The organism is Methanobrevibacter smithii ATCC 35061 (assembly GCF_000016525.1).
GTDB classification, from domain to species: Archaea; Methanobacteriota; Methanobacteria; order Methanobacteriales; family Methanobacteriaceae; genus Methanocatella; species Methanocatella smithii.
Window position 1 is genome coordinate 1789745 of record NC_009515.1, and the last position, 57671, is coordinate 1847415.

Genomic DNA, 57671 nt, shown 5'->3' on the forward strand with positions numbered 1-57671 from the left:
GTGCATATGGGTAGTTTGCTATATATCCCATCAATATTGTAGCTATTGCAGCTGAAAGTGCAGTTGCAATAAATACTCCTTGTATGTCCATTCCAGTTTCACTTAACATTGCAGGGTTTACAATTAATATGTAAGCCATAGCCAGAAAAATTGTAATACCTGCAATGATTTCAGTTTTCACGTCTGTATTATTTTCTTTAAATTTAAAAAAAGCATCTAACTTAGACATATTATTATCTTTTTTAAATAATGCTTTATAAGTTTTTATATTTAAGTTCAGTTTCTTTCGGTTTTTTTAGGCTGTATATTCAAATTGTAATTTATTTTTAGCATTTATATTCATTTTTAATTTGCTTATTTAAAATTTGTTTCATTTTCTAATTTCTTCAAAATATTCTTCGGGTTTTGTCAAAGTATTACTGGCTTTTTTTGAACAGCTTCGGGAATTGTACAATTGTGTTAAAATTAATAGAATATATTGTGTTAATATAGAGATATTCTTGTAATATTCTAATTATTATATAGTTGTCTGCAAAAATAGTATTGTTTTGTTTAATTTTACATTTTTTAGATAAAGCTTAAATTTGTTTATCATATCAGCAATTTTCAAATGAATTTTTAGTTGTTTTTATATAAATAATATCTAAAACATGGACAATTTATCATATCTTATAAGACAATATTACCACAAAGTATATATTACATGCTAATATAAAATATAAAGCAAGGTGCAGATTATTAAAAATTAGGTCTTATTTTTAAAAAGCAACTTTGAAAAAATGTGGTAACTGTGAATAGCAATGATGAATTATTGAAAAAATGTAGCTATGTTGCAATTTCTAGCTACAGGCGAAAAGTACTGGAAACCTTAAAAAACGATGTCAAAATACCAACAAAAATCAGTGAAGAATCAGGAGTAGGAATAAAACATGTCAGCAATGTACTGACAGATTTAAAAGAACACAACCTAATAGTCTGCATTAATGAAGACGCCCACAAAGGTCGTCTGTATCGTCTGACTGATGAGGGTAAAAATGTTGTCAGTATGATTGGAGAAATGGGATGGTAAACTCCTTTTTTTAAACAGATGTAAACCCGTCTCCGCCCATTATCCATTTTTTACCATTTGAATCTTCAACCAGTGCAGATTCCATGTCTCCCATATAATTGTATTCAACAATTCTGTATTTTTTTCTTTGAAGAATTTCATCTAAACTTTGGGTTTCTCCGGTTTTCAGGATAAAAGTATGATGAGCAGCTGAAGTATTTTTATGGTGAATGTTTATTTCATACCTGATTTTAATGCCATACTCTCCTGCAGGAACATTGCTGGTTTTCAGGACAGCTATTCCATTTTCATCAGTTGTAAGGTTAAAGGAATTTGATCCAAATGAAATGGAAATGTTCTGATTAGCTATCGGATTTCCTTTGGAGTCACATAACTCTACACTGTATGCATCACCGTCTTTAAGAGTGTCTGATGATTTTACACTGAAGCCGGTGCTTTCATGAGTATCTATGCAAATAACTGATATAAATACAATCCCCAAGATAATTGCAGCAGCTGCTAATATTTTTACCAGGTTTTTTCATTCATGCTTGTTATTTTTATACTTTTTAATAACAATATTTAAATACTAATTAAACACAATATTATAACATAGACCTGATTTAATAATCTGCACCAAAATTATTAAAGTTATGGCAGGTCTTTGTAGGAAGTATGTTTCTAAAAATGTACTCCTACTTAAAATTCAACAATAAATGAATAACTGATTATAATTTTAATCATAACCTTCTGATTCCAGATAATCATCAATATCAGGATTGTCTCCGTATTCATAGTGGTCATAATACCAGTCTGGATCATTTTTGGCAAGTGTATCGGGTGATGTATCCACTCCTCTGTAATGTGATGAAGGGCTCTCATAGCTGTAGCTTACATAGTTGGATGTGTCTGAATCATCTGAAGGATAGCTGTCTGTTGATGAAAAGCTGATGAGACTGTTGAGGGTTAGGATTAAAATTGCACATATTATTAAAATAGCTATTATCTTATTTTGCTGATTCCAGTTTTTAAAATCATTAATCGGATTCGGACTGGAATTTCTGTTGGCAATTTGAACATCGTTATATACTTCATAAAATCCGTAAACCCAAACCAAAACGGATAAAATGCCAAATATATTTGAAAAAAATGCCAAAGCAGCAAAAAGTACTCTGAGTATCAGTAATGTTAATCCTTTTTTGGTATTTCCTGCATAGATTGAACCAAGTCCTGTCAGTATAAATGTCAGTACCAGTGCAATGTATATGTTTTTGTTTTTTATTTTCTTTCCGCATTTGGAACAGAAAGTTGCATTATCTGCAAGTTCACATCCGCAGTTATTACAAATCATCTTTTTAACTCCTTATGGTGATTATTCAATTTTTGATATATAACTTTTTTTAAATAATTTTAGTAATATTTATATACAATAAAGATACATAATTGTTATTAACGTGTTAGAATTAATGGATTATATAATGTTTTAATTAATTTCTGAATTGCTGAAAAGTTATTATCGGTCCTTAAAATCAATTAAAAAAATTTATATGTTTATTAATAAAAAGTTGATTAGCTTTAACATTGCAGAAAACCATCTATTAAAATAAGGATTGTGACTCTTTTTCATTATTATGATAATCTTGGAAAGATGAATCGCAAAAAACCATCTACTAAAACAAGGCTTAAATGAGTTTTTATCATAACCAACTATTTCCAGTTGATTTTTATAAAGTGAATTCTAAAAAGATTATTAACAAATTGTTGCAGTGTTATATATGAATGTTGAAAGTTTACAAATCATTTCTAAATTTATGAATGATTATGAATATGAAAAAGCTATGAAATTATGTGATGAGCTTTTAAAAAAAGATAATGAAAACACCCATCTCTGGGCTTTAAAAGGATGCTGTTTAAATCATTTTGAAAAGTATGTTGAAGCAATGGAGTGTTACAACAGATCCCTAAGTGTGGATGATGAAAACCCTTTTATCTGGTTTCATGTAGGTAAAATTTTAATGGAATATGATTTATTTGATGATGCTCTGGAGTGTTTTAACAATTCATTGGAAATTAATCCTGCTGATGATATGGCGCTGTATTCAAAAGGTGAGTGCTTAATGTTTAAAAAATCATATACTGAAGCAATTATCTGTTTTGATTTGGCTATTGGTTTTAATCCCAAATATTTGAATGCATGGTTAAACAAAGGTCTTGCTTTAAAATTGTCAAATAATTTTAAAGAGGCTTTAGAATGCTTTGATAAAGTTTTGTTTATTGATCATAAATCAAAAGATGCACTTTATTTTAAAGCAGACTGCTATTTTAATTTGGGAGATTTAAACTCAGCATTGAAATGTTGTAATGAAGCATTAAGTATTGACGGGGATTATTTAAATTCTGAAATCTTATTGATAAAATCAGTTGTTTTAATGGATCTTGGAGAATATGGTAGTGTCATTGAAGCAGCAGATATTGCACTGGAAAATAATCCTGATGATTACGATTTAAAAATGTTGAAAGCACAGGCACTAGCTTTTGCCGGAGAATATGCGGAAGCTCTATGGCTTGTTGAGGAACTTGCAGATGAAAATCATGGAGATATGGAATTGTGGAAATTAATTGAGTATATTAAAATGCATATTTGAGAAGAATTTGTTTATTTAAGTAAATTTCATAATTTCTCTTTGTATGCTTGCTTAAATAAGCTTATAAAGTAATCAATATCTTCATCATTAGCTATTTTCATTTCATAATCACCAATACCATGGTGGCCAATATTGGAAACATCTCGGGTTTTGTTAAATGGATCTATGAGTTTAGTATTTTTTAAATTAATCCAACCTTTTAATTGTCCTTTAAATGCTTCAATTGAAATTATAATTTTATTACTGGTTTTAAATACAATATATAATTTAGTTGTAACAATTTCAATATCTTCAAATTCATTTAAGATTCTTTCTTTTAAGTTTTCGTATAATTCTTTTATATTATCAGGTTTATTATTAAAACACATTTCTTCAGTGTATTTAATAATTTCTTTATTAACATCTTCTTTTTTATTCGTTGTTTTAACTTCTTTAATTGATGCTTTATTCTCAGAAATATTTAATTTATCATATAATACTGTATTATTTGAATATTTGGTTACCTTCCATAATTCAAAAGCCAAATCATTAAATTCTATTGATTTTAATTGGTATGTGGTGTAGTTTGGTGCTATAAACATTATTTTAGATTGTGTAAAATCAATATCTTCTTTTCCATAATTAGTATTGAATTTCTGATTGTATTTTAGGACAAATTCAGCTTTATTATTTAAAAGTAGTGATAGATAACTGTAACCCTGGTCAATAACACTGTAATTTTTACTTTTTTTATATTCAATAATTACAAATGAGTTAGTTTCTTCATTGAAAGCTAGTGTATCAATTCTTAAGTTATCCAGTTGAAATTCACTAGCTACAAATTTTAGGTTAAATACTTCTTCCATATTATTTTCAGTTAACTTTTGAAGGTCTCTTTCGTATTTAAACTCAGTTTTCTTAATAGGTTTTAGATTATTGGCATCAATTTGATAAAGTGGCATGGTTAATATTATATTTTATCTTAATTTAAATTTTTAGATAAAAAGAGTCTGTAAAATTTTACAAACTTATATGTTTTTTGTCCAATTTTGCATTGGGTAGTCTAAGGTTATTGGATAGGGATGGTTTACTTTGTTTCAACTTGTAAATTTTCTTTTTAATAATTAATTAAAATAGAATATATGAATTATAATGATATATTCCAAAAATTTTGTAGAAATCGTAATATTAAATCCAGTACCAAAAAAGGTTATGATTCTGCTTTAAGGTTATATGAAAATTTTCAAGGAAAATCTATTGAAGATTTATTTGATGAAGCACGTTTAGAAGAAAATGAAAGAATTCCTCTTAAAGATAGAAAAATAAAAAAGAGATTAATTGAATTTAGAACTTTTTTACTTAATAGTAATTTATCTCCTAATACTTCAAAAACATATTTTTCAAAAGTAAAGACATTTTACTTACACTTTGAGTTTGAACTACCTCATTTACCTCAAGCTAAATATGATAAAATTTATGAGACCAATTATTTAGACTTACCAACTCGAGAACATATACATGAATCACTACTTATTTCATCAATTGACTTAAAAGCAGTGATACTTTTCATGTCCAGCTCAGGAACTGCAAAAGCTGAAACTTTAAGTTTGACTGTAGAACATTTTATTCAAGGTACTCAGGAGTATCACCATGGAGGATCCATTAAATTTATTCTAGAAACTCTTGATAAAAAAACAAATGTTGTTCCAACATTTTATTTGAAAAGAATTAAAACAGATAAATATTATTATACATTTTGCTCTCCAGAAGCTAGTTTAGCTATTGTCAAATATTTAAAGACACGTGAGAATTTAAAATTGGAGGATAAATTATTTGATTTTACATCCTCATTATTGTTAACCCGATTTCAAGAAATAAATGATAAAATGGAGTGGGGATTTAAAGGAAAATATAGATTTTTTAGAAGCCATACCCTACGCAAGTTTCATGCATCAAATATTGGCCTTTCTGCTGAATATATTGACAGTCTGCAGGGACGCAGTAAAAACGAAGTTCATGAAACATATATTAAAACAAATCCTAAAAAACTAAAAGAAATCTATAAATCAGCTATGAAAAATGTGATGATTTATGAAAATAAAGGTCCAGAGATAAAAAAACAAGAATTTAATATAATAATTAATGTTTTTTTATCTGGAAAGGAATATAATATTATTTAAATCTTTTTAAGAAGGTTTATCTTTTTGGTTTTGGAACCTTCTTTTTTAATTTCAATATTTTGGAATTTTGCATAGTTTACTTTAACACCATCATCTAAATCTATTTCAATATTTTGGTTTGCAATGTGTGCTAGAACTTCATCATATTCTTGTGTTTCTTTTAATTGTTTTTGAAGTTTAGCTTTTTCTTTAGTTGCACGGGTTACTTCTTGTTTTGATGTAGAATTGTTAATGATATTGTCATTATTGGTTATTTTCTGTTCTATTGCTTTTTGGGTTTTATGTAAGTAGTCTGTTCTGATTCTTGCAACTAATGATGGTTCGTATCTGTGCATATAAACTAAACAGTTGAAACCGTTATGTTTGCCGCTTGAGAATTGCCAGTATATTGGGCATTTTTTGTATGTCCTTTTGTGGTCGTTAAAGAAGTTTTTAAGTAAGTATTGTCTTATGATTTCTCTTGATGGTTTTTTTGATTTTGATAGTGCTCCTGCAATGAAATCTAAGTTTTCTTCTAGGGTTTTTTTACCAAAACAGGTTTCAACAAATTTAGTAAAATATCCTACAATATCATCATCGAAATACGCAGTGTCTAAAACTGGAATTATGTTGTCATCATCTGGAATAAATTTATTGTAGTTAGTGATGTTAAATTTACCTCCAGCGAATTGTAGTCCTTTTTTATCTAGTGAGTAACGTCCAAACATGCATCCTACTGCAAAAGATATAAAAGATGTAATTAAATCATTCTTTGATAACAGATTCATTGAAATTGAATCTTTGGATATATTATAATCTAATTCATTGGTTAACTTGTATAGTTTTATAAAGTATTTATTTAAATATTCTTCATTGCTTTTCAATTTATTAAAATCAACTTTTTGTAACTTATTAAATTTTACAATTGATTTTTCAATTTTTCTTTCACCAAATATTAAAAGAGGATGGATTGTATAATTCCAACTTATTTCATGATTATCCCAGTTATTTTTTTGAATGATTATATTTTCGGATACAATTTTGTTGATTTTATTTAAATTTGAATTATCAAGTATGATGGGTATATTACTAATTGATCCTATTCCAAAATCTAACGTTGGGGATAAAAAGGATAATACTTCCATTGTTACTTTTGAATTTAATAATGCAAATAAATAATTAAAGTAAATTTCATTTTTTATAATGCAGTTTGCTCCTTTTGAATCAAATAAAAATCCTTGTTCATTATATCTAAAAGAGATATCACTACTACTTAATGTAGACCATGTTAATGATTTTTTAAAATGAAATTTTGGATTTCTTATTGTTGAATGTTTAAAATTACGTATTTTATATCCATTATTTTTCCAATTAATTATTAATTCATTATTTCCAAACCATTTTCTAAACTTCCCTCCTTTATTGTAAGGAAACCATTTTTCTTTAACATTTTTGGTTTCTTCCATAGAATTACAATTAAAATTTATATTATTGAATTCCACTTCAAACCATTTTCTTAAAAATTTATCATTATTTCCAGTGGAAATTCCTGCTTTTGGATATGCATATTCAATTAATTTTTTATTTTTAAATGAATTTGTAACATTTAAACTAGCCCAATAAGCTATAGGGGAAGTTGGAATGTTAGAATATTTTTTACTATTTGAGATATATTTGTAATCAACAGGATTAGATATGGCTTTTAAAACTTTATTTCTTTGTGTATCCATGTTTCCTTTAAAATTAGATAATTTTATATATATTCCATTGTATAAACCATTAGTTTTATTTTCATTACAAAAGATATATGTTGCTACTGGGACCATTGCAACTTCTGTAAATGCATTATATTCTAGTTGAATTAATGAAGAAATTTCAAGATTTTTCAAAATGTATTCTCTTAATTTTTCATAAGTTTTTATGAACATCCAATTAAAAGGAGTAATAAATCCTAAATATGCATTTGATTTTGTGAATTTAGTGTTTCTATAAATAAACATGGAAAATAAATCTTTTGAATAATCTTTGTAGTATTTTTTAGCAAAATCTTTTAAATTTTTCTCAAATTTATTCATGTAAGGAGGATTAGTCACTACAGCTGAATATTTTTTAGATAATAATTCTGCTTGATTAATTAAAGCCATTAAATCATTACTAATTATATTTGTAATATTGATATCAGTGAGTGTTGATTTAGAATTATCAATTATTTCATTTAATGATGTTCTTAAGTTGTTAAAATCAATATTTTTCACTTGAATTAAAGAACCAAATTCTTTTCCAGACTCAAATATTTCTTTTAAATAAATTACATCATTAACAATTTTTTCATCATGTTTTTGTATAAACTCAATTATTGAATCAGTGATATTTCCAGATTCCTGAATAGCATAAACATTAGGAACAATACCTTTTTGAAGTATTTTTCTATCATATTTTCTAGCTTTCATTAACACTGCAAAATAAGCTAGTTGATATGCTCTATCATCAATATCCAAACCAAAAATATTATTTTTTAAAATTAATTCAGGAATATCTCGTTCTAAATAACCTAACTCTTTATAAATTTCAAAAAATAGATCGAATGCATAAACTAGAATGTGTCCAGATCCCATACATGGATCAAAGAATGTTAATTCTTCAACAGAAATATTCTCAGATCTTATTTCATCAAGTTTGCTTTGAGTTTCTTCATCTTGTTGTGCTTCTCCAAGATAATATTCTAAATGTTCTTTTAATGAACTGTTTGGATTTCTTTCTATCCAATATCTACCTAAAGAGTTATCAACCATATATTTAACAACCCAATCAGTTGTAAATAACTGAGTAGCAGCAGGAATATCCTCTTTTTTAATATTGCTTTTGTTAATGTTAATTACTTGATTTTTTTTCTCTGAAATATAATACTGATATAACCAACCAATAATTTCAACCTGTTTTGTGAAGTCCTCTTCTGGAATTGTGTCAATTAATTGTCTTACAACACCTTCTTCACTTGTAAATGAAATATTTAACAGTAACTCTAAAGAATCATCTGTTGTTTTAAATAAACCTGGGAGAATTTCATTTAATTTATTACTTTGCTTAATAAATAAAAATCGGAATAATTCATCTAATTTATTTTCATCTTTCAACTTGAAAACTGGTGAAACTATGGATAAAACTATTTTAAAGAATTTTGCGGTAAATTCAAGAAATAAACTTATTGAAGATACAATTTATAGATTAAGTCTACTTGGAATAACTGAAGATGAAATTCAAGACCCTATTGAAGCTGATGGGATGCAAACATTCCAAATAGGTGGCACAAATTTTAGTATTTATGATGATGACATAAATAAACGAAAAGAGATTATTGAAGATATTGAATCTAAAGGTTTCAATAATTTTGTTGAAGAAGTTGCATACACATGGTTTAATCGTATAATAGCTATTCGTTATATGGAAGTGAATAATTATCTACCAACTAAAACAAGAGTTTTATCCAGTGAAACAGCAGGTAAAATAGAACCAGATATTTTAACAGATGCATTAGATATTGATTTAGATTACACTCAAGAAGAAAAAGAATTAATTTTCAAGTTGTAACATTTTATATACAATTATGTTTTTGTAAAAAATCATTTTTATAATTATCTCTATTTATAGAAACTTTGATTTTTGTAATGAATACGGATATAATGCATTAATGACCCCCTTTGTATGGATGTTTATTAAAAACTATGAGAATCTAAGGAAATTTATCATTAACAATAAATCAATTTCATCATTAATTCAATTAGAATACTCAGCATTTTCAGAAGCTACTGTACCAATATGTACTTTTGTATTATCTAATTTTGATGAAAATTATGCAGGAACATATTTGAAATTATCTGAGTTTACTGGTGGAATGGATGTTCAAAAAGAAAAAGTTCTTCAGATTATTAATGGTGATGAAATTCTTAATGATAAAAACAAGTTTATAATGAAAAAAGAAAACTTTAATTCAATTCCTGGAAATCCAATTTCATATTGGGTAAATGATTCGATTATAGATATATTTAAGAATTCTAAGAAATTAGGGAAAATAGTAGCTCCAAAATGTGGTTTAAAAACTGGTATTACTGAAAAATATGTCCGAAAGTGGTTTGAAGTTGATTATAATAATATTGGTTTTGACATACCAAATAGAGAAATGGCTAAAAAATCTATGTTAAAATGGTTTCCTGCATCCAATGGAGGACAATATAGAAAATGGTATGGGAATATCGAAGATGTTGTTTTTTGGTATGATGATGGTTATGAAATTAGAAATTTATTTAATCCTAATGGTAAACTTAAATCTAGACCTCAAAACATGCAATATTATTTTAAAAAAGGGTTAACTTGGTCTGCATTAACTAGTAAAAAACTTTCATTAAGACTTTCACCAATTGGAAATATAATAACTGGTGCAGGTTATGGATTATTTAATAATGAATTTAGTTTATTAACAATTATGGGGTTTCTTAATTCAAAGATAGCAACTTATTTTAGCAGTATTTTCTCAGAAACATTAAATTTTGAAGTGGGGATATTAAATAGAATGCCTATTCTTATTAAAGAAAATTCTGAAATAAATAAGTTAGTCTCAGATAATATAACAATATCTAAAGAAAATTGGGATAATTATGAATTTTCATTTGATTTTATAAAACATCCTTTTATGAATTTTAATTCTGATTTGTTAAAAGAATGTTATGAGATGTACGCTTCTGATTTTAAGTTAAAATTCAATGAATTGAAAAAAAATGAAGAACAAATAAATGTATTCTTTATTCAAGAATACGATTTAAAAAACCATATTAAAAAAAATGTTCCTAATGAAGATATTACACTTTTTAAACCTAATTTAACTGAAGATATTAAATCTTTTATTTCTTATGCTGTTGGTTGTATGTTTGGACGTTATTCTTTAGATAATGAAGGTTTACAATTTGCAGGAGGAGAATTTAATATTGATAATTATCATAAATTCATTCCAGATGAGGATAATATTATCCCAGTTTTAGATTCTGAATATTTTGAAGATGATATTGTTAATCGTTTCGTGGAATTTGTAAAAATATGCTTTGGAGAAGAAACCTTGGAAGAAAACCTTGATTTTATAGCTAATGCACTAGCTAAAAATAAAAAACCTTCAAGAGAAAAAATCAGAGAGTATATGCTTAAAAATTTCTTCAATGACCACAAAAAAACATACAAAAAATGCCCAATATACTGGCAGTTCTCAAGTGGGAAAGAAAATGGTTTCAATTGTCTTGTTTACATGCACCGATATGAACCAAGCTTAGTTGCAAGAATCAGAACAGACTACTTACATAAAACACAAAAAGCTATTGAACAAGCAATAGCTAACTGTGATAATATTATAAATCACTCATCATCTAATACTGAGGTTACAAAAGCAACTAAAGAAAAATCTAAACTTCAAAAGCAATTAAAAGAAACACAAGAATATGATGAAGCTCTTGCACACATAGCAAATCAAAACATCAAAATTAACTTAGATGATGGTGTTAAAGTAAACTATGCAAAATTCCAAAACATAGAAGTTTCAAAAGAAGGAAAGAAATCTAAAAAAATTAATTTGCTTAAAAAATTGTAACTTTATAATACAAAATTGGAATCACTAGCGAATGTTAAACAAGGTTTAGCTACTGCAGATAATAACAGATTCCTAAGATATTGGTGGGAAGTTGATTTTAATAATATTGGGTTTTCTTCAATAAACTGCGAAGATTCAAAAAACACTAATAAAAAATGGTTTCCCTACAACAAAGGTGGGGATTATCGTAAATGGTGGGGTAATCAAGAATTTGTTGTTAACTGGGAAAACGATGGATATGAAATAAGAAATATCATAGGTCCTAATGGTAGAGTTAGATCAAGAGCCCAGAATACTCAATTTTATTTCCATAAGTCATTAAGTTGGTCTAAAATTTCTAGTGGAAAAGTTGCATTTAGATATTACCCAAATGGATTTATTTTTGATGTAGCAGGATGTTCTGTATTCTTAGATAAAAAAAATATAAATTATATATTTGGGTTTTTAAATTCTAATATTTGTGGAGATATTTTAGATTTAATATCTCCAACATTAAATTACGAAGTCGGTCATGTCGCTTCACTTCCAATAATATTTGATGAATCTAAACAAAATGAAATAGAAAACTTAGTTATAACCAATATAAATATTGAAAAAGAAGATTGGGATGAAAATGAAACAAGTTGGAACTTTAAATCACATCCATTTGTTTTTTTCAAAGGAGATTCATTATCTGAAAAGTATAATTTCTGGCAAAAATACAAAACGAACCAATTTAATTATTTAAAAACAAATGAAGAAAAATTAAATAAACTATTTTATGATATATACAATGTTGATGGTGATCATGAAATTGAAGATAAATATATATCCCTTAATAAAAATGATTTAAAAAAAGATATTGAATCCATAATATCTTATTCAGTTGGATGCATGTTTGGTCGTTATAATTTAAATCAAGGAGGCTTATGTTTCGCAGGAGGTGAATTTGATTTAAATAAGTATCATAATTTCATTCCAGATGATGATAACATTATTCCCGTATTAGACACAGCATACTTTGATGATGATATTGTCGGATATTTCACAAAGTTTATTGAAAAATGCTTTGGTAAAGAAAAACTAGAAGAAAACTTAGATTTCATTGCAAAAGTATTATCAAACTCATCTAAACCTTCAAGAGAAGTATTAAGAGACTATTTTTTAAAGAATTTCTTTAATAGTCATAAAAAAATCTATAAAAAACATCCTATTTATTGGCAGTTCTCAAGTGGTAAAGAAAACGGTTTCAATTGTCTAATTTACATGCACAGATACGAGCCAAGTTTAGTTGCAAAAATAAGAACTGATTACCTGCATAAAACTCAAAAAGCTATTGAACAAAGAATAGCTAACACTAACACTATCATTAATAATTCCACTTCAAAACAAGAGGTTGCTAATATAACTAAGGAAAAAGTTAAACTTCAAAAGCAATTAAAAGAAACTCAAGAATATGATGAACTTTTAGCACATATTGCAAATCAGAACATTGAAATAGATTTGGATAACGGGGTTAAATTTAATTATGAATTATTCCAGAATATAGAAATTAAAAAAGAAGGTAAAAAATCTAAAAAATTAAATTTGCTTAAAAAGATATAAAATTAAATCTTTTTTAGAAGATTAATTTTTTTATTTTTCATTCCTTCTCTTGAAATAATAATATCTTGAAGCATTGAATAATTTTCTTTTATTCCATCATCTAAATTAAAAGATAAATTTAAATTTGAAACATGGTTTAATGCTTCATCATATCCAATTGTTTCTTCAAGTTGTTTAATTAATTTATTTTTTTCTTTTGTGATAATTGCTTTTTCAGAACTTGAATCAGAAGTATTTAGCAAATTTTCACAATCTAATAATCTCTGTTCAATTGCTTTTTGGGTTTTATGTAAATATTCTGTTCTAATTCTAGCAATTATTTGTGAATCAATTCTATGAGAATAGATTAAACAGTTAAATGCATTATTACTTCCACTAGAAAATTGCCAGTAGATTGGGCATTTTTTATATAATTTCTTATGGTCATTGAAAAAATGTTTAAGTAAATATTCTCTTATTTTTTCTCTACTTGTTTTATTATTCTTAATTAATGCATTAGCTATAAACTCCAAGTTTTCTTCAAGAGTTTCTTCTCCAAAGCAAATTTTTACAAATTCAACAAAACGACCAACCATGTCGTCTTCAAAATATTCAGTATCCAATATTGGAATAATATTGTCATCATCAGGAATAAACCTAGAATAATTCTCAATATTAAAATTTGAATTTGTAGATATTAAACAATCATCATCTAAACTATATCTACCAAACATACATCCAATTGCATATGAAACAAATGATTTTATATCCATTTCATAATTTGAACTATTTATTGAAACATGTTTATCCTCAACATTATAATTTGAATCAATATCATATATTTCACTAAAAATATTATTTAATTTTGTTTCATTTGATTTAAGTTGATTAAATTGTTCTTTTTTATAAGATTCCCAAGATTTAAATGAGTTCTTAAGATTATTTTCATTAAATTTTAATAATGGATGTTTCTTAAAGTTCCATGAAGTTTCATAATCATCCCAATCATCTTTACAAATCTTAATATTTTCCAAAACAATATTATTTATCTCTTCAACTTTATTTTCATCAATAATAATGGGTAATGAAGCAATATGGCCTATTTCATAGTTTAATGTTGGTGAAATTAAGTCTAAAATATTTCCACAAACATTTGAATTTAAAAAACCAAAAATATAATTCAAATAATCATCAACAAATACAGAACATCCTGCTACATCAAAAAGAAATCCATTTGGATAATATCTAAATGCAATTTTTCCGCTTGAAATCTTAGACCAACTTAATGATTGATGAAAATAAAATTGGGAATTTCTTAAAACAGATTTTTTAAAGTTTCTTAATTCCTCACCATCATTTTCCCAATTGATAATAAATTCTTGATTTCCCCACCATTTTCTAAATGATCCACCTTTATTATAAGGAAACCATTTTTTATTAGTGTTTTTTGAATCTTCGCAGTTTATTGAAGAAAACCCAATATTATTAAAATCAACTTCCCACCAATATCTTAGGAATCTTGTATTTTCACCAGTTTGTAATCCAACTTTAATATCTCCTAATGAACTTAAGTTTGTATTATTAAAACAAGCTATTAAATTATCATCAATCCAATATGCTATTGGACTTCCAGGGATTTTATCAAAATTAAATTGTTTTATTATGTACTTGTTTTTATCATTAAAAAACAATGGATTCACAATATCATTTTCAACATCAGATAATTTCACATGATAAAAAGTACTGTTGTAGTTCATCAAGTTTATTTTTCTAAATACTGTTGCTGATGTTCCAAATGCAATTTTCATTACCATATTATCCATGTGCAATAAATTTGAAATGGTTGTTGTTTCAATTAATTTCTTTCTGAACTTCTCAAAACTTGACAAAAACATCCATGATTGCATTGTAACCATACAATTAAATCCATAATCTTTTATCATTTCTAAACCTTTTTCTAAAAATACAGCAAATAAATCTGTTTTAGTTAAAGGAAATTTAGATTTAATATAATCTTTTAAATTTGGATTCATACCATTATTTCCCATATAAGGAGGATTTGTTACTACAACATCATATTTTTTAGATAATAATATGGATTGATTAATAATATTTTTCAAAAGATTAATTTCATCTAAATACTTAAGTTTAGTTAAATTATTATTTGATTCAAATTTAGAAATTAAATTATTTATTTTTTCAAAATCAATAGGTTTTATAGTTAATATGCTTCCAAATTCTTTTCCATTTTTAAAAGAAGATATTAGATAATTGAAAGCATCTTCAATTGTTCTGTCTTGTGAAATCAATTCTTCAATAAACTCTTTAGAAATTGAATTTGTCTCTTCAATTGAGCATAATAATGGTGAAATACCTTTTGTTAATATTCTACGATTATATTTTCTAGCTTTCATTAAAACTGCAAAATAAGCTAGTTGATATGCTCTTTTATCAATATCTAAACCATAAATATTGTTTTTTAAGATTGATTCACAAGCATCTTTTTCTGTGAATCCTTCTGAAACATATATGTCCATAAGAACTTCAAAAACATAAACTAAAATATGGCCTGAACCCATACAAGGATCAATAACAGTAATATCTTCTGGTTTTAATATTTCAGATTCTTTTCTAATTGTAATTAATTGTTGTTCAACTTCTGGCTCTTGTTTCGCTTCATCAACATAATATTTCCATTTTGATTTTAATTCATTATTAGGATGGCCTTCTAACCACAATCTTCCTACAGAATTTTCAACCATATATTTTACAATCCAATCAGGTGTAAATAATTGTGTTGCAGCAGGAATTCTCTCTTTAGAAATCTTTATTCGTTTTTTAAGATTTGCAAAAGTTTCATCTTTTAATTCTGTGTTATAAAATTGATATAACCATCCTATTACTTCAACTTGACTTTCAAAGTCTTTTTCAGGAATTGTATCAATTAATTGTCTTACAACCCCATCTTCATTGGTAAATGAAATGTTTAATAATAGTTCTAAATAGTCATCGGTTTTTTCAAATAAACCTGGAAGTATTTCATTTAATTTATTACATTGTTTTATAAATAAGAATCTGAATAATTCATCTAATTTATTTTCATCTTTAAGTTTAAAAATTAACTCTTTATCTTCTTGAGTGTAATCCAAATCAACATCAAATGCTTCAGTTATTATATCAGGTTCTATTTTACCTGCAGTTTCAGAGGATAAAACTCTTGTTTTAGTTGGTAGGAAATTATTAATTTCCATAAATCTTATAGCAATTATACGATTAAACCATGTATAAGCTACCTCTTCAACAACATTTTCAAAACCTTTTTGCTTAACTTCTTTTACTAATCTTTCTCTTTTTGAAATATCATTATCATATATACTATTAGTTGATCCACCAAGTTGATATGTTTCTATTCCATTGGCTGAGCTTATTGGTTCATAAATGTTATCTTTATCAATTCCAACTAAACTCATTTTATATTCTACATCTTCCATTAACTTCTTACGAGAATTAATGGCAAATGTTTTAATTGCAGTTTTATCCATAATTTCACCAAGTTTAATTAAAACTATATATATCTATTTGGTGATATTAAATTGTTGCTATGTTTATCGGGAAATTCAAAACAGTCAAATAATATTTTGAATTAACAAGACAAAACCAATGAAAAAGATTGGAATTATTTATATAATATATTTAAAAATGCAAAAGAATATGGTAGTATTTTAGATATTAAAAATATTAATTTTGATGAATTATTTAATGATATAGGTACTTATGAATCAGATAAAAATAATTTAAATCAATATAAATACCAAAATGAAATTCAATTAATGAAAAATATTATCCAACAATCAAAATTTCTTGTTAAAAATTATGATATTGTTGCCACAAATCCTCCATACATGGGAAATAGTGGTATGAATCCAAATTTAAAAGATTATTTAAAGAAAAATTATCCAAATTCAAAATCAGATTTGTTTGCAGTATTTATTGAAAAATGTCATGATTTCTGTAATGAAAAAGGTTTTGTTGCAATGATTACTCAACAATCATTCATGTTTTTATCAACATTTGAAAAATTAAGGGTTGAATTAATTAATAATCACACCATAATTAATATGGCTCATTTAGGAGCTCATGCATTTGAAGAAATTGGTGGTGAAGTTGTACAAGCAACAACTTTTGTTAATAAAAATAATTTAATTGAAAATTACAAATCAACATTTCACAGATTAACTGAGTTTAATTCAGAAAGCAAAAAAGAAGAAGAGTTTCATAATGATGAAAATAAATTTATATTATCACAAAGTATTTTCAATTTAGCACCTTCTTTTGAATTTATTTTTTGGGAAAATCACAATATCTTAAATTCATTTAAATTATATCCTCCATTAAGTAAGTATGGTAAACCTTCAAGAGGTTTAGCAACATATAATGACAATAAATTCTTACGATATTGGTATGAAGTATCTTTTAATAAAATAGGTTTTGGGTGTTCTTCTGTTGATGATTCTATAAAATCTAAAAAAAAATGGTTCCCTTACAATAAAGGTGGGGATTATAAAAAATGGTATGGAAACAATAACTTTGTTGTTAATTTCTATAATGGAGGTGAAGAAATTAAAAAATCTGGAAAGGGTGCTTTTAGTAATATTAATTATTATTTTAAAAAAGGATTAACATGGTCAAGAATTTCTAGTAGTTATTTTGGAGTGAGATATCATGATGTTGGTTTTATAATTGGTGATGCTGGACCGTCTGTTTTAATGAATGATGATTCAAATATTTTTTATATTTTTGGAATATTATTGTCTAATTTTACATTAAGAATAATATCTGCTTTAAATTCAACAATGACTTTTCAAGTTGGTGATTTAAATAAAGTTCCAATCAATATGAATAACCATGAAAAAGAAAATATTGAAAAATTAGTAAAATCCTGTATTTATATTTCAAAAGAGGAATGGGATGAATTTGAATTATCATGGGACTTTAAAAACCATTATGCAATAAAATTTAGTCAAGATTCATTTGAAAATACTTTTTTTAAATATATGGATTTTAAAAATAATCAATATAATAAATTAAAGAAAAATGAGTTTATATTGAATAATTTAATTAATAAAATTTATAATATTACTGATATTCAAGATAGTGTAGTGTCTATTAAAAATGAAATTACATTAACTAAAATACATTTAGAAGAATTTGTAAAATCATTTATTTCATATGCTGTTGGTTGTATGTTTGGTCGTTACTCTTTAGACAATGAAGGTTTACAATTTGCTGGAGGTGAATTTAATATTAATAATTACTCTAAATTCATTCCAGATGATGATAATATTATTCCAGTCTTAGATTCTGAATACTTTGAAGATGATATTGTTAATCGTTTTGTAGAATTTGTAAAAACATGCTTTGGAGAAGAAACCTTAGAAGAAAACCTTGATTTTATAGCTAATGCACTAGCTAAAAATAAAAAACCTTCAAGAGAAAAAATAAGAGATTATCTCCTTAAAAACTTTTTCAATGACCACAAAAAAACATACAAAAAATGTCCAATTTACTGGCAATTTTCAAGCGGCAAAGAAAACGGATTCAATTGTCTAGTTTATATGCACAGATATGAACCAAGTTTAGTTGCAAGAATCAGAACAGATTACTTGCATAAAACTCAAAAAGCTATTGAGCAGGCAATAGCTAACTGTGATAATATAATTAATCACTCATCATCAAAACAAGAAGTTGTAAAAGCAACAAAAGATAAAGCTAAACTTCAAAAACAATTAAAAGAAACACAGGAGTATGATGAAGCACTATCTCACATAGCTAATCGAAATATAGAAATTGACCTAGATGATGGTGTTAAAGTTAATTATGCTAAGTTCCAAAATGTCCAGGTTTCAAAAGAAGGTAAAAAATCTAAAAAAATTAACCTTCTAAAGAAACTTTAATTTTACATTTTCCGGGCAATACTTCAAAACTTTTATTATTAATTCAACACATACTAATAACAGTGATTATATTATGAAGTATAGTGCTGGAATTATGAGTCATTCATTTTGGTATCTTGAAACAAAAAACACTGCTGAATATCTAGCTGAAGATATTTCAAAAAAAGAGTTAATGGAGTTATCTTTAACTGAAAATATTTATCAGGTAGATAGTGAACGTAGAGCACGTGAATTGACTAATGTATGTTATCGTCGATTAAATGGATTTTCTAATGATTTATTAATATATTTATCAACTTGTGATCAAAATTCAGGTAAATTATTAGTTTTAATTTCAATTTTAAGAAATGATAAATTATTTTTTGAGTTTATGCATGAAGTCTTCAGAGAGCATATTATTTTAGGAAATTACACTATAAAAGATTCAGATTTAGATATTTTTTTCATGAATAAATCTAACCAAAGTGAAGTAATTGAAAATTGGAAAGATACAACTCTTCGAAAGGTTAAAACTAATTATAAAAATTTTTTAATTGAAGCAGACCTTTTAGAAAAAGAAGAAGGGAATTATAAAATTATTTTACCATTTGTAGATTTTAAATTAAAAGAATTATTAACTCAAAATAATTTAACACCATTTTTAAATGCTATATCTGGAGGAATCTGATGAATATTGATGAGAAGCTTAGTAAAATTGAACCAAAAATTAAAGAGCCTTCATTTCTTGAGAATAAAGGTTTAAGTAATGAAGTAGGTTATTATATTTTTGATTATGATCCGAAATATGAACTTAAAGTTCGTGAAGAAGTTTCAAGGATTAAAAATAAAATCAATAATTCAAGTTATGCATTTACTATTAAAGAATTTGATTTATATGAAATTATCATTGATATTTTAAATGAAAGAGGTTATTTAGAAAAAGTTTTTAATTTTGAAGAAAAAAAAGGGATAGAATTTACAACTAAAGCAATTATCAGTCTTTTAAAATTAAATTCAGATAACAATAATGTTATTGTAAACTATATTTTAGAGAGAACTCCAGATAACTGTGTTGTATTTTTAACTGGTGTTGGAAAGGCTTATCCAATATTAAGATCACATAATGTTTTAAATAACTTACATCAAAAGTTAGACGAGGTTCCAGTTGTTTTATTTTTCCCAGGACAATATTCTGGTAGAGAATTAGTTTTATTTAATACTATTGAAGGAAGTAACTATTATCGAGCATTTCCATTGATTAGGTGAACATATGCAAATAAAAAACATGTTTGAAAAGGATATCGACAGGGATATCAAAGGAGTAATTAAAGTCGGTCAAAATGATGATGAAAATATTTATCAGGAACTGGATGAATATGTTGTTACAAATGAACTATTGAAACATTTTACTAAGTTTTTTTCAAGTTATAATAAGGGAATACAAAGTCCCACTGATGATATTGGTGTTTGGATTTCAGGGTTCTTTGGAAGCGGTAAATCTCACTTTTTAAAAATTTTATCATATATTCTAGATAGTAATCTTAAAGTTCATGGAAGAAGACCAATTGATTTTTTCAAGGAAGATGGAAAAATCAAAGATTCAATGGTTATTGGAGATATGGAAGCTGCAACAAATGTTAGTTCTGATGTAGTTTTATTTAATATAGATTCTAAATCATCATCACAATCAAGTTCAAATAAAGATGATATTTTAAATGTATTTGTAAAAGTTTTTAATGAAATGCAGGGCTATTGCGGAGGAATGCCCTTTTTAGCAGATTTTGAAAAAAAATTAGATGCAAAAAATAAATTTGAAGAGTTTAAAACAGAATTTGAAAATATCAATGGAATGGATTGGGAAGAATCAAGAGATGAATTCTACTTTATAAGTGATGATATTATACAAAGTGTTGTAAATATTGGATTCATGAGTGAAAACGAAGCTAACAATTGGGCTTCAAAAGCAGAAGAAAACTTTAAGTATTCAATTGAAGATTTTGCAAATGAAGTAAATGAATACTGTATCAATAAAGGAAATAATCATCATGTAATATTTTTAGTAGATGAAGTTGGACAATATATAGCAGATGATACTAAATTAATGCTAAACTTACAAACTATAGTTGAAGAATTAGGAATTAAATGTCATGGAAAGGCTTGGGTTGTTGTTACAAGCCAACAAAACATTGATGACATCACCAGAGACATAAAAGGAATGGATTTTTCTAAAATTCAGGGAAGATTTAAAACACGTTTATCCCTATCCTCTTCAAATGTAGATGAAGTAATTAGGAGACGGATTCTAGCAAAAACTGATGTTGCCCAACAAACTTTAGAAGCAGAATATCCAAGCTTTGAGCCTATTTTAAAAAATATTTTAACTTTTGAAAAATCTGCAGAAATGAAAACATATGAAAATGCAAGAGACTTTGCAAATATCTATCCATTTGTTCCTTATCAATTCAATCGTGTTCAGGATGTTTTAACATCAATAAGGGAACATTCCTCATCAGGAAAGCATATGGCTGATGGTGAGCGTTCAATGCTTGCACTCTTCCAAGAATCTGCAATTGAAATTAAAAATGGTTCTGAGGGCCAATTAGTTCCATTCAATATATTTTATAATGCTATTGAACAATTTATTGATCATACTAACAGTCAGGTAATTAATAAAGCACGGGACAATAAGGAATTGTATCCTTTTGATGTTGAAGTTTTAAAAGTACTTTTCATGATTAAATATGTAAAAGAAATTAAATCTACATCTAAAAATTTAACCACATTGTTAATTTCTAACATTAATGAAGACAGACTGGAGTTACAAAATAAAGTAGATAAATCATTATCCAGATTACTTGAACAAACTTTAATCCAAAAAAATGGGGAGGTTTATTCATTTTTAACAAATGAAGAACAAGACATTAATCGTGAAATTAAAAATCAGATAGTTGATAATGGTGAAGTTTTAGATAATGCTGCAAATAGGATTTTCCAAGAAATTTACCCTAAAAACAAATATCGTTATAGCAATAGATATAATTTCCAATTTAATCAATCAATTGATAATAAAAAGATTAATAATAGAGAATTTGATATTGGAATGAGAATAATTACTCCGTTTTATACATCAGATTTAAGTGATTGCTCTCAAGCTACTTTTGAAGAAAGTAATATGCATAATATTTTAAAAGGATTATCAGAATCTAACAATGAAGTTGTTGTACATTTACTTTCTGATTTAACAGTATTTGATGAAATAAAAGAAGCACTGCAAATTCAAAAATATTTAACTAAAAAAAGTGCTGAAATGAAGGTTGAACTCAGAAGCAGAAAACAAGAGGAATATAATGATAAAATAGAAAGAATCAAATTATTCCTTGAATCTTCTATTAAAGATGCAATAATTTATATTAAAGGAGATAAAGTAGATATTGCTGAAAAAAATGTTGAATCAAGACTTGATGAATCAATGGGCAAGTTAGTTGATAAAGTTTATAATAAATTAAGTTATATGGACTTTGCACCTGATAAAAGTGATATTAAAAAAGAATTAACAAATGAATATCAGCAGACACTGATAGCTAGTGAAACAAAAGCTATGAATGCAGTAAATGATATGGACAGTTATATTTCAGATCAGTCAAAACTACATAATACTCTTACACTAAAAAGTCTAATAAACAGATATTCAAAAGCTCCTTATGGTTTTGTCAATTTGGATGTGCAATGGTTACTTGCTTCATTATTTGCACAAAAAAGAATTGTCTTAACAATTAATAGTGATGAAATTTCTTTAAGAAATACTGATGCCTCCAAAATTTTAGATTATTTAACAAAAAATGAATACTTAGAAAAACTATTAGTATCTGAAAAAGAAGTTATTGATAGTAGTAAAATTAGGAAAGTTAAAGAAGTTTTAAAAGAGGTTTACAGTTTGAATTTAACTCATGATAATGATGAAAGAATCATGGATGAATTTAAACGTGTTAATACATCTAAAATTGAAGAAATTGATAAATGTCTTTTAGAATTTAGAATATCAAATAAATATCCTGGCAAATCAATATTGGAAGAATCAAAAGAATTATTTAATGATGCTAACAATAAGAAAAACACATTGCAATTCTATAACTATGTGTCTGATAATGATGAAGAATTTTTGGATTTGGCTGATGATTTAGATCCTGTTTTAGCATTCTTTAATGGAAGTCAAAAAGCTATTTTCGATGAATCCTGTGAAGTATATAAAGTTTATGAAGAAAATATTAACTTAATCAATGATTCTGATTTATCAGATGTTGCATCTGAAATTTACAGAATTATTTCAATGCCAAACCCTTATTCAAATATTAGAAAACTACCTGAATTAAACAATAAATTCACTACACATTTTGATGAAATATTAGAAGATAAAAAAACAATTATTTTAAATGGAATAAAGGAAGATTATGAAAGTATCAAATTAAGACTAAATACTGATGAGTTGAAAGCTAAATTTGAAAATAAATTTATATCTGAATTTGATTCACTTAAAAATAAATTGGATTCAGAAAAAAATATTGCTATTATTGATGGAATCACAATGGAATCAGAAAATCTTAAAAACAATTGCATCCATGAAATTGATTTATTTATTAATTCTATAACTCCTATTTATCCTCCAGAAGGTGCAATAAATAAACCAGTATCTCCACAACCAATTCCTGTGGAAGTGGATGTGGACATTAAAACAATAACATTATCACCTAAGGTTAAAATCGAATCTGAAGATCAAATTGATGAATTCTTACAAAAAGTAAAAACAGAACTTAAAAATAAATTAGAAAATGCAGATATTATTAATTTAAAACTATGAGGTTATTTAAATGTCAGAATCAATAACTAAATGTTTAAATGAATGGAATGCAACAATTGAAGCATTAGGTCAAGGAAAACAATCAATTTTAATTAGAAAATATGGTACAAATGTTGATGACTTTCTTTTATTTCCAACAGTAAGTTATGCCCTTAAAGATAATTATTTAGATAGTTTCCAAGAAGATTATAAAGATTTTGTTAGAGAAAATGCACTTCCAAATAAAAAGGATTCTAAATTTGAAGTAAAATATTATGCAAAAGTTGAAAAAGTTGTAGAAAAATCCTCAACTAGAATTGGTTCTTTAAATAATTATCATATCTGGACAAGAGACCATGTAAAATCATACTTAGGTAATTCAAAGGCACAAGTTTGGATTTTAAGAGTATATGAACTTGAAAGTCCCCAATATTTAAACAGGACCCGTGGAATGAGATATGCTAATGTAGATATGGAAGTTAAATTGGATGATTTAAAACCTGTATTGTCTGATAGTGAATTTGAAAGTATTTTAAAAGGGATTTAAATGAATCTTGAGGAAATTGAAAACCGGATAAATTCAATTATTGATGAGGCATATCATCGCCAAATTGTCTTTTGGTATGATGAAAATCAGGAATTTATAGAAGATATTAATAATATTCAATTAAATAATGCTAAGTTACATATCTTGAAAGACAATAATTTGATTAAAACTAAATATCAAATAGAATTTGAAGATAAAAATTCTAATTATCTTGTTTATGCTCCATTCTCCCAACCTGATGATAATGAAAATTATTTAGCGGATTTAATCCATTATGCAGTTCCATTTTCTGCTGATAAGATTGAAATGATTGGACAAGAATTAGGGATTTCTCCTGAGTTTTATCATTTGCTTAAGAAGTATTCTTTATTTTGGAATGCTAAATCAAGAGTTAATGCATTTAAAGATTTGAATGTTTCTTTTACTGAATTAAATATTAAACAAGCTATTTTAGCAGTTTTATCTAATCAGAAAACTTTAAATTTTGATTATATTGTTCGTGAAGTGATTATCAATAATTTTAATGAAGAAAATGAAATTATAAAAAACTTTGAAAAATATAATATCTTAGAAGATTTCTGGGAGTTAATTTCAAGGAAATTTAAATACTCAGAAGACAATCCATCTGTGAAAAGACTTGTTAGATTCTTAATTTTAAATTATACTGCAAATTCATATCGAGGATCAACTCCAAAATCATGGGATGAATATTTAGTTTCTGATAAAAACAATGCTTCCATATTTATTAGTGAATTTATGAATAATGCAAATTATTCTGAATATTATGATAGGATAGCTAGAGAATTAGAATCAAAACTTAATATTACAAGCTTAAGTAAAACAAACATTGATTCTTATATAAATTGCGATTCATTTGAAAGATTCGATGAAAATATAATTAATCATTACACTGAATTATTATTTGAAACTAAAGTGGACTTAGGTGCTGAATTTAAAGAGATTTTAGAAAACAGAAAGAAAACTCATTTTTATTTAAAATATGAGGATAATTATGAAGTTTTAAAATATGCAAATTTATTTATTTCTTTAATTAATGAGTTTATGCGAAGTGAACTTCCAGAAAAACCTGAAGAAATTATTAAAGAATATTCTGAAAAATGGGTTTACTTAGATTCATATTATAGGAAATTCTATTATTTCTATGATAAATTAGATGATACTGAGTATCTTGAAGATTTAAGGCAATTAGTTGAAAATTTATATGTAAACCGTTTTTTAAGTGTAATTAATCCTAAATTTACTAAAAAATTAGCTGAAAAACCAATTTCTGAGTTAGACATTCCAAAACAATGGAAGTTCTTCAAACAACATATTCCAACTTCAATTAGGAAACATAAAACTGCAGTTATTATTTCAGATGCATTTAGATATGGCTGTGCAGTTGAATTATTCGCAGAGCTTGAAAAAGATCCAACAAGAACTCCTGAGATTAAACCAATGTTATCTACTATTCCATCATATACTGCATTAGGTATGGCATCACTTTTACCTAATAAAGAAATTGTTTATGAAGGTGATACAATATTAGTTGATGGAATGAATTGCAGGTCAACTGATGAGAGGAATAATATTTTAAGTTCAAATGTTAATGAAGTAATTGCCATATCTTACGAAGATGTGGATAAATTAAAATCTAAGGAATTTAAAGAATTAACAAAAGGATTAAACTTAATTTATATTTACCACAATAAAATTGATGCTAGAGGAGACCATGCTCCTTCTGAAAATGAAGTGTTTAATGCGGCTCAAGAAACAATTGAAGATTTAGAAGTATTAATTAAAAGATTAAGAAATCAAGGTAATTTTGCTAAAATCTTTATTACAGCAGATCATGGATTTATTTATAAACGTGACAAATTAAAAGAGCATGATAAAGTTAATTTAGATAAATTCCCAGAAAAAAAACATAAACGTTTTATTTTATCTGAAAAACCTTTAAAAATAGATGGTGCAGTTTCCTTATCTATGGAATATCTAAACATGGATAAGTATGTTAATGTTCCGATAGGTGCAGATGTATTTAAAGCACAGGGTGCTGGACTTAATTTTGTTCATGGTGGAGCTAGTTTAGAAGAATGTATTGTTCCATTGCTGGAAGTTAAAGCAGGAAAAGGTGCTAAAAACCAAAGGACTGTAGAACTTCAATTAATTTCAACTAAAAATACTATTACAAATTATGATGTAATGTTAACATTTTTCCAAAAAGAAAATGTTTCACAAGATGTTTTACCATTGGAAGCTTCAGTTTACTTCATTGATGAGGAAAATAATAAAATATCTGGTGAACAAATAATCTTTGCTGATAAAAACTCTGATTCAGCAGAAGATAGGGAATTTAAAGAAAAATTCAGATTGTTACAAAAACAATATGATAAATCTAAAAATTATTATTTAATTATTAGAGATTTAAAAGAGGATGTTGAAGTTGATAGAATTCCATTTACAATAGATATGGCTTTTCAAGATGGATTTGATTTTTTTTAGGAGTGATATTCAATGACTGAAGAATATGATTTACAAGATGATTTGAATACAAAGTTAAAACATTACTTTGAGGGTAAAATTGTAAGAAAAGATTTGACAAAAAGAGTTAAAGAAGGTGCTAATGTACCGGTTTATGTTTTAGAATATTTATTGGGTAAATATTGTTCTCAGGATGATGCATTAGTTGAACAAGGGGTGCAAACTGTTAAAAATATTCTTGCAAATAATTATGTAAGACCTGATGAGGCACAAAAGATTTTATCTAAATTAAAGGAATTAGGTTCTTATTCAATCATTGATGTTGTAACTGTGAAATTAGATTATAAAACAGATACATATTATGCGTCATTTTCTAATTTAGGTCTTAATGATATTCCAATTAATCCAGAGTTCCCACAAAGATATGAAAGACTTTTGGGAGGAAATCTTTGGTGCATGGTAAATTTAGAATACGATTTTGATGAAGCGGATTTTAGATCACAAACTATTAAAATTAGGAATTTACAACCAATACAATTACCGAATATTGATTTAGCGGACATATTATCAAATAGAAAAAATTTCACTAAAGAAGAATGGATTGATATTCTTTTAAGGTCTTGTGGTATGGAACCAACACAATTTGATAAGCGGGTTAAATGGTTATTAATAGCTAGATTAATTCCTTTAGTTGAAAATAACTTTAACTTATGTGAATTGGGTCCTAGAGGAACTGGTAAATCACATATTTATAAAGAAATCTCACCAAATTCCATATTAGTTTCTGGAGGTCAGACAACTGTAGCAAACTTGTTTTATAATATGCGTGATAAACAAATAGGTCTTGTTGGAATGTGGGACTGTGTTGCTTTTGACGAAGTGGCAGGAATTAAATTCAAAGACCAAGATGGAATAGCTATTATGAAAGATTTTATGGCATCAGGTTCGTTTTCACGTGGTAAAGAAGAAAAGAATGCAAATGCATCTATGGTGTTTGTTGGAAATATTAATCAGAGTGTTGAATCATTATTAAAGACTTCTAGTTTATTTGATCCATTTCCTTCAGAGATGGGTACTGATACAGCTTTCTTTGATAGGATGCATTGTTATATTCCAGGTTGGGAAATACCTAAATATAGGCCTGAGTTTTTTACAGATGATTTTGGATTTATTACAGATTATTTGTCTGAATTTTTCCGTGAAATGAGAAAACGTTCATTTACTGATGCATATCAAGAATATTTCAGATTAGGTCGTGATTTAAACCAAAGAGATACAATTGCTGTAAATCGTATGGTATCTGGACTTGTTAAATTAGTATATCCTGATGGTAACTTTGATAAAGAAGATATTCGTGAAATATTAACATTTGCACTTGAATCTAGAAGAAGAGTAAAAGAACAACTTAAAAAAATTGGTGGAATGGAATTTTATGATGTAAACTTCTCATATATTGATTTAGAAGAAAATAGAGATTGTCCAGTAGGTGTTGAAGAACAAGCCAGCAGCACTTTGATTCCAGAAGGTGACTTAAAACCAGGACATTTGTATTCTGTTGGACCATCTGAAAATGGAAAACTTGGTGTTTATAAATTTGAAACTGAAATGATGAAAGGCAATGGTAAATTTACACCAAATGGAATAGGTTCTAAAAAAGATGTAAATGAAGCAGTTAAAATAGCTTATCAATATTTCAAGTCAAATGCAGGTTCAATTAGTGGACAGATTTCATACAAGGATAAAGATTATGTAATGCAGGTTAAAGATTTACATGGAGTTGGCATGACAAGATATTTAACTTTAGCTACTTTTATAGCATTATGTAGTGTTGCAACAAATCGTAAAGTTTTACCTTCACTAGCTATATTGGGTAACTTCTCTTTAGGTGGGACTGTTGATAAAATACAAAATTTAGCAGATACATTACAAGTTTGTTTAGATAATGGTGCTAAAAAATTATTAATTCCAATGAGTTCTTATGTAGATATTGGATTAGTGCCTTCAGATTTGCTTGTTAAATTTACATTGATTCCATATAATACGCCTGAAGAAGCTGTAATGAAGGCATTTGGAATTGAATAAGTGTATTATGATTTAAAATCAGATATTTTTGCAATTATTATCAAATCATTTATAAAAATATTTATAATATCATAAACACAATTTATTATTATCATCTGTGTTTATTGTTATTTACAATAAAATTGTGTAATTTATTATTCATGGAAAAACAAAAACAAAGTTATAATTCTGTTGAATATTTAAAAAAATTAGATGATTAACGATTCTGCCAGGTAAAAAAATGTCAAACATCAATCTTTATTCAAAAATATGTGAATATCATATAACTAATAATGGAAAGTTTACTCAGAAATTTAATGATGAATTATCTAAGCATAACTTAAAAAAGCACGAAGGATGGTTGATTATTAAAGAATTATTATATGAAGTTTCAATAAATGAATTAATTAATGAAAATGATATTTTCAATAGAAAAAAAGAGTTAATTAATTTATTAGAAAATATTTATAAATGTGAAAACGGATTATATGATTGGCAAAATGAGTGTTTATTTAAGTTTCAAGAAGATTTTACAAGTATTTTTAATAATAAAAGTTTTTCAGAAGAAAATAAAATCATTTCTAATTATATTAATAAAATTTTTTTAAAAATTTTTATTTCAAATAATAACCAAGAAATTTATTATTTACATAACTATTTGCCTAAAAACTGTTATAATAAGTTGCCCCCTATCTGGCTGGAAGATGATTTAATAATTGATTATAAAGAACTTTCTGATAAAGTATTAATTTATAAAAATGATACAAATCCAGAAGTTAATAATATTTTTACAAATGAATTAATGGAAGCTATTGTTATATTATCAGATAGTGTGTTTAAAAATCTTGATAAAATTGTCTTGATTTCTGTGCCTTCTTCTAAAGTTAATGTTACTCCACAAACTAAAAAATCAGTTGAAATGATTGAAAATGATTTTAAGAAAGGCCTATTTGAGTTTTCTTCTAAAAAACTTCTTGATTTAAAGTATAATAATATCCTTAAGAGAACTAAAAATATAGTTTCACAAAAGGATTGTGGCGCTTATTATAGAAATGTTAAAAATAGGCATTTAAAAACAATATCTTGTAGCTATGATCTTCCTAATTCTACAGGTTTTATTATATTAGATGATATAGTTACTAGTGGAACTACTATGGACTCATGTAAAGAAATTTTAATTAATCACGGAGCAAAGGAGAAAAATATAATATGTCTTGCAATTGCAAAAACAATTGATTGTAGACATTTAAAATATCATAATGGAAAAGTTGTTTTATGTGAAGATATTTAAGAGGGATAACATGATTAAATATAAAGAATTACTCTTTTTAAATAAAATAAATCGAGTTGGGAAAGTAACAATATATACAAAGTACTGGGATATGTTAATTAATTCTAAGGACATGGATGATTTATTTAATAAGCTTCATAAGAGTAATAAAATTAGTGAAGATAAATTAATTAAAGCAAAAAATGAAGCTGAAAAGATATATGATTCTGTAGTAAATGATTCTGAAATAAATGTTATTACAGTTTTTGATAAAGAATATCCTAAAAAATTATTTGACATGGAAAATCAAAAACCTCTTTATCTATATGTAAAAGGCAGTATGGATGCTTTGTCTAAATCTAATATTGCAATTATTGGAACAAGAAAACCATCAAATAATACTGAAATTTTTGAAAAAAAATTAGTTAAAAGAATTTTAGATGTTTCTAAAAGGGTGGTTGTTAGTGGTTTGGCATTAGGTTGTGATAAAATAGCTCATGAAACTACAGTTAATGAAAATAAAATCACAATTGCTTTTTTACCATGTGGATTAAATGTTATAAGTCCCAGTAGTAATAAAAAATTAGCAAAATCAATTATTGAACAGGGTGGATGTTTAGTTTCCGAGTATGAACCTGATAAAAAGGTATTTAAAAGAAGCTATGTTGAAAGAGATAAGATTGTAGCTGCATTTTCAGATATAGTTTTTGTTCTACAGTGTGGGGAAAAAAGCGGAACAATGCATACTGTTAATGCTACTATCGATTTTAAAAAAGTAAATCATAGAGATTTATATGTTTATCTTCCAGAAGACATGTCTGATGGAGATTATAGTGGAAATATTTCTATATTAAAAAGTAATAATGGAACAAAAGTGTCTGATATTGATGAATTTTGCGAAGAAATTGTTATTTTAGAAAAAGACAATAATTTAAATAAAAATGCTGATTATCAAAGTAAATTAATTTAAATGTTTGATTAATTCAAGTTTGAAAGTTATATTATTATTCCTCCACCTAATTATGAATATTTTTTTAGGTTTATTAATATAATAAACAAAAAAGGAATTTGAATTTAAAAAAATCTTTAAAATTTTATAATCCTAATAAAAATAATTATATACTATTTTAAACATATCATAATACATGGCTGAAGAAAGTTAGTAAAAGCAGTTATACTACTAACTGAAGATAAACCTAAAAAAGGCTCTTAAAATTGGTAATAAAGTTTTAGCTAAAAATCCGATGGTCTTACAAATCTTAACAAGACTGACTGAACCTTCTTAACAGCACACTAAACTATTATACAGATAAAAAAGAGCTAATATATATTAAAAATGATATTTAAAGTAGTTGGCAGGTTTTTTATGGAAAAAAGAAGAAACACCATTCATGGATATGATGAAAAAGACAACACAGAAAATAATGAAAATTTATTAAAACTTAAAAATTTAAAAGAAAGCTGTCAAAGTAATGTTTTAAAAGATTTTATGGATGATTATTTAATAAGTGGTTTCAAAAATGAATTTATTGATGTGGACATGATTATTAAAGAAATAGATAATCATTCTAAAAATCAAGATTTAATAAAAATTATATATATTGTTCATTTAATCTTTGAACAAATGAATGTAAATTCTAATGAGTTTCCAATTGATGAATTATGTGATTATAAATATGAAAGTGTCAATGGTGAATTATTTATTAAATTTTTAACTCGTGAATCTGAAAATCAGTTTTCTAAAATGTATGAAATTGTTTTATTTAATAATCATAAAGATAAAAAAATTGGAGAAAAAATAATCAAATCTTTTGAAAATAAAGGTTCCATAATGGTTATGAATATACTTAGTTTATTAAATATGCAAATAATTGGAAAAAAACAACAAAAAGAAAATAAAGAGGAGAAATTTGATACTGTAGGTGCGTTATATTCTTCTGATGCATTTATGGATTCTTATGACTGGACAAAACGTGATTGGGGTTAAAATAGTTTTTATTATTAAAAGTTTCTAAATAGGACAAATATTTCTAAAAACAATTTAATATAAAAAAAATCTGTTATACTATTAATAAAAACAATTATGTGCTATTTTACACGCATTATTTTATATGTCGAAAAAAAGAAGAAATTATTTAAAAAGGTCATAAAATGAACAGAGATCAGAGAGATAGAATAGAAGGTAACTGCTGCTGGGCATGCGGCGCATATTTAAATGACGGCAGAGACAGATACTGTCCTGTTTGCGGATGTCCCAATGACAATTACATGCCTCCGTTAAGGAATGTCAAACCTCCCAAATCCAAAGAACAGGAAGATAAGGAATGGAACAGATGCTGTATGCTGATGTTTGTTGTTTTTCTGATTTTATGTATTTTAGGTAAAGCTATGCAATAAGGAGTTTTTAAAATGAATTCAATTCAAAAAGCGTTTATGTCAAACTGTTGTGAAAGGTGTGGAAGAACTTTGGATTTCAGCAAGGATAAGTATTGTCCTTACTGCGGTCATCCCAATTTTAATTATCATCCTGCCACGGGGGTTTCACACAGCTCTTCTAAAACAACAAAACGCAAAAAACAGGATAATACTTCTACCTGCTGTATTCTGATTGCAGTTTTTTTCATAATTGCATATATCTACAGCTTTTTTGTTTCTGGTTAGGTGATACTATGAAAAGAGAAATTGATTTTGAAATACTTGCCGAAAAGATAAATGATTCAGACTTGTATGAATTTGTCGCATTCAGTAATGATGTTCCTGTAAGAGCAATTAACAGGGATTTGGATTCCATTAAAGAGGCCCTAAACAGTCATGATAAAATATTTTTAGAAATCGGATTTTACGGATATGATGATGAGTATTGTGATGAACCTTATTTCATGTTTGATGCAAATGAATCCATAGATGATTTAAAAGATGATTACTATGACAAATATAAATTCATGGTTGGAGGATATGGAATTTATCTTGACAAGGATTTGAATGTGGAATACGGGTATTATACAACAGAAGCTCCTGCATGCGGTCATGGTGCAGGATATACTGAATTTTATGATTTTAAAGATGCCAGAGATGATGATATTATTAAAGAAAAAATATATTCCCTTTTGGACAGCAGCGGTATCTGGAAGTAATATTTTTAAGCTTTAGAGAATTTCCTAATTAACCGTCCCATTTTTTTAACTAACTTTTTGTATACATTATAGCAACATTTATATATCAACTCCAACAGAATAATATTTACTTGTGTTTATCTTGATTAAAAGATATACAAACTAGGTGAAAATTATGAAGAATTTTGAATTTTTAAAAGATTTTGACAGTGACATGTATGCTCTTCTTAGTGAATTTGAAAGGGAAGCCGTAAAAAATCCAAAAATAACAGAATCATATGTTACTCCTTTTTTGGAAAAGGTGGTAAATGATATACTCCAAAGAAACAATAATGCAATTGATGATCCATATGTTGGATTTTCTAAAAGAGTCGATAAATTATATGAATTAAAAATTATTGACTATAAGTTTAAATGTATGTTGCTTGAAGCATATCAGATGAGAAATGCAATCACCCACAAGTCAATTGAAGATTTTCTGAAATCCGACAATAAAATACCCTTCCAGCTCCACAGAAGCCTTTTTGACATTGCATGGAAATACTTCCAGCTGTGCAATGAAAATTACTATTATCCCGGAAAACCTGAATACACACCGATTTACAATCTTAACTCAAAAACAATAAAATCCACACCAAAACCATCAGATAACAGAAATTTCAGCCGCTGCATAATATGCGGCAGAGCTAATGATTCCAAAAACTCCAATTTTTGCATAAGCTGCAACAATGAACTTGAATATCAAAATGAAATCATCAATCTGAAAAACAATTTAAACATCAGTCATTTTACTAAAGAGGAAGTTAACCAGATCCATTCCAGCATGTATACCAGTCAGCTGCTTATTGAACTTACAACAAAAAAGCTTCTTAAAAAAACAAACAGATACTACAGTCTAAATGAATCAGAATATGAAAAGCTTATTGAATTTACATATGAGTGCTATGATATGGAAAAGACTTTAACTGAATTTTTAAATGGCAAATACACATCAAAACAGATTAAACAGTCAAAATATTATAAATGCGGTCAAAAAGGCATCCGCCCCTTTGTGGAGTTTTATAAAATTGTTGAAAATCAGATATTCAAGGATTTTCTAAACCAGATTTCAATGAAAATCCCTATTGGTGAAATTCTTGAAAATACACAGATAAATAAATCCCAGATAAACAACTGGTATGACAAAAACAAAGACAGTTTCATAAAAGGAGAGCACAACTCAGAATTCATAACATATAATAAGCTTCTGATGGAGCAGTACTTAACCTTAAAAAGAAAACAGTATTTAAATGATGATATTAAAGCTGAACTGCAGATAAATGATGAAATTATCAGTTTCTGGATGGATTCATTTGATATGGAATCAGCACTCTTTAAAAATAGTCTTAATGAAATCAGAATGAACATCTTTTTAAACAACCTGAAGGAAGGCAAATCAAAAGAAGAAGCACTTGAAATAGCTGAAATCACCGATTTTGAAGAACTGCTTAAAGATAAGGATTTTGAAAACGAATATAAAACAGAATACTATGAAAATCGTGTAGACAAGCTTATAAAATCTCTAAAAACAATGAGTTTTGATAAAGCTCTTAAAAGATCAGGCATATCTGAAGACGACTATAACAGATGGTATGCCACAGGCAAAAAGCAGTGCCTGCTTAAAAAGGATGAGGATGAATTCTGTCTGAACTTTTACATCAATGTAACCCGTGTACTGATGAACAGGTATCTGAAGCTGAGAAGTGAAGGCAAAACAAAAACTGAAGCCTGCAAAAAAATAAACACTGACTTAAATGAAGTTAAAAGATGGTGCAACTGGAATGAAAGCGGCTTATTTATAGATTTCAAAGAAAACAACAAGAAAATTACCGCTAAATTAATAATTGATGCAATTAAAGATGGGAAATCCAAAGACAAAATAGCTGAAAGCTCAGATATAACAGTCAATGAATTAAATAAAATCATTGATTTAGGATCACAAAACGATAGAATCTACAGAGAAGTATATGAAGAATATGAATCAGTTTATCTTTCAAAACACCTGGAAGTCTTTTTAAAGGAAATTAAAAATAAAAACTTGAAAAAAGCACTTAAAACTTCAGGAATTGAAAAATCAGAACTGGACAGTGCATATAATTCAGGCAAAAACGGAGATGAACGCTTCACTAAATTTTACAATGACTACCTGAATTTTAAAATAAGCTGTTATATCACACAGATTATCAGGGGAAAAACTGTCAGTAAAGCTTTAAAAAATTCTAACTTAACAGATGAAGAACTTAAAGACAATTTAAAAGAAATTGAAAGCAGAATCCTTGATAAACAGATGAACAGTGTTATTGGTGAAATTGCAAAAAACAGAACTACAAGACAGGCAGCTAAAAAAGCCAGAATCAGAATTGATGAAATTTACAGATGGTATCTTGAAGGCAAAAAAGGCAATGAGAAATTTAAAGACTTTGCAGACATCTATCATGAACTTTATGTTGAAGTGGGATGTGAAATTTTCCAGAATTTCTTAAACAAGGGAAAAACCCCAAAACAGATTCTTAAAATCATGAATGAAGACATAACCAGAGAAGATTATGAGTTCTGGATTAAAAACAATCTGATAAGTGATAAAAATGTTGAAGCTAAACTCTACACAGAAGATGAAATTAAAGAAAAAATCGAAAATGAAGGATTCAGACAAAAAGATGAGAAATCTCTTTCAGGTTTAAGTATAATAGGTTGTTAGTTATGGTTATAAAAGAATTGAACAATGCAAAAAAAGCATATCAGAGAAAAGACTTTAAAGCAGCTGATGAAATTTACTCTAAAATCTATGATAATCATCAGAAAGATTTCAGCAGATGGGATAAAAAATTTTATGCATTAACATTATACAGATGTTATGTTCAAAATCCAGTTAATCAGAATAAACTTTTAGATGCAGGCAAACTGATTACCAAATTAGTTAAACAGTCAAATCACTCCAAAAAAGATGCAATGTGTCCGTATACATTAGCAGTGCTTAAAATAATGAAAACCCTTGAAGATCCTGAAGCTGTTTTGGAATGGTCATCTAAACTTAATCCTGAATTATTAAATGGAGATATTTCAGGAAATTATTCATCTAAAAAAGAAACATGGTATAAATTAACAACAAAAGCACTGCTGGATACCTGCCAGTATGATGAATGCATAAGCCTGTCAACTGAAGCACTGCTTAATTTAAGCGAATTTACACATGATAATGAGGTCTGGTTTAAATGGAGAATAGCTAAATCATTTAATCAGTTAGGTGAATATGACCAGTCTGTAGACTATCTGAATGACATTAAACAGTTTAAAAATGACTGGTTTATAGATAATCTGATGGCTGAAAATTATTTCTTTAAAAATGATTGGGACAATGCCTTAAAGTATGCCTCATCTGCAGCACTTGCCAAAGGCGACACTGATAAAAAAGTCAATTTATATTCACTGATTGAAGATATTCTAAATATAAAAAATAAACAGAAGGAAGCAGATATTCATGCATACCTGGTTTATACAATCAGAAAGGGACATAACTGGAATATTGATGAAAATCTGGAATATAAAATTGAAAAGGCAGGTTTTGATTTGGACAATGAGGATTATTTTACTATTGAAAAGCATCTGCATCATCTGTGGGAAGAATATCTCTATAAAAATCAGGAATTAAAAAAAGGAGTTATTGTTTCAGTACTGCCCAATAAAAAAGCGGGCTTTATCAGATGCGATGAATATCCTGACAATCTGTATTTCAGCATGAATGAGTTTAAACATAACATCACATTAGCAAAAACAGGCCAGAATGTCACTTTTTATGAAGCTGACGGCTTTGATAAAAAGAAAAATAAGCAAGTTAAAAATGCTGTAAATATTTATCTGAATGGGGGCTGAATTATGGAATTTTGTCCAAAATGCGGTTCGGTGTTATTTCCAGACGAAAATAATGCATTAAACTGTTCCTGCGGTTATTTTACTTATTTGGATAATGACCGTGAATATAATATTAAAGAAAAAATATCTGAAAAGTCAGCCAATATAGCAGTTGATGGAAATGAATATGAAAGTATTGATTTATTATATCCGAAAGATGTTCATTTAAAATCTTATGACTGGAGACACAAAGACTGGGGTTAAAAAGGTTTGGTTTTATATTGTTATAAAATGGGTTTATTAAAATAGAGGTTTTGTTTTCCTCTATTTTAGTTTTTCTATTGTTTTGCAGTCTAGTTTTGTTATTTTGGCAATTTCTTTAACTGGATAGTTTTCTTTTTGCATGTTTTTTGCTATTTTTAGTTTTTCTTCTTCTTTTCCCTCTAGTTTCCCTTCTATTTTTCCTTCTATTTTTCCTTGTTCTAACCATTCTTTTTCATGTGATGTTACATAGTCGTGAAGTATTGTTATTTCCATTTTTATCACACATTTTACTTGATTTTTCAAAATCTGGTGTTAAAAAGTGTATTGATACATTATATTGTAAATTTATTAAAATAGAGGTTTTGTTTTCCTCTATTTTAGTTTTTCTATTGTTTTGCAGTCAAGTTTTGTTATTTTGGCAATTTCTTTAACTGGATAGTTTTCTTTGTGCATGTTTTTTGCTATTTTTAGTTTTTCTTCTTCTTTTCCCTCTAGTTTCCCTTCTATTTTTCCTTGTTCTAACCATTCTTTTTCATGTGATGTTACATAGTCGTGAAGTATTGTTATTTCCATTTTTATCACATCTATTACTTTATTTTTCAAATCCTGATTTTCAATGAATTTATCTGCAAGTACTATCAGTATGCCAAGTACAGAATCTTTTAATTCATCATCAATATCAGTTATTTTTCTAGCAAGTTCCAGAGTTTTTACTACTTGCACTCCGGCTTCGTGTTTGGTTTTCATTAACGGCAATATCCCTAATGCAAGAAACTCATTGCAGGTTAGTTTTATGTTATTTTTAACTTTATAAGTTATATTACTTAATAATTTGTCTCCGTCATAGTCTTTAAATGATATTGCTTCAGGTCTAAAAAACTGCCCAGGGGAGTATTCAAGAACTACCTGATTTTTATCGATTTCAGGAGTCACTACAAGATTTATTTTTACCTTTAACTGATAATCATATCCGATTCTGGCTACATATAGAAAGATTCTTCTTAAAATGTTTGCAATATTGGATTTAGTAGATAAAAATTCATAAAGAATTATTTTATCCTTTTTCTTTATGCCGTAATCTATTCTGAGAACTTTTGGTTTCAGGTTTATTAGCTCAACATTTATTTCATCACAAAACTCTGCACCTGTAATTTTTGCAATATACTTTGTGGTGTTTTCTTTTAGAAATTTCAGTGTTAAATCCTCATGATGGTATCCGTGATATATCTTATTTTTTTTCATACTAATCCATTGGTCTTTAATATTTATATAACCATCAGTTTTTTATTAAAACAATAATTAAAGCATAAATAAATAGTTTTAAATGAAATAAATACTTCATAATCATGAAAACTTTTTTATAAAAATGTATTAATTACTTTATTTAAATTAATAATCAGCTAAAATATGTGAGGTGTTTGGATTGGGCACTGAATATATTGAAAAAGGAATTTCATTTGTCAATCAGAAGAAATATGATAATGCACTTGAATGTTTTAATAAACATCTGGAAGCTGATTCAAAAAACAGCATTGTTTTAGGTCTTAAAGCACTGGCTTTAATGGATTTGAACAGGTTAGATGAAGCTTTGATATATATCTCCAAGTCATTGGACATTGATTCATCAAATTATGAATCCTGGGCAACTAAAGGGGAAATCTTTAGAAGGTTAAATAAAAATAGGGAAGCTCTGCACTGCTTTGATTTGTCTTTGCAGATTAATCCGAAACAGTCAAAAACATGGACAAAAAGAGGTTTTTTATTAATTAACAGATACGGTCAGTTTATAGAAGCAATTAACTCATTTGATAAAGGACTGGAATTAAATCCCAAAGATAAAAATGCAATATATTTTAAGGCAGAAGCTTATTTTGCACTTAAAAATTATAAAAAAGCTTTAGGAGCATGTGATGATTATCTGAAAATCACTTCAGCCAATGTTTTTGATTCAAACGTTTACTCACTTAAAACAAAGATTTTAATGATTTTAAACAACTTTGAAGAGGCATTAGCTGTTATTGATGAAGGTTTGAAAATCAGTCCCGATGATGATTCCATTTATGCAACAAAAGCTATGATTTTACTGAGGGCACATAAATATGACGAAGGCATAGAATGTGTCAATAAAGCTTTGGAGTTAAATTCGAGTAATGTCATTGCATTAAAATTGAGAAATAATGTTTTAAAAGGTAATTTAAGATGAAATGTTAAAATAATCTGTAACTAACGAGAAAAATTCTTAATAGCTAAAAAAAACATATTTACTATTGCAGGTGTATTTAAATGTCTGAAGATCATAATAAAAAAGAACACAAACACTGTCCTTTTTGCGGACACCATGTAGATGAAGATGATATGATTTGCCCTCACTGCGGATTATTCATCCCATAATTATTTTTTCTAAAATCAATTAAACAACTTTATTATTATCTTTATATAAATTAATCATTAATTAACAATATTTACCTGTTTTTGTAAAATTTAGGTGAGGTTAGCTAATGGTTCAATGTCGTGAATGTAATAGTGAAGTTTCAGATAAGGCAAAGTTCTGCCCCAAATGCAGAACTCCCTTAAAAAGTAATGAAGATGTTCCAAAAAGTCCTAAAATAGTCAGTGATAAGAAAGGTGGTTTCAATCCTATTTTGATTATTGGTATAATAGCTATTGTAGCTATTGCTGCATTAGGTGCAGGTCTGCTTTTAGGTGGTGGAAGTGATGATTCACCTGCTGCTGTAAATAATACTGCTGAGAGTGATGATGTTGCTGAAGATGTAAATCCTGCTCCTGCAAGTGCCAATGTTACTTATGTCTGTTCTCAAAAGTCTGACAAGTTTCATTTGCCTGAGTGTGAATGGGCTCAAAAGATAAATCCTAAAAACAAGATTACTTATAATTCCAGAGATGCTGCTGTAGCAGATGGAAGGATTCCATGTCAGGTTTGTAATCCTTAAAGTTTATTACCTAAGATAAACATAATTTAAATACAATGAGGTTTTTAAAATGAATTGTCCTAACTGTGGAGCTGAAGTATTATCAGATAATGAAAAATTTTGCAGAAAATGCGGTTTTAAATTGGTTGATTCAGAAGTTAAAAAAGCTACTGTAATTTCAGAAGATATTCCAAAAACACGGTGCCGCAGCTGCAATAATATGATAGACAACAATTTAAGAATTTGTCCCTACTGCGGATCAAATCCAAATTCATCTTCAACATATGCATCATCAGCATCCAAAACAAACAGCAGCAGCTCAAGTGACAGTGACTGCTGGGGATGCTGTGGTTTAATTGTAGTTATTGTAATTATATTGTATATTATAGGATTGATATTTTGATTTATGACCACATAATGAATATCTGCAAATATTTATGCCATCAGAAACCTGAAAGGTCATTTTTCTACAAAGAAAAGCAGTTTCCAGTTTGCAGCAGATGTACAGGAATTGTTATAGGTGCGGCTGCAGGGTTTGTTTTAGCTAGTTTAACCCAACCTAATTTAATTTTTGTTTTAGGATTTATTCCATTAATTATTGACGGAACTACACAGTATTACGGTTTAAGAACAAGCAATAACACTTTAAGATTTGTTACAGGTTTGTTATGTGGCTTTTCAATACCTTTCGTTGTTTTTAAAACAGAATCAGTTATACTCAATTATTTCTAAATTTTCCAAGCTGTCATCTATCAGCTCTTCAATGAATTCTGAAGGGTTATTTTTATCACTTATTAAGTAAACATTATTTTTAGAGCGGGTTAAACCTACATAGAATAATCTGCGTTCTTCTGAATATTTGTAATCATAATTTTTGGTATTTACATAATTCAAAACACTGTGGGTTTTTAATTTTGATGGAAAACCTAAATAGTCATCAACCATATTGATTATAATCACATTATCTGCTTCCAGACCTTTAGATGAATGCAGGGTTCTGTAGTAAACATTATTCATTGATTTGTCTGTTTTGTCTAAAATTCGTAAGAATTTGTCTTTTTTCAGATTGCCTTTTTTAACCAGATTTCTGTGTTTTATAAACTGGTTGATGTTGTTGTTTGTTCTGCCTAAGATTAATACATCTTCGGATTTTTTAGAGAGATCTTTTATAAGATTATAAATCATTTCTCTTTTTTCTATAGGATTTTTTTGAGGATAGATTATTTTAACAGGTTTTTTCAGATTTTTAGGAGACTTAAGAGATTTCCTAATTTGTTTAGGGTTTTTCATAATGAAGCTACCTGCTATGTCAATCAGCTCCTGAGGGTTCCTGTATGTTTTTTCAATGAATATTCTTTGAGGATTTTCAAAATACTCTTCAAAATGTGAGAAAAATTCAATGTTTGTTCCTCTAAATCCGTATATTGACTGCCAGTCATCACCTACAACTGTCAGATGTGCATCTGTTTTATCCTGCAGGCTTTTAATCAGATTATAATTGGTATATGTGGTATCCTGATATTCATCAACCAGTATGTATCTGTAATGTTTTTTCAGCCCGTATTTTTTAATCAGCTTGCTTGATTCATTTATCATGTCATTAAAATCAATCTGCTGGTGCATATCCAAGTATTTCTGATAGTAACTGTAGAAATCTTCAGCGATTTTTAGGAAGATGTCATGGTCCTTGTCATCGTTACTGCTTCTGAAATAGCTGAAATAATCTTTTGTAAAATTGTTGCCCTTAAATAAATTTATAAAATCTGCAAGCAGGGGTTTAAATGCCACTTTTGTAAATGCTTCTTTCAATTCATTCAATAACTCTTTTCTGTCATTTCTTCTAATGATGTAGCTTTCAATGTTTAAAAAATATGAATCGCAAAATTCAAGAATATCTTTTAATGTATCAGTATTTGCATTGGCCAGATAATCATTTATTATAGCCAATATTTCATTGTTTTCAATAACTGACACTTTATGGTGCTGCTTAATGACTGATCTTCCCAGACTGTGAAATGTCCTTATCTCAACATTTTCCGGAAGCTTTCCTTTTAAATCCCTGACAGAAGTATTTGAAAATGACAGACACAAAATATCTTCAGGTCTGACATGCTTTTTAGCTATCAGATATTTTATTTTTGCAATTAAAGTAAATGTTTTTCCTGTTCCTGCTCCTGCAATGATTTGAACATTTTTGGAATCTAAAACACAGGCTATTTTTTGCTGTGTGTCTAAAGGTTTGCTGTTTACTGTTTTAAAAAACTTATCATTAGCCAGCAGCTCCTGTCTAGTTTTATCATCCAAATCATCAATACTTTTGTAGTCTTTTTTCAAGTACTTGCCGTTTTTGCTGGCTATTTTTTCAGGTTCTGTTTTAATATCTTTAGTGAATGTTTCAATAACTGGCTTTTTATTTGTTTTTTTCTTTTCTGGCCGTGGTGTTTTTTTAACTTCCTTAGTTTCAGCAGTTTTTATACAGCCGCACATCGGGCATTTGCTGCCATTTAGTATCATTGATCCGCATTCACTACAAAAATCCATAATATATATTTTTTATTAACATTTAAAAATAGCTTTCCTAAGAGTGTCTGAAAAGTATTTCTGTTTTATACATATTTTAAATACTAGTTTAATTAAAAATTATAAATGAGGTGTTTTATTGAATCAAGATGAATATATAGGAAATATTGTTAAAAATGGAGTTATAGCATTAATTATAGGATTTATTATAACTGGCATTTTATATTCTGTAATGTATTCAATAAACGGAATTGAAATGTATGCCGGTTTTATAATTTTAGGAGCACTCTACGGGTTCCTGTTTATAAAATTAGACATTTTTAAAAATGAACTGGATTTAATCATAACAAATGCTGTTTTTGCATTCTTTGGTTCATATGTAAGCATACATTTAATATTTACAAGTGCATTGAAAATAGCTATGAATTCTTCACTGCTGACTTATCAGTTTATAGGAATCTGTATTATTGCAGCTGTTGTTGTTAACTACATCCGTGACACTTATCTGGAAATTAATCCTTTAGGGTCAATTAACCTGAATTTGGGAAAATTGCCTACAGTTATCTGTCCTGAATGCGGTGTTGAAGTCAATGCCGAAAATATATTCTGTTCTGAATGCGGCCATAAGTTCAGTTTTATACATTGTCCTGAATGCGGTGCAAAATTAGATGAGGAAGGTGCATTCTGTCAGGAATGCGGTTATAAATTAGAAGATGACTCTAAAAAAGAAGAAGTTAAAGAAGATAACTCTAAAAATGACATTTCCCTAAAAAAAGAAGTTAAAGAAGATAACTCTAAAAAAGACATTTCCCTAAAAAAAGAAGTTAAAGAAGATAACTCTAAAAAAGAAGATAACCTTAAAAGCTGTTCCAATTGCGGAACTAAAGTAAGCGAAGATTCCAAATTCTGTCCCGAATGCGGAAATAAAATCAGATGAATAAACTATGAAATATTGTCCAAAATGCGGCAGCGAAATAAAAAACAATATGAAGTTTTGCCAAAAGTGCGGAGCCAAACTTCCTGCTGACCACATAAATTTAAACAATGAATACTGCAAGCATTGCGGTTCAGCAATTCCCAAGGGAGCCACCAGATGCCCAAAATGCGACAGATATTTAGATGAAGCTGCAAATGACAGCCATAGTGTTGCTACTGTAATAGGATATATCTTTTCTTTTTTAGTTCCTTTAGCAGCTGTTGTTGCAGGCATTTACTTATTAACTCAGAAAAATGAAAACGTCCATAAACACGGAGCATGCATTATCATCATAGCTGTTGGAGTCATGTGCATCACATATTTATACTATATTAAATTTTTATAAAATTATTACTATTTTTTAACTTTTTTTAAATCATTATATACACAAGTTTATATACTATATTTTATAAATTAATAATTATCAGGAAAAAAAACTATTTTTAAATCAAAAGAAACATGAATTTTTTATAAATTTGTAAATAAAAAACTTGATATTATAAAAGGAATGTTTAATAAAATGAAAAAATTCAATAATAAAAGCAGGTACTTTACTGATGAATTAAATAAACTTGGAGAATGGATGAAATGGTTTTTATTGACCGTTATAACTTTAATTATCATCTCTCAAGTTTCTCACATGTTTTTAACATATGGTGGATAAAATAATGTCTAAAAAAATAATTTATGATGAGTCTCTTGATTCTGAAATACAATTTAAGAAATTTGTAGCTACACAGGCACCTGAAAATCATGAAATATCTGATGAAGATGTGGAACATATGGAAATGGCTAACCTTATTGATTTGGAAATACAAGATCATGAAAATTTTATGAATCAAGTGAGGGATAGCTATTGTGAATATGATTCCTATGATGATTATCTAATAGAAGAACAATATATGGATAAAATTGAAGAACCTTTTGATTTAGAACAGGAATATGATAAATGGGATGATTATTCAGATTGTATTGATTCTGATTTAGAATATAAAGAGTATCAACAAGAACAGTTCAGAAAAGAAGATTCTATTGAAGGTCCTATGAGCTGTTTTGAACATGGCTATTATATGGATGAATCCAGCAATTCCAATCATGAAGAGCCTCCATTTATAGAGGAATATGACTTTGATGAACTAAAAATGGAATTGGAGTATGAAAAAAACAGCTATTTGGTTGAAAATGAAGTAACTCCTGAAGATATAATGTCTGAAAGAATTGAAGAACATAAAAAAGAAGAAAAAGAATATATGGATATGTTAACTTTCCAGCAGGAAGATTTTAATCCATTTGAATATTATCCTGATCCTGATGCTGGATGTAATGATATTTCAATTGATGCCCAATATTTTGAGTATAAACAGGCAGAACTTAAAAAGGAAAACTCTATTGAAGGTCCAATGAGCTGTTTTGAACATGGCTATTATATGGATGGACCTAGTGATTCTGATTATGAAGATCTTTCGTTTATGGAAGAATATGACTTTGAAGATAATTTAACTTTTGAAATGAAAGAAGAAATTTATGGGCCTGATTTTGAATCAGAGTTACAAGAAGACAAAGAAAAAGAATTCAAAAAAAACTAGCTGAATATAATGCAAAAAATCCAATTAAAAAATGATAAAACATGTCTTATGATAATATAATAGCTGAAATCAAATCCAATTTAACCGGAAATAAAGATAATGACAAAGATTATATAATTAATCAGTTTAAGGTTTTCAACTCAAAGGAAATCCATTTGGAACTTGGCAGATTGCTTTGGGAGTTGATGAGTGATGAAGAACAAAAAGAGTATAAAAAAGCTGTTATTCAGGATATACCTGTTGACGAATTCATAAAATCAGTTTACAGTTATCTGAATTATGGGGATTTTGAAACAGCCCTAAAAGAGCTTGAAGATTACATGGAAATTATACCATTTAAATTTAGGGAAAATCCTCAATTTGATTATTTTTACTTTAATAATCCTTTGGAAGAGGAGTTATTCAGAAAATATTTTAAAACACCAAAAGAGCTGAAAGTAATTCCGTTTGGTGAGGAATATCCGAGAGTCTTTTACCTGTATGGTGTTGTGCTTATGAATTTATCTGAATTTGACAAGGCTGAAAGTGCACTTAAAAAAGCTCTATCCTATAATCCTGTTTCTGGTGAGATTTTATCTACATTATCTGCATTATATGACGGAAATTATGATTTGAATAATTTGAAGAAAACAGCAGTTGAAATTTTAAAGTTCAGCTATGATCCAAGAGAAATAGCTAAAGCGTATAGGGATTTGGGATACTGCTACTATGAAAATAAGAAGTGTAACATATCAAAGGCATTATATGAACAAAGTTTAAACTATGAAAATCATCCGAGGGCACAAATAGAACTGCAATTAATAAACAGCTATCTGCATATTGATGAAACAGACATTAAAAAAGTTTTAAATGATGAAAATATTCCGGCAAATATTAATGATGATATTTTGGAAATATCAATGTTTTTAGCTTTGGATTTTGAAAAGAAAAATCTTTTAAATCAGTCCTTGTATTTTTATGGTGTTTTATATAACTTAACTCATGATGAAGAAGTTTTAACTAAAATTAATGATTTAAAACATAGATTATAATTTTTTTATTTGGTTTAAAACTTCCAATCCAAGTTTAGTTATTTCATATATTCTTCCTTTTTTGTCTTCTTCATTAATACATTCAACTAATCTTTTGTTTTTTAAGTCTGAAAGTGCATTAGATACTTGTGTAGTTCCTAAATCTGTTTTTAGTGCAATTTCAGAAGGCAACATATACTTATTTTCAAGACATTTTAATATTTTTTGACGTGTTTTTGATATTTTTATAAATCCAATAGCTGAATAAAGTTCTTTTTTGTTCATATGTATTATTTAATTAATAATGAGGTTATAACTTTATATATATTATTGGAAATATATAATAAGCTTATTATTAGCTTAAAATAAATATTTAACTATTATGTTTTTAATAAAATATTAATTAATATCCATTTTTAATAACAACATTAATATATTACATATTAATAAAATATAATTAATTAAATTATAAGGTATTTCAAATGTTAGTTCGTAATTTAGATTATTTATCAATTCCAAAAGAATTTAAGAAAGTTGAAACTAATATCTATGATAATAAATCAATAGCATTAGTTTTTGTTGAAAATAAGGGTTATTCATTAGTTTTAAAAGATGATGAACATATTGATTCTGTATTTTTATTAAAAACTAGTTTAACTCCAAATAATATTAATGAAAATAATGATAAAGAAGATTTTATAAATGTTATCAAAATGCTGTTAGAAAAAGTTTATAGTGAGTACACAATAAAAGAATATGAAAAACAACATCAAGAACATGTATTTTTAAGATTAATGGACATGTTAACTGATGGAGATAATATTGAGTTAATTTCTGAAGAAAACTCTAAAATTTATTCTGATATTGAAAAAGGATTTATGAAACTAGAATTGGATATTATGGATACCAAAATCAATTCTCTTAATGAATCTATTGCAGATGTTTCTAATAATTTGCAGCATACGGTTAAGGATATTGAAGAAAAAGATTGGGGTAATAAACTTAAAAAAGCTCTTGATTCACAATAATGAAGTGATATTATGGTTAAATGCAGTAATTGTGGTGCTGAAGTTACAGATTCTGCTTTTTGTTTCCAATGTGGTGAAAAAGTATCTTCACCTCAGACCGATAAAAATATGTGCCCAAAATGTGGCATTGCTAATGATAAAAACACTAATTTTTGTAGAAACTGTGGACACAAAATAGAAAATGGAGCATCAATATCTGAAAAACAAAGAGAATGGAATGCTAGAAGAGATGAAATAATTGAAAGATATGATAAACTTGCAGAAGAATTTGGAATTAAAAATGAAGATTACTTTTTAACAAGTGTTAAAAGATATAATTTCTTAGAACCAGGTACTACTAAACATAAAAAAATTAATGCTGTTTTAGGATATAATCCTGGATTATATTTAGGAAATGAAACCATCATTGATGGATTTTTCTTAATAAAAGAAGATAAATTTGTTTTTATGGAAATTGATAATAGGGATTTTAAAAAAGTTAATGCAGGAATAAATAATTTTTATTTTGATAAAATTGTCTCAATGAGAGTAACTAAAAGTCTTGGTGATGAAAGTAAGTACGAAGATATTACTAAAAGAGCTTGGACTTCTCCACATGATATTAAAAGATCTATTCAAAATGATATTCAAAGTTTAAAAGCAATACGATTTAAAGACTTAATTATAAACAATGACAGTGCAGATATGTTTGATAGATTATTAATTAAATTAGTCGATAATACTTCTTATGAAATTAGACTTCCTAGTTATGATTTTGGTCAAAAATTAGTTGATTTATTTGAAAGTTTAAAAGGCCAACCACAAAAAGTCATTATTGAAAATCAAAATTCTCAACCAAATAAAGCTCAACTTTTAAGTGAATATCAAGAATTATTAAATAGTGGTGCAATTACTCAGGAAGAGTTTAAAAAGCTTAAAAATGAACTAATATTTTCAAATAAGTAAAAAAGGGATGTCAAATGGTTAAATGTCAAGTTTGTGGTGAAGAAATTGGAAATGCAATTTTTTGTGAAAATTGCGGATCTAAAATTCCTTCTCAAAAAAAGAATAAAAAAGAAAAGGTTATAAATAATAATAATGAAAAGCAGGAAAAGAAATTTTGTGCTAACTGTGGAAGTGAAATGGCCAGTGAAGATAAATTTTGTTCTAATTGCGGAACTCATGAATTAAAGGCAAATAATCAGGTAGGCAATAATCTTGTTGCTACTTTTAATCCTGGAACTGCATTTTTAATATCTATATACACTACCGGTGCGGGACATATTTATTTAGGATTATTTAAAAGAGGCATATCCTTTTTAATATCTCAAATAGTGCTTGTAGTATTAGTAGCTATATTTACACTACTATTGGGATATCTATGGTATATGTTAGCTGTGATTGTATTATTATTAGGTATTTTAGCATGTTTAACTTTGCATATATATTCAATTTATGATTCATATAAATCAATTAAAAAAATAACTAATGGTGAAAGTGTTGAAGATATAATGTTTTTCAATAATTTCATGTAAATTTTTACTTTAAACCTTGAGGTAAACAATGGTAAAATGTCCAAAGTGTGGAAATGAAGTTAGTGGAGATGATTTTTGTTCTGAATGCGGACTTAAACTTAATCATACTTCAAAAGAAAATAAACATTACTGTCCAGAGTGCGGTTTTGAAACTAGTATAAAAGATAAATTTTGCCAAAAATGCGGTGCAAAAATAAATGGTAAATCTGATAATGATGATTTGTTAAGTTTTAATAAAACTAATCTTTATCCCATTATTTTAGGATTTATCTTCCTTTTAATTGCAATACTTTTCGCAAGTAGGCTTGTATTAGTTCTTTGTTTATTTGCAGCGGGGTTTCTTTTTGAATTTAAATCAGACAATGCATTTCTTAATAGTATTTTAGTTGCTGTAATTCCAGGTATTTTATTTATTATCACAATGCAAAATATATATTATTTATTGATGTGTTTTATACCTCCGATAGCTGGCTGTTTTATAGCTGCCACATATAGAAGAAGGTAAATACACTTAAATATTTTCAAATACTAAAATCATTTTAAGGAGAAAATATGTTTAAGTTAATTGTTGAAAGTTTACAATAACAAGAACAAACATATTATTTAATAGTAGACATAAAGCTATTGTTAGATATACATATAAAGAAAAAGAAATAAATGTGCAAGATTTGGGAAGGATAATATGATAGACGATAGTCGAGAAAGAGAACTGAAAAGATTAATATTCCTTGAAAAATTAAGGGAAGTGCAAATAAAATTTGAATTTGCATTATCTTCTGGCAATGTAGAGTACAAACAATATACTACTTATTTTAATCAAATTATCGATATTGTAAATAACCATAGTATTGATTACTATAAACTTGACTATTCAAAAATTAAAGCACATAACAAATCAAACAAGAGTATAACTTGGGAATACGTGCAATCTACAGATAATGCTTATGACAAATATACTTTTGCCAAGAAAGTGCACGAACGTTGCCTTGTTGCATTAGATAATATTTCTGACATTAACCTGTTACTTGATTTAGATTACTATCTTGGCCTCATAACTAATGTTAAAAACTTTTATTTTACTTTTGATAAAGAAGAAGCCATTCAGAGATCTTTTAATCATAGATATAAACGTTTCAATACTATTTTTCGTGACGAAGTCAAAGCTCTTGCAATGGATTATATGAAATTCTATGACATAAATAGATTTTCAAAAGAATCATTTTATGGTGATGAAAATATTAGAATCAATCAGGAACAAGGTCTGGAATTTGTAGAAATTGGCAAATTGATTTGCGATAACAAATTAAAAGAAGCTCGTGATAAAGTTATTGAAGTGGGCGTACACGTTAAAGGTGTTCCTTGGCCAGAGTAAATATTAAAATTTGTTGATGTTTCTGTTATGAATCCACTCACGGTGTTTTCCAATAGCTACTCTGATTATAATTTCTATTAAATCGATTTCATCTTCCTTTTTGAAATAATAATAAGCCGGCCCTTCCAACATTTGTCTTAAATCATAAAACGGTCTTGGCTTGACTGCATCTGGATGCATCAGTCCGTAATTCTTGAGTAGCTTGACGTTTTCTGTTTCGTATTTCTCCAGTTTGGATTTCTGGACTTTAGTAGCTACTGTCTTTTCTTTTTTATCAAACAGTTTAGCTATTTGAGAGCTATCAATTAATATACTGGATTCTATCAATAGCAAGGTTATTTCTTTACCTTTAACTGTTAATGTATTTGAATCTGGCTATAACAACACGATTGTTGGCTAATGGTTGACCTGAAGCAAATGTGGTAAACAAATCAGTTGGAGAATTTCCTTCAAGGCTTGGAACAAATCTAGCTCTAAGAAAATGGCCTCCATCTGTTGAGTCATTATTTGTGCTTAAACCTGAGTAGTTCATGAAAAATTGTGAGTATGTATCATTATTTGCATCAAACATTAACACTTCATTACCAGTTGATAAAGTGCTTGTGAATGTTGTTCCTGTATCATAGACGTCCAGCAATAGCTTTGTGGTTTGTGAAATCTGGCCAATAAGGACCTTGCTATTTTCCATTTTTCATTATTGGCTCCTTCAGCATACCCCTTTTTAATTCCTTTTTCATATCCTTCATCGTATCTTTCCTGTCCGTATTCTTCCATTAATCTCATATTATCCCTCAGTATATTTCTTAATCTTTTTCTTCTTGATGTTTCTTTTATGAATTTATCTACAATTAGAAATTCAATTCCAAAAGCAAAATTCTTAGCACTCTTTGCAGAATTTCGTATTTTATCTAGTGTTTGCACGGTTTTTTCTATTTGTTCATCAAGGGTTTTTCTTGAACTCATAAACGGAGCCAGTGACAGATATATTAATTCCCGCCGGGTTATTTTTGTATTGTTTTTTATTTTATTTTCAATATTATTTATAATTTCATCACCGTCAAAATCTTTTAAAGATATTATCGGAATTGTAAATACACAGTCTTTATTCAATTTATATTGTTTAATTTTTGTTTTTTCAGCTGTGCTGAATACTATTAAAAGTATTGGCTTGTTGTTTTGCTTTGCATAATCAACAATTGCTGTATATAATCTGTATCTTTTTTCATCGAATTTTTTTACTACTGTTGATTGAAATTCAGTTATTACTATTATATTGTTCAGTTCCATTATCATATCTGATTTGTAAACTGCAGGATCAAGTTCTATTAATTCTGTTGGATTGAATGTTAAATTTTCAGATTTAAAGTCATATTTTCTTATATCCCAGTTTATTTCTTCAATCAAATTTATAAAACTGAATCCATCTTCTTTTGTAGCATACTTAAATAATTTGTCTTCTTCATGATTCGACATATTATCACTTCAGTTAATTTTCATAGCTATTGTTAGAAACTGTATGGTATTTAAATGCTTTGTTGTAAAAAAGAACAAATTTTAATCCTTAAATCAATATTTAAAAGCAAAATAAATATGTTAAGATAAATATTGATTATACATTGTTAAATTGTTTTTTACTTGTTAAATTGTCTTTAAATCTTACAATAAGCTTTTATATTTCTTATTACCAAGATTAAAGTAGAGGTGTTTTAGATATGAACTCTTATCTGAATATTAGAATTAATGGTAAAAATTTGGAAAAGAAAGAAGATATTGAAAATGCAATTTTGAAATTTGATGAAGATCTGAAGGAAAATCCTGATGATGAAGCTACAATTGTAGGAAAATCCGTATTATTATACAAGATAGGCAAACTGAATGAATCCCTTGAGTGCTTAAATCAAATCAAAAACATTAGAAATGCTTCCATTATAGAGCTGAAAGCCGTTATTTTAATGGGAATGTCAAACTATAAGTGGGCTCTTGATTTGTTAAATGAAGTTTTAAAGTTAGACTGCGGAAATGTCAGTGCCCTTTACTATAAAACAGAATGCCTTTTTAAGTTAAAACGATTTAAGGAAGTTGTAGATACTGCAGATGTGGCTTTGAAAATTGATAAAAACCACCAGTCCATTTTAATAAATAAATTCTGTTCATTGGTAGAACTTAACAACACAAAAGAAGCTTTGAAAGTTAAAGAAAAGCTTTTAAGATTAGGTTTGAATTGCAATATCTGAGGTTAGAAATATGGAATTTCAAATAAAGAAAGTCGAAAAAGGAGATATTGACACCAAAGAGTTAAAAAAGCAGATTCCAGGATGGTGCAGTCTTTTAAAAAAATCTCCTGATGATGAAAGGCTGAGAATCATTGTTGCATCAATGTTTTATTTTATTGATGAAAAAGAAAAATCACTTGAATTATTAAAAAATGCTCCAGATAATGAGAATATGGAATTAAAAGAAATAACCGCCATTGTTTATATGGATTTGAACTACTATAATGAAGCTTTAGAGCTGTTTAATGAAATTCTTGACGCTGATTATAACAGAAGCGTTCTGGATTTAAAGGTTGACTGTTTATTTTTTTTAGGAAAGTTTGAAGCTGTGGTTAAAACAGCTGATGAATATCTGGAAGTTTTCGGCAACAATCTGGATGTTCTAACAAATAAAAAGGCAGCCCTTAAAAAATTAAACCGTAAAAACGAAGCAGAAGAAGTAAATAACATAATTTCAAATTTAAATGCAGTCAATAAATTTGCAGTCTATATGCCAAAGGATCAAACTGATGAAGTCATTCCGGATGAAATTTATGAAAGGGAATTGGAACTGTGCTTTAATGACTTGAAATATAATCCTGATGACAGTACTGTTCTTATTGCAATAGCTACATTTTTATACAATCTTGATAGAAGAGATGAATCCATTGAATATTTGGATAAAATCAGTGATGATGCAGACAGTGTTACAATAAATGCCAAGGCCTGCATGTTTATGAAACTTGAAAAATTCCCTAAAGCTCTTGAAACATTAAATAAATCTTTAAAAAAAGACAAAACAAATATTATAACTTTAATATCAAAATCCGAATGTCTGATGGAACTGAAAAAATATGAGGAAGTGCTGGTGTGTGCTGATGAAGGACTGGAAATTGATAAAACAAATATACCTCTGTGGAAAAATAAATTTTGTGCTTTAATTGAATTGGACAGGTTAATTGAAGCAAAGGAAGTTCAGGATTTAATTTTTGATTTGGAAATAGCCAATGATAAAGCTGAAGGTTCCCTTAAAAAAGCAATCAACAGATTTTATTCCATGGAGTATAGAGAATGTTTAAATCTTTGCTATGATGTTTTGGATGCTGACAAGGATAATGAGGAAGCTGCAATTCTGATGATGAATGCAGTTTATCTGTTAGGTGATCTTACTGAAGCTCCAAAGGCATTGTATAGAGCACTTAATTGTAATAATGGTGAAATATTGACTCGAAACTGAAAAATTGTCTTTAAATCCAACAATAAGATTTAATATTTCTTTGTTTAATAATTAAATAGGTGTGATGGATATGGATGTAATAATATCTGCATTAATTGAAGCAAATAAATTATTAAACAAAAAGGATTATTATAAAGCCCTTGACTGTTTTGAATGTGTGTTAAATATAAATCCTACCAACAATCTGGCCATAATCGGGAAAACAATTTGTATACATTATTTAAAATCATTTGACAACATCAGCTTGATAAACATATATGAAGAAAAATTAAATGTTAACCTTAAACTTGCAGAGTTGTATGAATGCGGAAAATACGATGAAACAATAACCGAATGCAATAAAATATTAAAAAAAGACAAAAACAATTTTAACGCATTAGCTATTAAATTCTCAGCCCAGTTTGAACTCACCAAATATACAGAAGCACTGAAAACCTGTGACAAACTCTTAGAATTAGAACCGAATAATTTAGTAATAATATATGCAAAAGCCACCACATTATACAAACTAAACATTTACAATGAAGCTATTGAGTGTTATGATAAAATCCTGGAAGTAACTGATAATTTTAATGTTTTATTTTTTAAATCAGCATCATTGTTAATATTAAATAAATATGAAGAAGCTTTAAAATATTGTAATTATGCATTGGAATTAGAACCTGAAAATTGTGATGCAAATGGATTGAAACAGTTGATTAAATATAAAATAGCTCAAAAATAGCTATTTTATTTTTTTCATTTTTGTATATTATACGAAAAATAGTATAGGAGTATATAAAGGCTTATACGAAAAATAGTATAGGAGTATATAAAGGCTTATACGAAAAATAGTATAAGAGTATATAAATAGTTATATAAAAAATAGTATGAAAATATAATGGACTATAAAAATTGGGAGGTAAAACTATGAAATTAGAAGAAGAATTAATGCAATATATTTTAGCTAAACAAAGATTAATGCCTAAAATTATATCTTCTAAATTATCATCAAATAATAAAAAATTAAATCATCGTACTGATTATTTCAGAATAAAAGAATACATTGACAACTTTTTAAATGGCAATAATCAAAATAGATTTATTGTAATGCCTGGTCTTAGAGGAGTAGGTAAAACAACAATTTTATTGCAATTGTATGAATATTTAATTAAAAATGATGTTCCTAATTCAGATATTCTTTATTTTGATGTAAGTGAGTTGAAAAGTTTTTATAATGTTAATATATTGGATGTAATAACTAATTTTATTGAAAACATACATCAAACAACAATGGTGGAATTAAATAAACCAATATTCTTATTAATTGATGAAGTTCATTTTGATAAAAATTGGACATTAACTGGTAAAATAGTATATGATAATAACAATAATATTTTTATGATTTTTACTGGTTCATCTGCTATTGAATTACAAATTCATGCTGATGCAATTAGAAGAATGGAAAAAGAACCAATATTTCCATGTACATTTCCAGAATATCTTTTTTTAAAACAGAACATACATTTTCCAAAGGAGATGTCTTTTGCATTGCAAGATTTAATACTAAATGGAAATGTTGATTTAGCTATAACTAATGAAAGAAAAATCCAAGAAAGTATGATTAACTTAGATAATGATCCAGATATTGAATTCAAAAAGTTTTTAACACAACATTCATTCCCATTTTCTTTAAAAATGCAAGATTTTCAAATTCATGAAAAAACTATAAATAATATAAATAGAATAATTGAAAAAGATATTTCTTCTTTAAAAACATTTAATACTTCTACTAATGATACTATATCACGAATTGTTACATATATTGCTATGCAAAAACCTGGTGGAACTTCAAATGTTAAATTAGCTCAAATGTTAGGTGTTTCTCCAAATACAATTAATAATATCTTAAATGTTTTAGAAAAAACACAATTATTATTTCCCATAACTGCTTATAGTACTGGAAGTAAAATTATTAAAAAACCATGGGAGTATTTCTTTTTAGCTCCATCCATTAAAGCATCAATTAATTTTGAAATTGGAAGATATAATTTAAATAATAAAAAATGTTTAGCCACATTAGCTGAAACTTTAGTTGCATCATCATTATATAAACTAAAATTGTTACGTCATAATTTTATAGGTTTATTTTATGATCCTAAAAAGTCAGGTGTTGATTTTTTAGTAAGAAATATTGATAAAATAATTCCAATTGAAGTGGGTGTAGGTAAAAAAACTAAAAGTCAATTAACAAAAGCAATTAATAATTATAATTCTGATTATGGTATTTTAATATCTAATAGAACATTTAGCATAAAAAAGGAAAATAATATTATTTATATTCCATTAAGAACCTTTTCTTACATATGAAACTACATAAATGAAAATGTAGAAATGGGAATACTTATTATATTATCTTCTTTTTGAATTCTGCTGCTTCTATTTGAAACTATAATTCCATAATCTGAGTTGTATCTTGAAATAGCTTTTTTAACTTGTTTTGTATTTTTAGCACCAATTCCAACTTCTATAGGAATTATATCTCCCATTATAGTATTTAACAGAAAATCTACTCCACCTTTTTCAGGGTCATAAAATATTCCAAAATCTCTGTTTTGCTGCAGTTTAAATAAACTAGCTGCAACAAGATTTTCAGAAAGGTTTGCAATGTATTCTTTTGGATTTTGTGTAGCTAATCCATTTTTTATATAGATACTTGCTTTTATTTGACTAGTTAAGAAGTAATATTCCCAGGATTTTCGCTGTCTTTTAACACAAGATCCATAAGGTTCAACATGAAATAATAAATGTGTTTTTTCCAATGCCTGAAATATTGATTGTATGGAAGTTTTTGAAATATTTAATATATTGGATAGTTTATTGGATGATAACTCTGAAGGTTTTGACATTGCTATAATATTTATTAATTTGTATGTAGCTAAACGTATTGGAGTTGTAAAAGAAGTTATTATATCAAGGTCTTTTTCAATTATTCTGTCTTTCATATCCAAAGTCAATTGCACAATTGATTCTTCTGTTCTATTTAAAGTAAATGGAAAACATCCATATTGAATATAATATTCCCATTCTTTTAAGTAATTCTGGTTTAAATTTATTAGATTTTGATTATACATCCTATTTTCGATTTTTTGAGATTCTTTGACTTTTCCTGTGAAAATCATGTCTCTAAAAGTTTCACTTAACATGTCCGGATAATTAATATCATATTTTAAATAAAGATATTCTGCAAAATTTAATGGATAAATTTCTTTTTTAAGAGATCTTCTAGCTGAATCATTGTTATACTCTAAATTCAATGCATCTGATCCTGTAAAAATCATAAAAACATTTTTATCTTCATCAAATATTATTTTACCTAAAGATGCCCAATTTTTTGAATATTGTGATTCATCTACAAATATGAATACCTGATTTTTTACAGTTGGATATGCTTCATTTACATCTTTTAGGAAAACATCAATGTATTCTTTAATATTAAAGTTAGGAACATCTTTTAGGTTTTCTAAATTAAGATATAATATTCTGTTTTTTGGAATTTGTTTTTCATTAAGCAGATAACTGAATAATTGGTATATGATTGTTGTTTTCCCAACACCTCTTAATCCGGGCATTATAAAAAATCGGTCATCACTTTCTTTTTCTAAAAATGTGTCAATATGTTCTTTAAGTTGGTAATATTCTTTTTTTTTGTTAAATTTTTTATCATTATAGTTTAAATTATTTTCAACTATTTTAGGATTTGTCTTAAGTAAATTTGTAATATATGATTGTGTTTCAATTTCCATTTTTATCAGCTTTTTCAAGTAGTTGGTTATTTTTTTGACCGACC

General features: G+C 27.2%; 54 protein-coding genes (1 of these 54 cut by a window edge). 40 read left to right on the forward strand and 14 right to left on the reverse strand.

Annotated elements, in window-relative coordinates; all coding sequences use genetic code 11:
• On the reverse strand, positions 1–229 hold the beginning of the coding sequence (locus MSM_RS08680; protein WP_011954734.1) for an NCS2 family permease. Its footprint begins 1172 nt before the window's first position; only the first 229 of its 1401 coding nucleotides appear in the window; the start codon lies at positions 227–229; its stop codon lies beyond the left edge, outside the window.
• A gap of 561 nt (positions 230–790) precedes the next feature.
• Between MSM_RS08680 and MSM_RS08685 the strand changes: the two genes are divergently transcribed.
• Positions 791–1069 carry a winged helix-turn-helix domain-containing protein gene (locus MSM_RS08685; protein ID WP_011954735.1) on the forward strand — a complete coding sequence of 93 codons (279 nt, stop codon included), beginning with the start codon at positions 791–793 and terminating at the stop codon, positions 1067–1069.
• 10 nt (positions 1070–1079) lie between these two features.
• Here MSM_RS08685 and MSM_RS08690 read toward each other — a convergent pair whose 3' ends face one another.
• Together MSM_RS08690 and MSM_RS08695 are read right to left on the reverse strand one after the other, a co-directional pair.
• Positions 1080–1550 (reverse strand): Ig-like domain-containing protein, encoded by a 471-nt coding sequence (locus tag MSM_RS08690; protein ID WP_011954736.1) that lies wholly within the window; start codon positions 1548–1550, stop codon positions 1080–1082.
• Positions 1551–1784: 234 nt separating this feature from the next.
• Positions 1785–2399, reverse strand: a complete 615-nt coding sequence (locus tag MSM_RS08695) for a zinc ribbon domain-containing protein (RefSeq protein WP_011954737.1) — start codon at positions 2397–2399, stop codon at positions 1785–1787.
• Between the two features lie 424 nt (positions 2400–2823).
• On the opposite strand from MSM_RS08695, the gene MSM_RS08700 reads away from it, so the two are divergent.
• Positions 2824–3693, forward strand: a complete 870-nt coding sequence (locus MSM_RS08700) for a tetratricopeptide repeat protein (RefSeq protein WP_011954738.1) — start codon at positions 2824–2826, stop codon at positions 3691–3693.
• 26 nt (positions 3694–3719) lie between these two features.
• On the opposite strand, the gene MSM_RS08705 is transcribed toward MSM_RS08700, so the two are convergent.
• The gene (locus MSM_RS08705; RefSeq protein ID WP_011954739.1) at positions 3720–4634 is read right to left on the reverse strand and encodes a DUF5655 domain-containing protein; all 915 of its coding nucleotides are present in this window, start codon (positions 4632–4634) and stop codon (positions 3720–3722) included.
• 180 nt (positions 4635–4814) lie between these two features.
• Between MSM_RS08705 and MSM_RS08710 the strand changes: the two genes are divergently transcribed.
• Positions 4815–5852, forward strand: coding sequence for a hypothetical protein (locus MSM_RS08710; protein WP_011954740.1), 1038 nt, complete (start codon positions 4815–4817; stop codon positions 5850–5852).
• Here the strand turns inward: MSM_RS08710 and pglX (MSM_RS08715) are convergent.
• On the reverse strand, positions 5849–8965 hold the full coding sequence (gene pglX / locus MSM_RS08715) for a BREX-1 system adenine-specific DNA-methyltransferase PglX (protein WP_011954741.1): 3117 nt from the start codon (positions 8963–8965) through the stop codon (positions 5849–5851). The two genes, MSM_RS08710 and pglX (MSM_RS08715), sit on opposite strands and share 4 nt — an antisense overlap.
• Positions 8966–8984: 19 nt before the next feature.
• On the opposite strand from pglX (MSM_RS08715), the gene MSM_RS08720 reads away from it, so the two are divergent.
• The 3 genes from MSM_RS08720 to pglX (MSM_RS08730) all read left to right on the forward strand — a co-directional run bounded on the left by MSM_RS08720 (position 8985) and on the right by pglX (MSM_RS08730) (position 13044).
• Positions 8985–9419: a hypothetical protein gene (locus tag MSM_RS08720; RefSeq protein WP_011954742.1), complete on the forward strand. Its 435-nt coding sequence runs from the start codon at positions 8985–8987 to the stop codon at positions 9417–9419.
• Positions 9420–9519: 100 nt separating this feature from the next.
• On the forward strand, positions 9520–11460 hold the full coding sequence (pglX, locus tag MSM_RS08725) for a BREX-1 system adenine-specific DNA-methyltransferase PglX (protein WP_011954743.1): 1941 nt from the start codon (positions 9520–9522) through the stop codon (positions 11458–11460).
• 15 nt (positions 11461–11475) lie between these two features.
• Positions 11476–13044, forward strand: coding sequence for a BREX-1 system adenine-specific DNA-methyltransferase PglX (pglX, locus tag MSM_RS08730; RefSeq protein ID WP_011954744.1), 1569 nt, complete (start codon positions 11476–11478; stop codon positions 13042–13044).
• 2 nt (positions 13045–13046) lie between these two features.
• Here the strand turns inward: pglX (MSM_RS08730) and pglX (MSM_RS08735) are convergent, their stop codons facing one another.
• Positions 13047–16565, reverse strand: a complete 3519-nt coding sequence (gene pglX / locus MSM_RS08735; protein ID WP_011954745.1) for a BREX-1 system adenine-specific DNA-methyltransferase PglX — start codon at positions 16563–16565, stop codon at positions 13047–13049.
• Positions 16566–16712: 147 nt separating this feature from the next.
• Here pglX (MSM_RS08735) and pglX (MSM_RS08740) point away from each other — a divergent pair, with 147 nt between their 5' ends.
• The 16 genes from pglX (MSM_RS08740) (at position 16713) to MSM_RS08815 (ending at position 37417) form a co-directional block, all read left to right on the forward strand.
• Positions 16713–18977 carry a BREX-1 system adenine-specific DNA-methyltransferase PglX gene (gene pglX / locus MSM_RS08740; protein WP_148198571.1) on the forward strand — a complete coding sequence of 755 codons (2265 nt, stop codon included), beginning with the start codon at positions 16713–16715 and terminating at the stop codon, positions 18975–18977.
• A 94-nt stretch (positions 18978–19071) separates the two neighbouring features.
• Positions 19072–19644 (forward strand): DUF1819 family protein, encoded by a 573-nt coding sequence (locus MSM_RS08745; RefSeq protein ID WP_187146475.1) that lies wholly within the window; start codon positions 19072–19074, stop codon positions 19642–19644.
• Positions 19644–20222, forward strand: coding sequence for a DUF1788 domain-containing protein (locus MSM_RS08750; protein WP_011954748.1), 579 nt, complete (start codon positions 19644–19646; stop codon positions 20220–20222). Before MSM_RS08745 ends, MSM_RS08750 begins: the two co-directional genes overlap by 1 nt.
• A gap of 4 nt (positions 20223–20226) precedes the next feature.
• Positions 20227–23811, forward strand: a complete 3585-nt coding sequence (gene brxC, locus MSM_RS08755) for a BREX system P-loop protein BrxC (RefSeq protein WP_011954749.1) — start codon at positions 20227–20229, stop codon at positions 23809–23811.
• A gap of 10 nt (positions 23812–23821) precedes the next feature.
• Positions 23822–24337 carry a DUF1802 family protein gene (locus MSM_RS08760; RefSeq protein WP_011954750.1) on the forward strand — a complete coding sequence of 172 codons (516 nt, stop codon included), beginning with the start codon at positions 23822–23824 and terminating at the stop codon, positions 24335–24337.
• On the forward strand, positions 24338–26842 hold the full coding sequence (gene pglZ, locus MSM_RS08765; RefSeq protein WP_011954751.1) for a BREX-1 system phosphatase PglZ type A: 2505 nt from the start codon (positions 24338–24340) through the stop codon (positions 26840–26842).
• A 12-nt stretch (positions 26843–26854) separates the two neighbouring features.
• The gene (brxL, locus tag MSM_RS08770; protein WP_011954752.1) at positions 26855–28903 is read left to right on the forward strand and encodes a protease Lon-related BREX system protein BrxL; all 2049 of its coding nucleotides are present in this window, start codon (positions 26855–26857) and stop codon (positions 28901–28903) included.
• Between the two features lie 340 nt (positions 28904–29243).
• Positions 29244–30173: a phosphoribosyltransferase family protein gene (locus MSM_RS08775; protein ID WP_187146476.1), complete on the forward strand. Its 930-nt coding sequence runs from the start codon at positions 29244–29246 to the stop codon at positions 30171–30173.
• A gap of 10 nt (positions 30174–30183) precedes the next feature.
• Entirely contained in the window at positions 30184–31122 is a 939-nt protein-coding gene (locus tag MSM_RS08780; protein ID WP_011954754.1) for a DNA-processing protein DprA, read from the forward strand.
• Positions 31123–31518: 396 nt separating this feature from the next.
• Positions 31519–32139, forward strand: coding sequence for a hypothetical protein (locus MSM_RS08785; RefSeq protein ID WP_048058652.1), 621 nt, complete (start codon positions 31519–31521; stop codon positions 32137–32139).
• Between the two features lie 164 nt (positions 32140–32303).
• On the forward strand, positions 32304–32549 hold the full coding sequence (locus MSM_RS08790) for a hypothetical protein (RefSeq protein ID WP_011954756.1): 246 nt from the start codon (positions 32304–32306) through the stop codon (positions 32547–32549).
• 12 nt (positions 32550–32561) lie between these two features.
• Positions 32562–32813 (forward strand): zinc-ribbon domain-containing protein, encoded by a 252-nt coding sequence (locus MSM_RS08795; protein ID WP_011954757.1) that lies wholly within the window; start codon positions 32562–32564, stop codon positions 32811–32813.
• 8 nt (positions 32814–32821) lie between these two features.
• Positions 32822–33286: a hypothetical protein gene (locus MSM_RS08800; protein ID WP_011954758.1), complete on the forward strand. Its 465-nt coding sequence runs from the start codon at positions 32822–32824 to the stop codon at positions 33284–33286.
• Between the two features lie 154 nt (positions 33287–33440).
• Complete coding sequence (locus MSM_RS08805) at positions 33441–36002, forward strand: hypothetical protein (RefSeq protein WP_011954759.1); 2562 nt, start codon at positions 33441–33443, stop codon at positions 36000–36002.
• A 2-nt stretch (positions 36003–36004) separates the two neighbouring features.
• Positions 36005–37174 carry a hypothetical protein gene (locus MSM_RS08810; RefSeq protein WP_011954760.1) on the forward strand — a complete coding sequence of 390 codons (1170 nt, stop codon included), beginning with the start codon at positions 36005–36007 and terminating at the stop codon, positions 37172–37174.
• A gap of 3 nt (positions 37175–37177) precedes the next feature.
• Positions 37178–37417 carry a DNA-directed RNA polymerase subunit M RpoM gene (locus MSM_RS08815; RefSeq protein WP_011954761.1) on the forward strand — a complete coding sequence of 80 codons (240 nt, stop codon included), beginning with the start codon at positions 37178–37180 and terminating at the stop codon, positions 37415–37417.
• A 60-nt stretch (positions 37418–37477) separates the two neighbouring features.
• Here MSM_RS08815 and MSM_RS08820 read toward each other — a convergent pair whose 3' ends face one another.
• Both MSM_RS08820 and MSM_RS08825 read right to left on the reverse strand, forming a co-directional pair.
• Positions 37478–37690, reverse strand: a complete 213-nt coding sequence (locus MSM_RS08820) for a hypothetical protein (protein ID WP_011954762.1) — start codon at positions 37688–37690, stop codon at positions 37478–37480.
• Between the two features lie 99 nt (positions 37691–37789).
• The gene (locus MSM_RS08825) at positions 37790–38659 is read right to left on the reverse strand and encodes an RpnC/YadD family protein (RefSeq protein ID WP_011954763.1); all 870 of its coding nucleotides are present in this window, start codon (positions 38657–38659) and stop codon (positions 37790–37792) included.
• A 172-nt stretch (positions 38660–38831) separates the two neighbouring features.
• Here MSM_RS08825 and MSM_RS08830 point away from each other — a divergent pair, with 172 nt between their 5' ends.
• From MSM_RS08830 to MSM_RS08845, 5 genes are all read left to right on the forward strand, one after another.
• Complete coding sequence (locus MSM_RS08830) at positions 38832–39620, forward strand: tetratricopeptide repeat protein (protein WP_369815295.1); 789 nt, start codon at positions 38832–38834, stop codon at positions 39618–39620.
• Between the two features lie 80 nt (positions 39621–39700).
• Positions 39701–39808 (forward strand): zinc ribbon domain-containing protein, encoded by a 108-nt coding sequence (locus MSM_RS09105; RefSeq protein ID WP_011954765.1) that lies wholly within the window; start codon positions 39701–39703, stop codon positions 39806–39808.
• Between the two features lie 107 nt (positions 39809–39915).
• The gene (locus tag MSM_RS08835) at positions 39916–40368 is read left to right on the forward strand and encodes a zinc-ribbon domain-containing protein (RefSeq protein ID WP_011954766.1); all 453 of its coding nucleotides are present in this window, start codon (positions 39916–39918) and stop codon (positions 40366–40368) included.
• 49 nt (positions 40369–40417) lie between these two features.
• Positions 40418–40750 carry a zinc-ribbon domain-containing protein gene (locus MSM_RS08840; RefSeq protein WP_011954767.1) on the forward strand — a complete coding sequence of 111 codons (333 nt, stop codon included), beginning with the start codon at positions 40418–40420 and terminating at the stop codon, positions 40748–40750.
• A 14-nt stretch (positions 40751–40764) separates the two neighbouring features.
• Complete coding sequence (locus tag MSM_RS08845) at positions 40765–41079, forward strand: DUF2085 domain-containing protein (protein WP_048058653.1); 315 nt, start codon at positions 40765–40767, stop codon at positions 41077–41079.
• On the opposite strand, the gene MSM_RS08850 is transcribed toward MSM_RS08845, so the two are convergent.
• Positions 41056–42888, reverse strand: a complete 1833-nt coding sequence (locus MSM_RS08850; RefSeq protein WP_011954769.1) for a UvrD-helicase domain-containing protein — start codon at positions 42886–42888, stop codon at positions 41056–41058. The two genes, MSM_RS08845 and MSM_RS08850, sit on opposite strands and share 24 nt — an antisense overlap.
• Positions 42889–43006: 118 nt before the next feature.
• Here MSM_RS08850 and MSM_RS08855 point away from each other — a divergent pair, with 118 nt between their 5' ends.
• From MSM_RS08855 to MSM_RS08870, 4 genes are all read left to right on the forward strand, one after another.
• Positions 43007–43804 carry a zinc ribbon domain-containing protein gene (locus MSM_RS08855; RefSeq protein ID WP_011954770.1) on the forward strand — a complete coding sequence of 266 codons (798 nt, stop codon included), beginning with the start codon at positions 43007–43009 and terminating at the stop codon, positions 43802–43804.
• Positions 43805–43811: 7 nt separating this feature from the next.
• Positions 43812–44189 carry a zinc-ribbon domain-containing protein gene (locus MSM_RS08860; protein ID WP_004033747.1) on the forward strand — a complete coding sequence of 126 codons (378 nt, stop codon included), beginning with the start codon at positions 43812–43814 and terminating at the stop codon, positions 44187–44189.
• 322 nt (positions 44190–44511) lie between these two features.
• Positions 44512–45429, forward strand: coding sequence for a hypothetical protein (locus tag MSM_RS09365; protein WP_011954772.1), 918 nt, complete (start codon positions 44512–44514; stop codon positions 45427–45429).
• A 41-nt stretch (positions 45430–45470) separates the two neighbouring features.
• Positions 45471–46460, forward strand: a complete 990-nt coding sequence (locus MSM_RS08870; RefSeq protein WP_011954773.1) for a tetratricopeptide repeat protein — start codon at positions 45471–45473, stop codon at positions 46458–46460.
• Here MSM_RS08870 and MSM_RS08875 read toward each other — a convergent pair.
• Complete coding sequence (locus tag MSM_RS08875) at positions 46455–46724, reverse strand: winged helix-turn-helix domain-containing protein (protein WP_011954774.1); 270 nt, start codon at positions 46722–46724, stop codon at positions 46455–46457. The two genes, MSM_RS08870 and MSM_RS08875, sit on opposite strands and share 6 nt — an antisense overlap.
• 197 nt (positions 46725–46921) lie before the next feature.
• Here MSM_RS08875 and MSM_RS08880 point away from each other — a divergent pair, with 197 nt between their 5' ends.
• From MSM_RS08880 to MSM_RS08900, 5 genes are all read left to right on the forward strand, one after another.
• On the forward strand, positions 46922–47467 hold the full coding sequence (locus MSM_RS08880; protein ID WP_004033765.1) for a hypothetical protein: 546 nt from the start codon (positions 46922–46924) through the stop codon (positions 47465–47467).
• A 12-nt stretch (positions 47468–47479) separates the two neighbouring features.
• Positions 47480–48412, forward strand: a complete 933-nt coding sequence (locus MSM_RS08885; protein WP_011954775.1) for a zinc-ribbon domain-containing protein — start codon at positions 47480–47482, stop codon at positions 48410–48412.
• Positions 48413–48426: 14 nt separating this feature from the next.
• A complete protein-coding gene (locus MSM_RS08890; RefSeq protein WP_011954776.1) occupies positions 48427–48981 on the forward strand; it encodes a zinc ribbon domain-containing protein in 555 nt (184 codons plus the stop codon).
• Between the two features lie 28 nt (positions 48982–49009).
• Positions 49010–49486 carry a zinc ribbon domain-containing protein gene (locus MSM_RS08895; RefSeq protein ID WP_011954777.1) on the forward strand — a complete coding sequence of 159 codons (477 nt, stop codon included), beginning with the start codon at positions 49010–49012 and terminating at the stop codon, positions 49484–49486.
• Between the two features lie 417 nt (positions 49487–49903).
• Positions 49904–50353 (forward strand): hypothetical protein, encoded by a 450-nt coding sequence (locus MSM_RS08900; protein WP_143741032.1) that lies wholly within the window; start codon positions 49904–49906, stop codon positions 50351–50353.
• Between the two features lie 3 nt (positions 50354–50356).
• Here MSM_RS08900 and MSM_RS08905 read toward each other — a convergent pair whose 3' ends face one another.
• Genes MSM_RS08905 through MSM_RS08910 form a run of 3 tightly spaced genes read right to left on the reverse strand, consistent with a single transcriptional unit; the run spans position 50357 to position 51826 of the window.
• A complete protein-coding gene (locus MSM_RS08905; protein WP_233144484.1) occupies positions 50357–50680 on the reverse strand; it encodes a hypothetical protein in 324 nt (107 codons plus the stop codon).
• Positions 50681–50702: 22 nt separating this feature from the next.
• Positions 50703–50924 carry a hypothetical protein gene (locus tag MSM_RS09000; protein WP_011954780.1) on the reverse strand — a complete coding sequence of 74 codons (222 nt, stop codon included), beginning with the start codon at positions 50922–50924 and terminating at the stop codon, positions 50703–50705.
• Positions 50924–51826, reverse strand: a complete 903-nt coding sequence (locus MSM_RS08910) for an RpnC/YadD family protein (RefSeq protein ID WP_011954781.1) — start codon at positions 51824–51826, stop codon at positions 50924–50926. Before MSM_RS08910 ends, MSM_RS09000 begins: the two co-directional genes overlap by 1 nt.
• Before the next feature lie 239 nt (positions 51827–52065).
• Between MSM_RS08910 and MSM_RS08915 the strand changes: the two genes are divergently transcribed.
• From MSM_RS08915 to MSM_RS08930, 4 genes are all read left to right on the forward strand, one after another.
• On the forward strand, positions 52066–52587 hold the full coding sequence (locus MSM_RS08915; RefSeq protein ID WP_011954782.1) for a tetratricopeptide repeat protein: 522 nt from the start codon (positions 52066–52068) through the stop codon (positions 52585–52587).
• Positions 52588–52597: 10 nt separating this feature from the next.
• Positions 52598–53842 (forward strand): tetratricopeptide repeat protein, encoded by a 1245-nt coding sequence (locus tag MSM_RS08920; RefSeq protein ID WP_011954783.1) that lies wholly within the window; start codon positions 52598–52600, stop codon positions 53840–53842.
• A 70-nt stretch (positions 53843–53912) separates the two neighbouring features.
• Positions 53913–54566: a CDC27 family protein gene (locus tag MSM_RS08925; protein ID WP_011954784.1), complete on the forward strand. Its 654-nt coding sequence runs from the start codon at positions 53913–53915 to the stop codon at positions 54564–54566.
• 185 nt (positions 54567–54751) lie between these two features.
• The gene (locus MSM_RS08930; RefSeq protein WP_011954785.1) at positions 54752–56191 is read left to right on the forward strand and encodes an ATP-binding protein; all 1440 of its coding nucleotides are present in this window, start codon (positions 54752–54754) and stop codon (positions 56189–56191) included.
• 2 nt (positions 56192–56193) lie between these two features.
• On the opposite strand, the gene MSM_RS08935 is transcribed toward MSM_RS08930, so the two are convergent.
• Positions 56194–57627 (reverse strand): ATP-binding protein, encoded by a 1434-nt coding sequence (locus MSM_RS08935; RefSeq protein ID WP_004033791.1) that lies wholly within the window; start codon positions 57625–57627, stop codon positions 56194–56196.
• Between the last annotated feature and the right edge of the window lie 44 nt (positions 57628–57671).

Bases quoted from the DNA above. Each gene is read 5' to 3' on its own strand.
- brxC (WP_011954749.1), top strand. From the start codon at position 20,227: ATGCAAATAAAAAACATGTTTGAAAAGGATATCGACAGGGATATCAAA.
- MSM_RS08705 (WP_011954739.1), bottom strand. From the start codon at position 4,634: ATGCCACTTTATCAAATTGATGCCAATAATCTAAAACCTATTAAGAAA.
- MSM_RS08750 (WP_011954748.1), top strand. From the start codon at position 19,644: ATGAATATTGATGAGAAGCTTAGTAAAATTGAACCAAAAATTAAAGAG.
- MSM_RS08815 (WP_011954761.1), top strand. From the start codon at position 37,178: ATGGAATTTTGTCCAAAATGCGGTTCGGTGTTATTTCCAGACGAAAAT.
- MSM_RS08925 (WP_011954784.1), top strand. From the start codon at position 53,913: ATGGATGTAATAATATCTGCATTAATTGAAGCAAATAAATTATTAAAC.
- brxL (WP_011954752.1), top strand. From the start codon at position 26,855: ATGACTGAAGAATATGATTTACAAGATGATTTGAATACAAAGTTAAAA.
- MSM_RS08695 (WP_011954737.1), bottom strand. From the start codon at position 2,399: ATGATTTGTAATAACTGCGGATGTGAACTTGCAGATAATGCAACTTTC.
- MSM_RS08805 (WP_011954759.1), top strand. From the start codon at position 33,441: ATGAAGAATTTTGAATTTTTAAAAGATTTTGACAGTGACATGTATGCT.
- MSM_RS08860 (WP_004033747.1), top strand. From the start codon at position 43,812: ATGAAATATTGTCCAAAATGCGGCAGCGAAATAAAAAACAATATGAAG.
- MSM_RS08920 (WP_011954783.1), top strand. From the start codon at position 52,598: ATGGAATTTCAAATAAAGAAAGTCGAAAAAGGAGATATTGACACCAAA.
- MSM_RS09000 (WP_011954780.1), bottom strand. From the start codon at position 50,924: ATGTTTGATGCAAATAATGATACATACTCACAATTTTTCATGAACTAC.
- MSM_RS08930 (WP_011954785.1), top strand. From the start codon at position 54,752: ATGAAATTAGAAGAAGAATTAATGCAATATATTTTAGCTAAACAAAGA.
- MSM_RS08910 (WP_011954781.1), bottom strand. From the start codon at position 51,826: ATGTCGAATCATGAAGAAGACAAATTATTTAAGTATGCTACAAAAGAA.
- MSM_RS08835 (WP_011954766.1), top strand. From the start codon at position 39,916: ATGGTTCAATGTCGTGAATGTAATAGTGAAGTTTCAGATAAGGCAAAG.
- MSM_RS08820 (WP_011954762.1), bottom strand. From the start codon at position 37,690: ATGGAAATAACAATACTTCACGACTATGTAACATCACATGAAAAAGAA.
- MSM_RS08795 (WP_011954757.1), top strand. From the start codon at position 32,562: ATGAATTCAATTCAAAAAGCGTTTATGTCAAACTGTTGTGAAAGGTGT.
- pglZ (WP_011954751.1), top strand. From the start codon at position 24,338: ATGAATCTTGAGGAAATTGAAAACCGGATAAATTCAATTATTGATGAG.
- MSM_RS08890 (WP_011954776.1), top strand. From the start codon at position 48,427: ATGGTTAAATGTCAAGTTTGTGGTGAAGAAATTGGAAATGCAATTTTT.
- MSM_RS09105 (WP_011954765.1), top strand. From the start codon at position 39,701: ATGTCTGAAGATCATAATAAAAAAGAACACAAACACTGTCCTTTTTGC.
- pglX (WP_011954743.1), top strand. From the start codon at position 9,520: ATGACCCCCTTTGTATGGATGTTTATTAAAAACTATGAGAATCTAAGG.
- MSM_RS09365 (WP_011954772.1), top strand. From the start codon at position 44,512: ATGTCTAAAAAAATAATTTATGATGAGTCTCTTGATTCTGAAATACAA.
- MSM_RS08785 (WP_048058652.1), top strand. From the start codon at position 31,519: ATGGAAAAAAGAAGAAACACCATTCATGGATATGATGAAAAAGACAAC.
- MSM_RS08790 (WP_011954756.1), top strand. From the start codon at position 32,304: ATGAACAGAGATCAGAGAGATAGAATAGAAGGTAACTGCTGCTGGGCA.
- MSM_RS08720 (WP_011954742.1), top strand. From the start codon at position 8,985: ATGGATAAAACTATTTTAAAGAATTTTGCGGTAAATTCAAGAAATAAA.
- MSM_RS08760 (WP_011954750.1), top strand. From the start codon at position 23,822: ATGTCAGAATCAATAACTAAATGTTTAAATGAATGGAATGCAACAATT.
- MSM_RS08880 (WP_004033765.1), top strand. From the start codon at position 46,922: ATGTTAGTTCGTAATTTAGATTATTTATCAATTCCAAAAGAATTTAAG.
- MSM_RS08885 (WP_011954775.1), top strand. From the start codon at position 47,480: ATGGTTAAATGCAGTAATTGTGGTGCTGAAGTTACAGATTCTGCTTTT.
- MSM_RS08840 (WP_011954767.1), top strand. From the start codon at position 40,418: ATGAATTGTCCTAACTGTGGAGCTGAAGTATTATCAGATAATGAAAAA.
- MSM_RS08935 (WP_004033791.1), bottom strand. From the start codon at position 57,627: ATGGAAATTGAAACACAATCATATATTACAAATTTACTTAAGACAAAT.
- pglX (WP_011954745.1), bottom strand. From the start codon at position 16,565: ATGGATAAAACTGCAATTAAAACATTTGCCATTAATTCTCGTAAGAAG.
- MSM_RS08875 (WP_011954774.1), bottom strand. From the start codon at position 46,724: ATGAACAAAAAAGAACTTTATTCAGCTATTGGATTTATAAAAATATCA.
- MSM_RS08870 (WP_011954773.1), top strand. From the start codon at position 45,471: ATGTCTTATGATAATATAATAGCTGAAATCAAATCCAATTTAACCGGA.
- MSM_RS08915 (WP_011954782.1), top strand. From the start codon at position 52,066: ATGAACTCTTATCTGAATATTAGAATTAATGGTAAAAATTTGGAAAAG.
- MSM_RS08810 (WP_011954760.1), top strand. From the start codon at position 36,005: ATGGTTATAAAAGAATTGAACAATGCAAAAAAAGCATATCAGAGAAAA.
- MSM_RS08710 (WP_011954740.1), top strand. From the start codon at position 4,815: ATGAATTATAATGATATATTCCAAAAATTTTGTAGAAATCGTAATATT.
- MSM_RS08845 (WP_048058653.1), top strand. From the start codon at position 40,765: ATGAATATCTGCAAATATTTATGCCATCAGAAACCTGAAAGGTCATTT.
- MSM_RS08895 (WP_011954777.1), top strand. From the start codon at position 49,010: ATGGTAAAATGTCCAAAGTGTGGAAATGAAGTTAGTGGAGATGATTTT.
- MSM_RS08700 (WP_011954738.1), top strand. From the start codon at position 2,824: ATGAATGTTGAAAGTTTACAAATCATTTCTAAATTTATGAATGATTAT.
- MSM_RS08745 (WP_187146475.1), top strand. From the start codon at position 19,072: ATGAGTCATTCATTTTGGTATCTTGAAACAAAAAACACTGCTGAATAT.
- MSM_RS08825 (WP_011954763.1), bottom strand. From the start codon at position 38,659: ATGAAAAAAAATAAGATATATCACGGATACCATCATGAGGATTTAACA.
- MSM_RS08850 (WP_011954769.1), bottom strand. From the start codon at position 42,888: ATGGATTTTTGTAGTGAATGCGGATCAATGATACTAAATGGCAGCAAA.
- MSM_RS08780 (WP_011954754.1), top strand. From the start codon at position 30,184: ATGATTAAATATAAAGAATTACTCTTTTTAAATAAAATAAATCGAGTT.
- MSM_RS08800 (WP_011954758.1), top strand. From the start codon at position 32,822: ATGAAAAGAGAAATTGATTTTGAAATACTTGCCGAAAAGATAAATGAT.